58 protein-coding genes (2 of these 58 running past the window's edge) are annotated in these 57,671 nt (G+C 38.7%); 22 read left to right on the forward strand and 36 right to left on the reverse strand.

The features are described from left to right. From BLS38_RS01850 to BLS38_RS01860, 3 genes are all read right to left on the reverse strand, one after another. Nucleotides 1–538, reverse strand: partial view of an MBOAT family O-acyltransferase gene (locus BLS38_RS01850; protein WP_280137741.1) — the start only. 878 nt of this gene lie to the left of the window's left edge; 538 of the gene's 1,416 nt are visible here — the first part of the coding sequence; the start codon lies at nucleotides 536–538; the stop codon falls past the left edge of the window. A 220-nt stretch (nucleotides 539–758) separates the two neighbouring features. Continuing rightward, nucleotides 759–1,433: a DUF421 domain-containing protein gene (locus BLS38_RS01855; RefSeq protein ID WP_092746623.1), complete on the reverse strand. Its 675-nt coding sequence runs from the start codon at nucleotides 1,431–1,433 to the stop codon at nucleotides 759–761. 266 nt (nucleotides 1,434–1,699) lie between these two features. Further along, a complete protein-coding gene (locus BLS38_RS01860) occupies nucleotides 1,700–2,365 on the reverse strand; it encodes a LysE/ArgO family amino acid transporter (protein ID WP_244518118.1) in 666 nt (221 codons plus the stop codon). 67 nt (nucleotides 2,366–2,432) lie between these two features. Here BLS38_RS01860 and BLS38_RS01865 point away from each other — a divergent pair, with 67 nt between their 5' ends. Next, entirely contained in the window at nucleotides 2,433–3,317 is an 885-nt protein-coding gene (locus BLS38_RS01865; RefSeq protein ID WP_092746624.1) for a LysR family transcriptional regulator ArgP, read from the forward strand. Here BLS38_RS01865 and BLS38_RS01870 read toward each other — a convergent pair. Both BLS38_RS01870 and pdxR read right to left on the reverse strand, forming a co-directional pair. Beyond that, the gene (locus BLS38_RS01870) at nucleotides 3,314–3,862 is read right to left on the reverse strand and encodes a hypothetical protein (protein WP_092746625.1); all 549 of its coding nucleotides are present in this window, start codon (nucleotides 3,860–3,862) and stop codon (nucleotides 3,314–3,316) included. The two genes, BLS38_RS01865 and BLS38_RS01870, sit on opposite strands and share 4 nt — an antisense overlap. Before the next feature lie 105 nt (nucleotides 3,863–3,967). Beyond that, nucleotides 3,968–5,482: a MocR-like pyridoxine biosynthesis transcription factor PdxR gene (gene pdxR, locus BLS38_RS01875; protein ID WP_092746626.1), complete on the reverse strand. Its 1,515-nt coding sequence runs from the start codon at nucleotides 5,480–5,482 to the stop codon at nucleotides 3,968–3,970. Nucleotides 5,483–5,633: 151 nt separating this feature from the next. On the opposite strand from pdxR, the gene gabT reads away from it, so the two are divergent. Next, a complete protein-coding gene (gene gabT, locus BLS38_RS01880; protein WP_092746627.1) occupies nucleotides 5,634–6,932 on the forward strand; it encodes a 4-aminobutyrate--2-oxoglutarate transaminase in 1,299 nt (432 codons plus the stop codon). Then, complete coding sequence (locus tag BLS38_RS01885) at nucleotides 6,929–8,374, forward strand: NAD-dependent succinate-semialdehyde dehydrogenase (RefSeq protein ID WP_092746628.1); 1,446 nt, start codon at nucleotides 6,929–6,931, stop codon at nucleotides 8,372–8,374. Before gabT ends, BLS38_RS01885 begins: the two co-directional genes overlap by 4 nt. Before the next feature lie 40 nt (nucleotides 8,375–8,414). On the opposite strand, the gene BLS38_RS01890 is transcribed toward BLS38_RS01885, so the two are convergent. Further along, nucleotides 8,415–8,759 carry a hypothetical protein gene (locus BLS38_RS01890; protein ID WP_171258507.1) on the reverse strand — a complete coding sequence of 115 codons (345 nt, stop codon included), beginning with the start codon at nucleotides 8,757–8,759 and terminating at the stop codon, nucleotides 8,415–8,417. Between the two features lie 253 nt (nucleotides 8,760–9,012). Here BLS38_RS01890 and BLS38_RS01895 point away from each other — a divergent pair, with 253 nt between their 5' ends. Then, entirely contained in the window at nucleotides 9,013–9,816 is an 804-nt protein-coding gene (locus tag BLS38_RS01895) for a tetratricopeptide repeat protein (protein ID WP_171258508.1), read from the forward strand. A 158-nt stretch (nucleotides 9,817–9,974) separates the two neighbouring features. Here the strand turns inward: BLS38_RS01895 and BLS38_RS01900 are convergent, their stop codons facing one another. Together BLS38_RS01900 and pncA are read right to left on the reverse strand one after the other, a co-directional pair. Next, on the reverse strand, nucleotides 9,975–10,592 hold the full coding sequence (locus BLS38_RS01900; RefSeq protein WP_092746631.1) for a LysE family translocator: 618 nt from the start codon (nucleotides 10,590–10,592) through the stop codon (nucleotides 9,975–9,977). 572 nt (nucleotides 10,593–11,164) lie between these two features. After that, nucleotides 11,165–11,788 carry a bifunctional nicotinamidase/pyrazinamidase gene (pncA, locus tag BLS38_RS01905; RefSeq protein ID WP_425283438.1) on the reverse strand — a complete coding sequence of 208 codons (624 nt, stop codon included), beginning with the start codon at nucleotides 11,786–11,788 and terminating at the stop codon, nucleotides 11,165–11,167. 325 nt (nucleotides 11,789–12,113) lie between these two features. On the opposite strand from pncA, the gene dapA reads away from it, so the two are divergent. From dapA to BLS38_RS01925, 4 genes are all read left to right on the forward strand, one after another. Next, entirely contained in the window at nucleotides 12,114–13,007 is an 894-nt protein-coding gene (gene dapA, locus BLS38_RS01910; RefSeq protein WP_092746633.1) for a 4-hydroxy-tetrahydrodipicolinate synthase, read from the forward strand. 14 nt (nucleotides 13,008–13,021) lie between these two features. Then, complete coding sequence (locus tag BLS38_RS01915) at nucleotides 13,022–13,639, forward strand: lipoprotein-34 precursor (NlpB) (protein WP_092746704.1); 618 nt, start codon at nucleotides 13,022–13,024, stop codon at nucleotides 13,637–13,639. Between the two features lie 36 nt (nucleotides 13,640–13,675). After that, on the forward strand, nucleotides 13,676–14,395 hold the full coding sequence (gene purC, locus BLS38_RS01920) for a phosphoribosylaminoimidazolesuccinocarboxamide synthase (RefSeq protein ID WP_092746634.1): 720 nt from the start codon (nucleotides 13,676–13,678) through the stop codon (nucleotides 14,393–14,395). Nucleotides 14,396–14,479: 84 nt separating this feature from the next. Then, nucleotides 14,480–15,361 carry an alpha/beta hydrolase gene (locus BLS38_RS01925; protein WP_092746635.1) on the forward strand — a complete coding sequence of 294 codons (882 nt, stop codon included), beginning with the start codon at nucleotides 14,480–14,482 and terminating at the stop codon, nucleotides 15,359–15,361. Here BLS38_RS01925 and BLS38_RS01930 read toward each other — a convergent pair. Both BLS38_RS01930 and BLS38_RS01935 read right to left on the reverse strand, forming a co-directional pair. Further along, the gene (locus tag BLS38_RS01930) at nucleotides 15,352–16,626 is read right to left on the reverse strand and encodes a replication-associated recombination protein A (RefSeq protein ID WP_092746636.1); all 1,275 of its coding nucleotides are present in this window, start codon (nucleotides 16,624–16,626) and stop codon (nucleotides 15,352–15,354) included. The two genes, BLS38_RS01925 and BLS38_RS01930, sit on opposite strands and share 10 nt — an antisense overlap. Before the next feature lie 46 nt (nucleotides 16,627–16,672). Next, nucleotides 16,673–17,116, reverse strand: coding sequence for a Cd(II)/Pb(II)-responsive transcriptional regulator (locus BLS38_RS01935; RefSeq protein ID WP_092746637.1), 444 nt, complete (start codon nucleotides 17,114–17,116; stop codon nucleotides 16,673–16,675). Between the two features lie 71 nt (nucleotides 17,117–17,187). Here BLS38_RS01935 and BLS38_RS01940 point away from each other — a divergent pair, with 71 nt between their 5' ends. Next, nucleotides 17,188–17,820, forward strand: a complete 633-nt coding sequence (locus BLS38_RS01940) for a cation efflux transmembrane domain-containing protein (RefSeq protein WP_092746638.1) — start codon at nucleotides 17,188–17,190, stop codon at nucleotides 17,818–17,820. Between the two features lie 9 nt (nucleotides 17,821–17,829). Here the strand turns inward: BLS38_RS01940 and BLS38_RS01945 are convergent, their stop codons facing one another. From BLS38_RS01945 to BLS38_RS01975, 7 genes are all read right to left on the reverse strand, one after another. Continuing rightward, on the reverse strand, nucleotides 17,830–18,291 hold the full coding sequence (locus tag BLS38_RS01945; RefSeq protein WP_425283444.1) for a YcgN family cysteine cluster protein: 462 nt from the start codon (nucleotides 18,289–18,291) through the stop codon (nucleotides 17,830–17,832). A gap of 258 nt (nucleotides 18,292–18,549) precedes the next feature. Continuing rightward, nucleotides 18,550–19,341, reverse strand: coding sequence for a hypothetical protein (locus BLS38_RS01950; protein WP_092746640.1), 792 nt, complete (start codon nucleotides 19,339–19,341; stop codon nucleotides 18,550–18,552). Between the two features lie 57 nt (nucleotides 19,342–19,398). After that, entirely contained in the window at nucleotides 19,399–20,190 is a 792-nt protein-coding gene (locus BLS38_RS01955) for a hypothetical protein (protein ID WP_092746641.1), read from the reverse strand. A 10-nt stretch (nucleotides 20,191–20,200) separates the two neighbouring features. Next, the gene (locus BLS38_RS01960; protein ID WP_092746642.1) at nucleotides 20,201–22,420 is read right to left on the reverse strand and encodes a LysM peptidoglycan-binding domain-containing M23 family metallopeptidase; all 2,220 of its coding nucleotides are present in this window, start codon (nucleotides 22,418–22,420) and stop codon (nucleotides 20,201–20,203) included. Next, nucleotides 22,413–25,298 carry a type VI secretion system Vgr family protein gene (locus BLS38_RS01965; RefSeq protein ID WP_092746643.1) on the reverse strand — a complete coding sequence of 962 codons (2,886 nt, stop codon included), beginning with the start codon at nucleotides 25,296–25,298 and terminating at the stop codon, nucleotides 22,413–22,415. The genes BLS38_RS01960 and BLS38_RS01965 overlap by 8 nt, the downstream gene beginning before the upstream one ends. Before the next feature lie 927 nt (nucleotides 25,299–26,225). Then, nucleotides 26,226–26,834: a hypothetical protein gene (locus BLS38_RS01970; protein ID WP_092746644.1), complete on the reverse strand. Its 609-nt coding sequence runs from the start codon at nucleotides 26,832–26,834 to the stop codon at nucleotides 26,226–26,228. Between the two features lie 13 nt (nucleotides 26,835–26,847). Next, entirely contained in the window at nucleotides 26,848–27,348 is a 501-nt protein-coding gene (locus BLS38_RS01975; protein ID WP_092746645.1) for a hypothetical protein, read from the reverse strand. A 1,072-nt stretch (nucleotides 27,349–28,420) separates the two neighbouring features. Between BLS38_RS01975 and BLS38_RS01980 the strand changes: the two genes are divergently transcribed. Then, complete coding sequence (locus BLS38_RS01980; RefSeq protein WP_092746646.1) at nucleotides 28,421–29,161, forward strand: dienelactone hydrolase family protein; 741 nt, start codon at nucleotides 28,421–28,423, stop codon at nucleotides 29,159–29,161. Between the two features lie 72 nt (nucleotides 29,162–29,233). Here BLS38_RS01980 and BLS38_RS01985 read toward each other — a convergent pair whose 3' ends face one another. Further along, nucleotides 29,234–31,321, reverse strand: a complete 2,088-nt coding sequence (locus BLS38_RS01985; protein WP_092746647.1) for a TonB-dependent receptor — start codon at nucleotides 31,319–31,321, stop codon at nucleotides 29,234–29,236. Between the two features lie 132 nt (nucleotides 31,322–31,453). Next, nucleotides 31,454–31,948: an HPP family protein gene (locus BLS38_RS01990; RefSeq protein ID WP_092746648.1), complete on the reverse strand. Its 495-nt coding sequence runs from the start codon at nucleotides 31,946–31,948 to the stop codon at nucleotides 31,454–31,456. Between the two features lie 94 nt (nucleotides 31,949–32,042). On the opposite strand from BLS38_RS01990, the gene BLS38_RS01995 reads away from it, so the two are divergent. After that, nucleotides 32,043–32,582 carry a TetR/AcrR family transcriptional regulator gene (locus BLS38_RS01995; protein ID WP_092746649.1) on the forward strand — a complete coding sequence of 180 codons (540 nt, stop codon included), beginning with the start codon at nucleotides 32,043–32,045 and terminating at the stop codon, nucleotides 32,580–32,582. A 36-nt stretch (nucleotides 32,583–32,618) separates the two neighbouring features. On the opposite strand, the gene BLS38_RS02000 is transcribed toward BLS38_RS01995, so the two are convergent. Both BLS38_RS02000 and BLS38_RS02005 read right to left on the reverse strand, forming a co-directional pair. Beyond that, nucleotides 32,619–33,512, reverse strand: a complete 894-nt coding sequence (locus BLS38_RS02000; RefSeq protein WP_092746650.1) for a pirin family protein — start codon at nucleotides 33,510–33,512, stop codon at nucleotides 32,619–32,621. A gap of 10 nt (nucleotides 33,513–33,522) precedes the next feature. Further along, nucleotides 33,523–33,915: a DoxX family protein gene (locus tag BLS38_RS02005; protein ID WP_092746651.1), complete on the reverse strand. Its 393-nt coding sequence runs from the start codon at nucleotides 33,913–33,915 to the stop codon at nucleotides 33,523–33,525. 164 nt (nucleotides 33,916–34,079) lie between these two features. Between BLS38_RS02005 and BLS38_RS02010 the strand changes: the two genes are divergently transcribed. Further along, a complete protein-coding gene (locus BLS38_RS02010) occupies nucleotides 34,080–34,496 on the forward strand; it encodes a winged helix-turn-helix transcriptional regulator (RefSeq protein WP_092746652.1) in 417 nt (138 codons plus the stop codon). 152 nt (nucleotides 34,497–34,648) lie between these two features. Here BLS38_RS02010 and BLS38_RS02015 read toward each other — a convergent pair whose 3' ends face one another. Next, entirely contained in the window at nucleotides 34,649–35,683 is a 1,035-nt protein-coding gene (locus tag BLS38_RS02015) for an alginate lyase family protein (RefSeq protein ID WP_092746653.1), read from the reverse strand. 181 nt (nucleotides 35,684–35,864) lie between these two features. Between BLS38_RS02015 and BLS38_RS02020 the strand changes: the two genes are divergently transcribed. The 6 genes from BLS38_RS02020 (at nucleotide 35,865) to BLS38_RS02045 (ending at nucleotide 39,208) form a co-directional block, all read left to right on the forward strand. Beyond that, nucleotides 35,865–36,227, forward strand: a complete 363-nt coding sequence (locus BLS38_RS02020; protein WP_244518120.1) for an RcnB family protein — start codon at nucleotides 35,865–35,867, stop codon at nucleotides 36,225–36,227. Between the two features lie 67 nt (nucleotides 36,228–36,294). Next, complete coding sequence (gene mutY / locus BLS38_RS02025) at nucleotides 36,295–37,338, forward strand: A/G-specific adenine glycosylase (RefSeq protein WP_092746655.1); 1,044 nt, start codon at nucleotides 36,295–36,297, stop codon at nucleotides 37,336–37,338. A gap of 32 nt (nucleotides 37,339–37,370) precedes the next feature. Further along, nucleotides 37,371–37,892: a M23 family metallopeptidase gene (locus BLS38_RS02030; RefSeq protein ID WP_092746705.1), complete on the forward strand. Its 522-nt coding sequence runs from the start codon at nucleotides 37,371–37,373 to the stop codon at nucleotides 37,890–37,892. Further along, on the forward strand, nucleotides 37,892–38,143 hold the full coding sequence (locus BLS38_RS02035) for a hypothetical protein (protein WP_092746656.1): 252 nt from the start codon (nucleotides 37,892–37,894) through the stop codon (nucleotides 38,141–38,143). Before BLS38_RS02030 ends, BLS38_RS02035 begins: the two co-directional genes overlap by 1 nt. A gap of 3 nt (nucleotides 38,144–38,146) precedes the next feature. Next, a complete protein-coding gene (locus BLS38_RS02040) occupies nucleotides 38,147–38,707 on the forward strand; it encodes a DNA-3-methyladenine glycosylase I (RefSeq protein ID WP_092746657.1) in 561 nt (186 codons plus the stop codon). 51 nt (nucleotides 38,708–38,758) lie between these two features. Next, entirely contained in the window at nucleotides 38,759–39,208 is a 450-nt protein-coding gene (locus BLS38_RS02045; RefSeq protein ID WP_092746658.1) for a GNAT family N-acetyltransferase, read from the forward strand. A 71-nt stretch (nucleotides 39,209–39,279) separates the two neighbouring features. Here the strand turns inward: BLS38_RS02045 and BLS38_RS02050 are convergent, their stop codons facing one another. From BLS38_RS02050 to BLS38_RS02090, 9 genes are all read right to left on the reverse strand, one after another. Beyond that, nucleotides 39,280–39,978, reverse strand: a complete 699-nt coding sequence (locus BLS38_RS02050; protein ID WP_092746659.1) for an acetolactate decarboxylase — start codon at nucleotides 39,976–39,978, stop codon at nucleotides 39,280–39,282. 13 nt (nucleotides 39,979–39,991) lie between these two features. Then, nucleotides 39,992–40,288, reverse strand: coding sequence for a putative quinol monooxygenase (locus BLS38_RS02055; protein WP_092746660.1), 297 nt, complete (start codon nucleotides 40,286–40,288; stop codon nucleotides 39,992–39,994). 24 nt (nucleotides 40,289–40,312) lie between these two features. Further along, nucleotides 40,313–40,762, reverse strand: coding sequence for a cupin domain-containing protein (locus tag BLS38_RS02060; protein WP_092746661.1), 450 nt, complete (start codon nucleotides 40,760–40,762; stop codon nucleotides 40,313–40,315). A 119-nt stretch (nucleotides 40,763–40,881) separates the two neighbouring features. Next, nucleotides 40,882–41,700, reverse strand: coding sequence for a helix-turn-helix domain-containing protein (locus BLS38_RS02065; RefSeq protein WP_171258509.1), 819 nt, complete (start codon nucleotides 41,698–41,700; stop codon nucleotides 40,882–40,884). 22 nt (nucleotides 41,701–41,722) lie between these two features. After that, nucleotides 41,723–42,022 carry a DUF6506 family protein gene (locus BLS38_RS02070; protein WP_092746663.1) on the reverse strand — a complete coding sequence of 100 codons (300 nt, stop codon included), beginning with the start codon at nucleotides 42,020–42,022 and terminating at the stop codon, nucleotides 41,723–41,725. Nucleotides 42,023–42,162: 140 nt separating this feature from the next. After that, nucleotides 42,163–42,690 (reverse strand): GNAT family N-acetyltransferase, encoded by a 528-nt coding sequence (locus BLS38_RS02075; RefSeq protein WP_092746664.1) that lies wholly within the window; start codon nucleotides 42,688–42,690, stop codon nucleotides 42,163–42,165. 137 nt (nucleotides 42,691–42,827) lie between these two features. Beyond that, nucleotides 42,828–43,649 (reverse strand): 4-hydroxy-tetrahydrodipicolinate reductase, encoded by an 822-nt coding sequence (gene dapB / locus BLS38_RS02080; RefSeq protein ID WP_092746665.1) that lies wholly within the window; start codon nucleotides 43,647–43,649, stop codon nucleotides 42,828–42,830. A 118-nt stretch (nucleotides 43,650–43,767) separates the two neighbouring features. Further along, a complete protein-coding gene (gene dnaJ / locus BLS38_RS02085; protein WP_092746666.1) occupies nucleotides 43,768–44,889 on the reverse strand; it encodes a molecular chaperone DnaJ in 1,122 nt (373 codons plus the stop codon). Between the two features lie 107 nt (nucleotides 44,890–44,996). Continuing rightward, on the reverse strand, nucleotides 44,997–45,371 hold the full coding sequence (locus tag BLS38_RS02090; protein ID WP_092746667.1) for a hypothetical protein: 375 nt from the start codon (nucleotides 45,369–45,371) through the stop codon (nucleotides 44,997–44,999). Between the two features lie 354 nt (nucleotides 45,372–45,725). Between BLS38_RS02090 and ppc the strand changes: the two genes are divergently transcribed. Beyond that, nucleotides 45,726–48,410 (forward strand): phosphoenolpyruvate carboxylase, encoded by a 2,685-nt coding sequence (gene ppc, locus BLS38_RS02095; protein WP_092746668.1) that lies wholly within the window; start codon nucleotides 45,726–45,728, stop codon nucleotides 48,408–48,410. Nucleotides 48,411–48,451: 41 nt separating this feature from the next. Here the strand turns inward: ppc and BLS38_RS02100 are convergent, their stop codons facing one another. Continuing rightward, nucleotides 48,452–48,718 (reverse strand): metal/formaldehyde-sensitive transcriptional repressor, encoded by a 267-nt coding sequence (locus BLS38_RS02100; RefSeq protein ID WP_092746706.1) that lies wholly within the window; start codon nucleotides 48,716–48,718, stop codon nucleotides 48,452–48,454. Between the two features lie 65 nt (nucleotides 48,719–48,783). Between BLS38_RS02100 and dmeF the strand changes: the two genes are divergently transcribed. The 3 genes from dmeF (at nucleotide 48,784) to BLS38_RS02115 (ending at nucleotide 52,204) form a co-directional block, all read left to right on the forward strand. Further along, nucleotides 48,784–49,764, forward strand: coding sequence for a CDF family Co(II)/Ni(II) efflux transporter DmeF (gene dmeF / locus BLS38_RS02105; RefSeq protein ID WP_092746669.1), 981 nt, complete (start codon nucleotides 48,784–48,786; stop codon nucleotides 49,762–49,764). 362 nt (nucleotides 49,765–50,126) lie between these two features. Further along, complete coding sequence (locus BLS38_RS02110; protein WP_244518132.1) at nucleotides 50,127–51,587, forward strand: catalase; 1,461 nt, start codon at nucleotides 50,127–50,129, stop codon at nucleotides 51,585–51,587. A 77-nt stretch (nucleotides 51,588–51,664) separates the two neighbouring features. After that, nucleotides 51,665–52,204, forward strand: a complete 540-nt coding sequence (locus tag BLS38_RS02115; protein WP_092746671.1) for an ankyrin repeat domain-containing protein — start codon at nucleotides 51,665–51,667, stop codon at nucleotides 52,202–52,204. Nucleotides 52,205–52,223: 19 nt separating this feature from the next. Here the strand turns inward: BLS38_RS02115 and BLS38_RS02120 are convergent, their stop codons facing one another. The 4 genes from BLS38_RS02120 to BLS38_RS02135 form a co-directional block, all read right to left on the reverse strand. Beyond that, nucleotides 52,224–53,513 carry a hypothetical protein gene (locus tag BLS38_RS02120; RefSeq protein ID WP_092746672.1) on the reverse strand — a complete coding sequence of 430 codons (1,290 nt, stop codon included), beginning with the start codon at nucleotides 53,511–53,513 and terminating at the stop codon, nucleotides 52,224–52,226. Nucleotides 53,514–53,732: 219 nt separating this feature from the next. Continuing rightward, complete coding sequence (gene ilvD / locus BLS38_RS02125; protein ID WP_092746673.1) at nucleotides 53,733–55,562, reverse strand: dihydroxy-acid dehydratase; 1,830 nt, start codon at nucleotides 55,560–55,562, stop codon at nucleotides 53,733–53,735. Between the two features lie 556 nt (nucleotides 55,563–56,118). Then, nucleotides 56,119–56,913, reverse strand: a complete 795-nt coding sequence (tpgA, locus tag BLS38_RS02130) for a trimeric autotransporter adhesin/peptidogylcan-associated protein TpgA (protein WP_092746674.1) — start codon at nucleotides 56,911–56,913, stop codon at nucleotides 56,119–56,121. 73 nt (nucleotides 56,914–56,986) lie between these two features. Then, a protein-coding gene (locus BLS38_RS02135; protein ID WP_092746675.1) for an ESPR-type extended signal peptide-containing protein crosses the window boundary here: on the reverse strand, nucleotides 56,987–57,671 show its final stretch. 6,206 nt of this gene lie beyond the right edge of the window; 685 of the gene's 6,891 nt are visible here — the last part of the coding sequence; its start codon lies beyond the right edge, outside the window; the stop codon is at nucleotides 56,987–56,989.

The following is a 57,671-nucleotide window of genomic DNA, read 5'->3' on the forward strand; positions in this document are numbered from 1 at the left end:
CCAAACTCGGCCATAAAATATGACGCTTTTGTGTGGTACAAATTTGTTCATGCATACCACAAGGCTGTTGATGAATGTCTGTCAAACCTTTTGTCTGTTCAACACGAGCAATTGGCCCTGCCGTAATGGTACAAAAAAATGAAAAATGCAGTAATAATGCATCAAAGGTCAATGGCTTAGTTTCTGTATTTGCTTTATAACAAGTCACCAAATAACTAATGGCTTGAAACGAATAATAAGACAAACCTAAGGGCAGTAAAATATTAGCTGCAAGACCTGAACTATCTAGCTGTAATTGATCTAAACTTTGTGCCACATACGGTCTAAAAAAGTCATAAAATTTAAATACAAATAACTGAGCCACTGTTAGAAAAACACCGACCAGCATTAAATTTTTCTTATATTTTTCAAATTTATGCATCAAATTAGACAATACAAAAATGATGATACTAAATGCAAAGATACATAGCAGTGCTGTTTCACTGGCCATTAAATAAATCAAAGCATAACTTGCAATAATTAACAGTATATTTTGCAATCGAGGGCTAAAACGACACGCCCAATATAAACAAAAAAATACGATAAAACACAATGCAAATTCAATGGACAAAAATGAGAACATACAACACTTTTTTACTATTATATTCAGGCGGCAAATATAGCACCAAGCATACATTTTTCAAACAAGAAAATAACATACACTAGACAGAATATTGTAACCAAAGCATAGGCCTTAGAATTTAATCAAATCAAACAGTTTACAACTTATCAAATGCATTTTCTTGTTCGATGAGCTCACCACTTCTGAGTATAAAGCGCAGTTTATTTTTCCAAAATTCAGCAATAAACACATCTTCTAAATTAATATCTAAATCAATTAATTTTTGTTGTAGCCATTCTTCATCGCGCTTAATGTGTTTAAGCTCATTACCACGCAGTGAACCTTCTTTAATTAAAATGACTGATGGCATTTCTGCTGGATCACAAATCACTGTGAGCTCTCCGTTCGGCTCAATTTGCGCATAATAGACTTCTTCGAAAGAATAAATACCTTGTGAATGTAACTGCGATACAATATTAATAATATCTATTTTATTTTGTTTCGCTAAAATATTTTCCATTAAAAATTGGCGTTTTTTTATAATTGGAATGGGTTCACCAATCGTAAAGTTTCGAAGTAAATACACATGCTTAGAAATATAATTTAATGATGAGATCAGGAAAACACCTATCATTAATACCAAAATATACTCATGAAATGGAATTGCACGACTATAAATGACTCCCCCAATAATACCACCAAGCACAAAGTTACCAATAAAGTCGACAGGCGTCATTTGAGATAACTGCGTTTTTCCTGAGATGTTTAAGTGAATAATCACAATCACAAAACCAACAAAGAACTTCAAAAAGACTAAAGAATAAAACAGCATGCAGATCTCTTTAAAAAGTAAATCAATCAGACTCAGACATAAAGTTTGACGGCTGAACACAAAATAGTAAGGTGAACACTTAAAATATCACTTCATTCAAATAAGTCGAACACCGCACTGCTAGATATATCAAAGCTAGGCAAGTCCCCTTCCCTAGCGCATGTATCTATAGCATAACTACCCTGTTGCTATCTGTTTATTTTCGTTCACATTGCTGTTTATTTTACAATAAGTTTATCTGTAAGACCTGTATTGCTTATGCCCGATTAATGACCTCTAAATAATAAGTAAGCAACAGTAAACATCATTACAGCAATTAAGGCATCAATACAACGCCATGCTGTCGCATTATTTAACCACGGTGCAAGCCATTTGGCTGTACCACCCAGTAAGATAAACCATGCCATAGATGCACAGATTGCTCCAGTTGCAAACGCATATTGCAACATAGACGTAGGCTGCTGACTGCCAATAGAACCCAATAATATAATTGTATCTAAATAAAAGTGAGGGTTAAGTAGTGACACGGCCAAGACCAAACGCACAGCCACCATCAGGTGCATTTGTTGTCCACTTAATTGCTCTACCTGCAATGCATGTTGTGCAAACAGACTGCGCTTTAATGCCTGCACGGCGTACCACAGCAAAAAAATAATGCCACCCCAACGTGCAATAGACATCAATAGACTCGACTGCTGTAAAGACTGCCCAAGACCTGCAACACCAACCATAATTGCAATCGCATCACATAAAATACAACCAAATACAGTGAGCCAAACATGCTGTTTTTTAATTGCCATACGTAGCACATGCGCATTTTGTGCACCAATTGCAATAATTAGACCCGCACCGACCCCAAGACCCTGTGCAAAACTTGCCCACAACATCACTTTCTCCAACCGTTCTATCTTTTCATGCTGTGTATTATTCATAATTCACTGTACAATTAAATAAAACTAATAAAGAATAAGTTAAACTAAATTTTTCTTAGGTGATGCTATGTTAGACCATAAACAATGCCAAGCATTTTTAGCCGTGATAGAAACAGGAAGTTTTGAGCATGCAGCATTACAACTGAATGTCACCGCTTCAGCAGTGACGTTACGTGTAAAAGCACTTGAGCAATCTCTTGGACATATTTTAATTATTCGAGAACGGCCGTGTCGACCAACACAGACAGGGCAAGATTTATTGCAATATCTCAATAAAGTCACATTACTTGAGCAAGATTTATTTCATCAATTGACAGGAAAACATCAAGATAGCGCATTTTATCAAGCACATATTGCAATGAATGCAGATAGCCTTGCGACATGGTTTTTACCTGCATTAAAAGATACGATCCTTAAAGAAAAAATTATTCTAAAAATGTATTTAGATGACCAAGACCATACGCACCATTTGCTCACATCAGGGCAAGTCAATGCCTGTATTTCTAGTATTGCACATGCACAGCAAGGGTGTAATGCCGTTTATTTAGGAAAAATTCGCTACCATATGGTGGCATGTCCATCATTTATCCAACAATGGTTTCCTAAAGGGATCACTCGACAAGCACTACGACAAGCACCTGCTGTCATTTTTAACCGCAAAGATGAAATGCATGTCAAAATTTTATTACAGCACTTCGGACTTGCCAAAGCAGTCTATCCATACCACCTTATTCCATCTTCAGAGTCGTTTTTACATGCCATTGAGATGGGTTTTGGCTACGGTATGCTTCCAGACTTACAGATTCAAGGGACCAATTTAGTCACGCTTTCAACAGCACTCAGTACTGATATTGAGCTGTATTGGCACCATTGGCAACAACAATCAGAGCAAATAAAAAAACTAACAGATAAAGTACAAGAACATGCTCGCATCTGCTTGCAACAGAACTAGTTTAATACCCGATAAGATACCTCAAACACACCATTTGGTAGACTGGACGCCGAGTAAACAATACCACGCTGTACCTCTTTTTCAGCAAAACTTTCTGGACTTGCGACTGCTTCTTCCATGACCTGCTCAATCCAATATTCTTTGTCTTTGGTGGCTAACGTTGTAGGTAAAATTTTTGCGGTATCTTTAATTAAAGTCATGGCAACCATTAAACTTTTTTCATCGACTAAATGACTTCGATAACGAACTAGCGTTAACTGTCCATCTGAATTCACTTTCCCCTCAAGTGTAATTTGCTGACCCTCAATGTGATCTACCATAAAAAACTGACTGTTGATCACAAAGGGTTTAAAAGTCGTCAACACTGTCGGTTGATCAAGTGTGATTTGTTGATTCAATGCGGTACGAAATTGCTCAGGAGTCATCGCAAAACTTTGATTTTGCTGACTTGCTAAAGCCTGTTTTTGTTCATTACTTTGATGTAGCTGACAGCCTTGTATTCCAATAACTACGGCCAATACAGCCCATATGCCAGAATTTTTCATAGTATAGACTCAAATATTTTAGTTTTTTTAAAGCATATTAGTTATAGTGCTTTATCTTTATTTGGCGCATTTATAGCTTACCACAAAATCAATTCACTAGAAGGTCTAGTACGTTAAATCACTACTGTCTTTTAAATAAACGACTTCACGTAAACACGCCAATAACACTGCAAAAGCAGACATCATTTCAGATGCTTCCACACAGGCAAAACCTAACAACAAACCACGCTGTACAGATGCATGGCTATACATATAGTATTGAGACAAGGCTCTCACTTTAATACCGCGTGATAAAGCCTGTTGCGCCAAAGCCACGTCATCAATGTACACGGGTAATTTTAAAACCAAATGCAAGCCTGAAGCATCGTCAAATTCATGTAAAAAGGCATCGCCCAAATAACGGCGAATCAATTCAATTAAATAGTTCCGCCGTTTGGCATACAATAGACGCATACGTCGTATATGTGCTTCATAATGCCCTTCTTTAATAAACTCAGCCAAAGCTCTTTGAATCAGTAAATGTCCGCCACGGTAAAGCTCGGCAGCCGCTGTGCGTAATGGGGTGCATAAAGCTTGAGGCACAACCACATAACCAATACGCAGTGCAGGATATATTGTTTTACTAAACGTCCCCATATAAATCACACGGCTGTCTTTTTCTAACCCTTGTAATGACGGATACGGCAAGCCTGAAAAACGAAATTCACTGTCATAATCATCTTCTACAATCCAACTGCCATGTTGCTGTGCAATCTGTAATAACTGCTTACGCCGAGACAGGCTTAAATGTACACCTAATGGGTACTGATGCGATGGTGTCACAAAAATTAGCTTCGGACTTTGAGTCGGATTTTCTTCGGGTACAATGCCTTCAGCATCGACAGGCAATGGATAAATATCAGCCCCATTGACTCTTAAATTATTGCGAACGCCCCAATAGGCAGGATCCTCAATCCAGACCCGATCTCCCACATCACTCAAAGTTCGAGTGACCAAATCAATCGCTTGATGAATCCCTTCAGTAATAATAATTTGGTCTGGGTTACATTGTACCGATCTCGCCACTCGCAAATGCTCTGCCAAAGCTTGACGCAGTAATGCACACCCCCCGGCATTGCTATAAATGAGTTGTTCAACTTGTGGTGACTTGCTAAGTTTTGCTTGAATACGACTAAAAATATGGTGTGGAAATTCAGTCACATCGGGTGCACCCGGTACAAAAGCCCCCCATTGATGTGGCGATGCTGCTGCATAACCGACCAATTGACTGCCTCTTTGTGACAGTTGACAATAAGACTGCACAGCTTGCTCTGGCTGTGTAAATATCGCTTTAGGTAAAGATAAATAAGTGTCTGGCAACTGCTCTACAACCCATGTACCACGGCCTGTACGTGCTTCTACATAACCTTCTGCTTGTAATTGATCATAAGCACCTAGCACGGTATTACGAGACACTTTAACTTCTTGAGCCAAATCTCTAGATGCAGGCAAGCGTATTTTGGGAGCCAATATGCCCTCTAACATGGCATGGCGTAAACACCGAAATAAGCGCTGTTGTAATGTGCCAACCTGCTCTTGCTGTAATCTTTGCAACACATAATCGCCCAATAAACTACGCAATTGGCTCTCTCCTAGACATCAAAAGTGGCTCTCGTAAAAAATTTGTGAATACAACACAGTAGTTAGATGATAGGCATTGTAAAGCATCGGATGATACATACAGTATCTCTCTACAATCACCCCCATATTCACACCATAAAAAGGCTAAAACATGAACACACAATACAATGATTTAAACCAGCGTAAACAACAAGCAACCCCTCGTGGCGTAGGTGTCATGTGTCAATGGTATGCAGAAAAAGCTGAAAATGCGACTATTTGGGACAAACAAGGCAATGCATATACCGACTTTGCAGGCGGTATTGCAGTACTCAATACAGGTCATCGTCATCCTAAAGTGATTGCGGCTGTAAAAGCACAGTTAGAACAATTTACTCATACAGCATATCAAGTCACGCCTTATGAAAGCTATGTCACTTTGGCTGAAAAAATTAATGCACGTGCACCTATTGACGGCGTTGCAAAAACTGCATTTTTTACCACAGGTGCAGAAGCGGTCGAAAATGCGGTAAAAATTGCGCGTTCATACACTGGTCGTCACGGCATTATTACTTTTGGCAATGGTTTTCATGGTCGCTCATTTATGACCATGGCCATGACAGGTAAAACAGCGCCGTACAAACGTGACTTTGGAGTCATGCCTGCAGGGGTGTTTCATGCACGCTATCCTGTACCGCAACAAGGCATTAGTGTAGATGCGGCTCTCTCTAGTATTGAAGATATTTTTAGCGAAGACATTGCTGCACATGATGTAGCAGCCATTGTGCTTGAACCTGTACAAGGTGAAGGTGGTTTTCATATTGTGCCTAGCGAGTTTTTAGCACGCTTACGTGTGCTATGTGATACACACGGTATTTTACTCATTGCAGATGAAGTTCAGTCTGGCTTTGCACGTACAGGACAACTATTTGCTATGCACCACTACAATACCAAAGCTGACCTGATTACGATGGCAAAAAGCTTAGGTGGTGGCTTCCCAATTTCTGGCGTGGTTGGTCGTGCTGAAGTCATGGATGCACCAAACCCAGGTGGTCTTGGTGGCACATATGCAGGGAACCCAATTGCAGTCGCTGCCGCACACGCCGTCATTGATGCCATTGAAGAAGAAAAACTGTGTGAACGTGCCAATTCTCTAGGCCAAACCCTCGTAACAACATTAAAAGAGATTGCACAAGCACAACCGAGCCTGATTAAAGATATCCGTGCGCTGGGTTCTATGATTGCAGTAGAAGTTGAAACCGCTGCACTTGCAAAAGCCGTACAAGACTATGCAATGCAGCATGGGTTATTGCTACTGACTTGTGGTAAACATGGTAATGTCATTCGCTTTTTATACCCGTTGACCATTCCAACAGCACAATTTGAGCAAGCCCTTCATATTTTAAAACAAGGCTTCAGCTCAATTGATTTACCTCAAAACCTGAGCAACCACTCGGAGCAGTCTGCATGATTTCAGCACATTTACACCCTTTACTTAAACACCCAGATATTTGCTTTGCTGCACCGACTTATCCTGCAATTGAAGTAACTGATGCTTCAACAGAAACACCTTTGGCATGGGTCAAAAAACATGACCAAGCAGAAGTCGAACAGGCCATTGCTCGCTCGCAAACTGCTCAGTCTGCATGGAAGCAAAAAACAGCATTAGAACGTGCCGATATTTTATGGGCTTGGTACAACGCCATGCTGGCGAATAAGTCAGAATTGGCAGAAATTTTAACTGCAGAACAAGGCAAACCATTAGCAGAAGCACAAGGTGAAATTGGCTATGCTGCCTCATTTATTCGTTGGTTTGCAGAACAAGCTCGCCGTGTGGAAGGCAATATTATTGCACCCACTCAAAACCAGCAACGCCTTTTAGTACTCAAGCAACCGATTGGTGTCACTGCAGCCATTACGCCGTGGAACTTTCCGGCAGCGATGATTACACGTAAAGCAGCGCCTGCTCTTGCAGCAGGTTGCTCTATGATTGTTAAGCCTGCAGAACTTACACCACTAACCGCCTACGCTTTAGAAGTAATCGCTGTACAAGCAGGTCTGCCAAAAGACTTACTAATTAACATTAATGGTGAAGCCGCTGAAGTCGGACAAACCTTATGTGAAAGCGACATCGTACGCAAACTGAGTTTCACAGGATCAACCCAAGTGGGTCGTATACTCATGCAACAATGTGCACCCACCATCAAGAAACTCTCTTTGGAGTTAGGTGGTAATGCCCCTGTGATTATTTTTGACGATGCCAACCTCGAACAAGCGGTACAAGGCATTATGGCGAGTAAATTCCGTAACAGTGGGCAAACCTGTGTCTGTGCCAACCGTATTTATGTACAAGCCGGCATTTATGAACAACTGAGCCAAAAGTTAGTAGAGGCAGTCAAAACACTTAAAGTTGGTGATGGACGTGAGCAGGGTACAACTCAAGGACCACTCATTGCACAGTCTGCGGTAGACAAAGTACTGTCTCATATCAGTGATGCAACCGATAAAGGCGCACGTGTTTTAATTGGTGGTACATCAACTGAGCAAGGTAATCGGTTCTTTCAACCCACGGTACTTGCAGGCGTCACTCAAAACATGAAAGTGGCAAAAGAAGAAACTTTTGGCCCACTTGCTCCACTGTTTTGTTTTGAGCATGAAGACGAGGCAATTCGCTTGGCAAATGACACTGAGTTTGGCTTAGCCGCTTACTTATTTACTCAAAGTACAGCGAGACAATGGCGTGTTGCAGAGCAGCTCGAATACGGTATGGTTGGCGTAAATACAGGGGCGATTTCTAATGAAGTTGCACCATTTGGTGGTGTTAAACAATCTGGTCTTGGTCGTGAAGGCTCACAAGAAGGAATTGAAGAATACTTAGAAATGAAATACCTCTGCATCGATATTTCAGCTTAAACCTCAAAAAAGCGAGCCGAATGGCTCGCTTTTTTAATCGCTAAGCAGCATTAAATCGATGTCCACACTGTAAGCATTTATAATCAAAAAACACATTTTTATCGACCACTGTACCCGCTTTATGCCCTACACGGCGACCTAAAAAGCCACCTGTTACTCCTGCGCTAATCGCACCTACAAAAGTACCTATCGTTGCACAAGTAATAATGCCCAATGGCCCTGCCAATGTACCAATAGCTGCACCAGTAGATGCACCCGCAGCCGCACCACCTACAGCACCTGCTGCAACGCCTGCAGAACCAAGCATCACACCACCAACTGTTTTAAGTCTCTGCTCATGATCTCTTGCTTCAACCTCTGAAGCATGGCATTTAGGACAAAGCATATATTTTCCTAGCATAAAATCTATAGCTCTGATCATAAACGTTGTTGTGCATGATCATATTGGCAAAAAGTATCTATCTATCTTTCCCAAGATAATGCATAGAAACACTCTTGTAAGATATTTTTATACTTTTGCCTATGCTTTCTTAATGTGTATAAATACGCTTTCACTTTCAAAATAGTTTTTATATTTAAAGATGATATTATTTTTTAATTATATGTATGATTATCTAAAAATAAAGTTTAGGTTTTATATGATATTAAAACGCTTTCTTCATACCTTGGTTATTTTAGCTACAAGTACATTTATTATACCGAATAGTTATGCACAAACATTACAAGAAATGCAACAGTTCGCTGAGCAAGGTCATGCTGACGCTCAATATCGTTTAGGTTTGACATATGACAAAGGTCAGGAAATACCTCAAAACTATACCTCTGCAGCCATGTGGTATCAAAAATCTGCCGAACAAGGCAATATTGATGCTCAATATAATTTAGGTATTTTATATGCTAACGGGCGAGGCGTACCTCAAGACTATAGCATGGCAATCGTATGGTGGCATAAAGCTGCTAAACAAGGCGACATTCCTGCCCAATATAATTTAGGGGTTGCATATGCCAATGGTCGGGGTGTACCTCTAAACTATACCACTGCCATCATGTGGTACAAAAAAGCAGCCGATCAAGGCAATGCAGTGGCTCAATACAATTTGGGAACTTTATATGCAAATGGTCGGGGTGTACCCCAAGACTACACAATTGCAGCCATGTGGTGGCATAAAGCTGCTGAGCAAGGAGACTCCGATGCTCAATACAACTTAGGGGTTTCCTATGTCGATGGTCTAGGCGTACCCCAGAACTGTGTTACAGCAGCCATGTGGTATAAAAAAGCAGCTGAGCAAGGCAATACTAATGCTCAATATAACTTAGGTGTTTTGTATGAGTTTGGTTCAGGTGTACCTGAAAGTATTCAGCTTGCCAAACACTGGTATCAAAAAGCAGCTAATCAAGGCGATGTAGAGGCAAAAAATAGATTAAATAAACTCACAGATTAAATCCATAAAAGATTAGCAATAAAGTATTGTTGTCATACAAGACTTTACTTTCTACCAATGCACCCCTCACCACCCGTAAGCTAAATCATTCAGGCTAGATACATACCATTTTGTATATTTCAATATATAAGCTAATTTTCAATACTATATGGGTAGATCTATATCAAATGCACAATCGAAAGACCAATACCGTACACTGCCACCAACATTAAAATGATTGCACACAACATCAACATTTTACCGTAGTGGCGGCTTTTAGATAAACGATTAAACCCTACATACACCGCAGATAACGTCATAAAATCTAAAATAATCCATGCCAGTGTGAGTACCAATAAACTCAGATTTAAATCAGACGTAACATGAATAAACTGTGGGAAAAATGCTGAAAAGAAAATGATATCTTTCGGGTTAGAAATACCGACTAAAAAGCCTTTTTTAAAGCCACCTTGCTGAGATGCAGATGCAGTCATCACATCATTTTGATGTGCCAATGCATCACGAAACAATTGCACAGCCAGATGTAAAATATACAAACAACCCAAAATTTTTATAACAATAAAAACTTGCTCATTGATACTGAGTAACCCTTTCAGAACCAACACAGAAATGGCAATAAGACACAACGAAGCCAAATTTGTGCCAAAAATAGTTTGCAGTGCTTTTTTGTATCCCCCTTTCAATCCAGCACTAGCCACTAACAACATGACTGGCCCAGGTGTTGCAATCATAACAATGACCGTCAACATGTATGTTAATAGTTCTAACCAATTCATTTCATACTCTATATTTCACTTAAAATAATCAATCTCTGATATAAAATGCTGTAAACGTCTCGTATTGGTAATTTTTAATATATTAAATACACACTCACGCTTTGGTTTATTTTCAAAAATCTTACATTCTATGCACATATAAATAAAATTATGGCATCAACTATTGACCTTTTATATTAATTAGTCGCACACACCTAAGTAGCACGAATGTGATTTAAACCATCTACAACCATTAAGGTACCTACAATAATGTACGTTATCATATTTAAAAAATATAACTAAATATATGATAAGTTATCATTTTCTACCAATTCCACATAACAGTCTATCTATTTTATATAAATTAGTAGATAATCATTATCAGTAAAAACTATCAAGCATTTTTGAGTTTTAATGAGACATGATGTCACATGAATCTCTAAATGAAGATGAACCACCATGATGCCGTATATTGGCATAAAATACTAAGAAAATGCAGTGAATGACTGCAATCGGTCTGAGTAAAAAACCGTCATTTTACTCAAACCACCGACTAACAGCACGTTGCTCAACTCCAGTAACTGCTGTTTTTTTTATGATACATCAATCGATTGTATTTTAATAACACCACTCTCTTTCATCTTTTGCCATGCTTGTGCCAAAGAGCCATTTAAATTAATTGCTGCAGTTGCATCTTCAATCACGTAAGTTTTAAATCCTAATTGTGTCGCATCAATTGCTGTCCATGCCACGCAAAAATCTGTTGCAATACCTACCACATACACAGTATCTATATCGCGCGCTTTTAAATAGCCAGCCAATCCTGTAGAAGTTATATGATCTGCTTCTAAAAAAGCAGAATAACTGTCTATATGCGCATGAAACCCTTTACGTACAATCAACTGTGCTGTAGGTATATTTAATAAAGGATGAAACTCAGCATCGTGCGTGCCTTGAACGCAATGTCTAGGCCATAGCACCTGTGGGCCATAATCTAAGGTAATAACATCAAATGGCTGTTTATGCAGATGTTGATCAGCAAAAGAAATATGATCTGTCGTATGCCAGTCCTGCGTTAAAACCACATTGTGAAACTGGCCTGCCAACTGATTAATCAACGGAATAATCTGGTCTGCATGTGCAACAGCCAATTGTCCACCGGGAGTAAACCCATTTTGTACATCAACCACAATCAAGACTGACTGTTTATCTAACATAATATCACTCCAACAAAATGTGAGTTTCTTTTAAACTCGCCTTTTCAAGCCAATTCGCATATTGTTTTTAAAAAAGCTTAGCATTAAAGACACTGTATCGAACAATCACAGCAAATATGGTTGAAAAAATAGCAAAAAATGTCTATAAAGTTGATTAGGTATCTCTTAAATTATGCCATCAGCGAGAATTTACGCTACCATAATACAGATAGACCAACATACCATGATTCACACCGAATCAACGGTTTTCTAAATTCTAAATATGAACCATTTGCTTTATTGACTCAAATAAAATAGCGATGGCCCAACAGGATATTTTTTTAAAATGACTCAGCTAGCTCAGAACATTCAAGGCTCAATCGTCGCACTCGTCACCCCTATGCTTGAAGATGGTAACGTAGATTGGAAAGGCCTAGAGAAGCTCGTTGAGTGGCATATCCAAGAAGGAACAAATGCCATTGTTGCAGTAGGGACATCGGGCGAATCATCTACGCTCACGATGCAAGAACATGCCAAAGTCATTCAAGAAGTGATTCGTATTGCCAATAAACGTATTCCAATTATTGCAGGTACTGGGGCAAATTCTACCCATGAAGCCATTAAGCTCACCAAAGAGGCTCATGCATTTGGTGCAGATGCAGTATTGTCTGTGGTGCCCTATTATAATAAACCGAGCCAAGAAGGCTTATACCAACACTTTAAAGCCATTGCAGCCTCGGCCGATATTCCAGTCATTTTATATAACGTACCTAGCCGTACAATTGCCGATTTAAGCAACGACACCGTATTACGTTTAGCAGATATAGATAACATTATTGGTATTAAAGATGCTACAGGTGACGTACCTCGTGGCCAAGATCTCATTGAACGCCTACAAGGAAAAATTGCAGTGTATTCAGGCGATGATGATACCGCTGCTGAGCTTATCCTTGTTGGTGCTCAAGGTAATATTTCGGTGACTGCAAACATTGCACCAAAAACAGTGAGTCAAATTTGCCAATATGCTTTATCAGGCGATGCTGAAAACACGAGAAAACTTGCACAAAACGTTGCAAATCTAAACAATATTTTATTTTGTGAATCTAACCCAATTCCTGTCAAATGGGCACTGTGTGAAATGGGTATGATCTGTAGTGGTATTCGCTTACCACTCACCCCTTTGGCAGAACAATATCATGCAGATGTACGTGACGCGCTCAAGTCTGCAAAACTTATTTAAGGGTACTTTTTATGATGCAATTACGTGTAAGCATGAGTGTGGCATTACTTTCTGCGCTTGCCATGACAGGGTGTAGCACCCTAAGTACCAAACTTGCGGTCAACAATGGCTCGTTAAACTATAAAAAAGCTGAAAACGTTGAACCATTAAAATATCCTCAAGGGATTGATGCGCGTGCAGCAACACCGTTGTACCCTGCACCAATTATTAACCCTGTTGCACTAGAAAAAGCACCTGACTTTGAAAATCAAAAAGGCAATCGTTTTGCAATGCCTCGCCCATTTGAGCAAGTCCAAAACCGTACACAAGCTAAAAAAGCACAAAATCAATACCTTCGCCCTGTGGTTTTATTTGATGCAAAACGCAATCCACTGCTGAAAGTAAGCGGTAAATCTGATACTATTTGGCAGTACACATTGGCAACGCTCAGCAGTCTAAACTATAGCGTTAAGGGGCAAAACCCAACACGCTACGAAGCGACCATTCAGGTGAACCAAAAAACCTATGTGTTAAAACTCTCTGCTGTTGGCAAAGAAAACACTTTAGTTGTATTTAACCCTGACAACAGTTTTGCCGATCAAACTCAAGCGGAAGAACTTTTAGGTCAAATCGCTCAAAATTGGCCAGCCTAGTACCCTAGGCTTTATTTTTAAAAACAGGTTAGCCCCATGTTAAAAAACACCCTGCTCTATACCGGTAAAGCAAAGTCTGTCTACACCACAGATAATCCAGACCTTTTAATCTTAGTGTTTCGTGACGATGCTTCGGCATTTAATGGTGAAAAAATTGCACAGTTAGACCGTAAGGGCAAGGTAAATAACCTGTTCAATGCGTTTATTATGGAAAAACTGGCTGAAGCGGGCATTGAAACGCATTTTGAAAAACTACTGAATCCAAGTGAAGTTTTAGTTAAGCGCTTAGACATGATTCCAGTAGAATGCGTGATTCGTAACTATGCTGCAGGCTCACTATGTCGCCGTTTAGGTGTCGAAGAAGGTAAAGTACTGACTCCGCCTACATTTGAACTTTTCTTTAAAGATGATTCTCTTGGTGACCCAATGGTCAACGAGTCACAATCCATCGCTTTAGGTTGGGCAACAGCTGAACAACTTGAGCAAATGAAAGTACTCACCTATCAAGTAAATCAAGTATTGACTGATTTATTTGAACAAGGCGGTATGTTGTTGGTCGACTTCAAACTTGAGTTTGGTGTATTCCATGACCGCATTGTACTTGGCGATGAGTTCTCACCAGATGGCTGCCGTCTATGGGACAAAGAAACTAAGAAGAAATTAGATAAAGACCGCTTCCGCCAAGGTTTAGGCGATGTAGTTGAAGCATACGAAGAAGTTGCAACACGTTTAGGCATTAACCTAGACAGCATCTAAGCTTTAGATCTGTTACAAAAACCGAGCCAAAAGGCTCGGTTTTTTATTATAAGCTAAGGTCATTATTTTATTGTGGTACACATTATGAACAGAAAAAAACACTATATCTTTACGATAATCTTCTGTATCAGTACCACAATTCAAGCAAAATCTCTTGAGATTATTTCACTTTGGTCAAATGATAAGCCACCCGAAAACCCCAAACATCAACTCAAAAAAAATATAAAAACGGTCGTAACGCCATTTATGGCCGTGTACTCCCCTGCACAATCGAACCATACCGCTATTTTAGTCATGAGTGGTGGTGGCTATGCCCATGAAGTACTCAATAAAGAAGGAACACCCACTTCTTTATGGTTACAACAACATGGCTTTACTGTATTTGAATTGGTGTACCGTTTACCAATGCCTGAACAAGCCAACACACGTGACTTGCCTTTTGCAGATGCTCAACGAGCCCTAAGATTAATTAAGGCAACAGGACAATTTCAACACATTGGGGTCATGGGATTCTCTGCTGGTGGGCATGTGGCAGGCATGTTAGCAACACAGTGGACTAAGACATTTTATAAGCCCTTAGATGCAACAGATACATTCTCAGCCCGACCTGATTTTGCCGTATTACTCTACCCTGTTGTCAGCATGCAGCCCCCGCTCAATGAAACACATGCCTATAAAGTCTTGTTTGATGCAAATAGTAACGATACATTACTACGCCAATACAGCATAAACCAGAACATTACGCATAACACACCACCCATGTTTATTGCACATGCCATTGACGATAATATTTCACCTGTCGCCAATAGCCAGCTTCTACATCAAGCTCTACAACAACAACAGATTAGCAATGAATTCATTTTATTTGACCACGGCGGACATGGTTGGGGCTTAGGCAATAATCCCCAAACCAAGCAATGGCCTGCGTTATTTTTACATTGGCAACAACAACAGTTTCAAGACTGAGTCTCTTGCCAACGGCGTTGCTGTAGCTTTTCGCCTTCAACTTCACGTTTGTTACGTGCAGATTCATACAGTTTTGTACCCATAAGCTCATCGGGTAAATAATTTTGTTTAACAAAGTTTTCTGGATAATCATGTGGATATAAATAATCCACGCCATAACCTTCTGCTTTCATTAAGCCTGTAGGTGCATTACGCAAATGCAATGGCACAGCTAAATTAGCCGTTTTTTCCGCCAAAGCCATGGCTTTATTAATGGCTAAATACGTACTGTTACTTTTTGCACTGGTTGCTAAGTACACCACACATTGGCCTAAAATAATACGAGCTTCAGGCATACCAACCGCTTGTACTGCACGCATACTTTCACCTGCAAGCAATAAAGCATTGGGATTAGAATTACCTATATCTTCCGAGGCTGAGATCAACAAACGGCGAGCAATAAATACAGGGTCTTCACCACCTTTGAGCATACGGGCTAGCCAATACAGTGCTGCATCTGGGTCACTACCACGAATAGATTTAATTAAAGCCGATGCCAAATCGTAGTGTTGTTCGCCTGTTTTGTCATAACGTGCAGTGGTTTGCTGAGCAACTTTAACCACCAAGCCATTATTAATATGATTCTCATCTTGCTCTGTATCAAAGGTATTGGCGACCAAATCGAGCAAATTAAGTGCCTTTCTGGCATCCCCCCCTGAAAACTGAACGAGTGCTTCGTACTCATCGATATAAATATGACGCTGTTGTAAAATAGAGTCTCGGGCAATGGCTTGATCCAATAATGCTTTGATCGCATCACTGTCTAATACATTGAGTGTATAGACCTGACAACGAGACAACAGTGCACTATTGACTTCAAATGACGGGTTTTCTGTGGTTGCCCCCACCAAAGTAATTTTACCTTTTTCTACTGCCCCGAGTAGTGCATCTTGTTGTGACTTATTAAAACGATGAATTTCATCAATAAAAACCACAGGTGTCAGTAAATCACCGCTTTCAGCAATCACTTCTCTCAGCTCTTTTACGCCCGTATTTAAAGCAGACAAACTTAAAAATGGACGGTCTACCGCTTGTGCAAGAAGAGAAGCTAATGTGGTTTTCCCCACTCCGGGTGGGCCCCAAAAAATAATGGAAGGTAAATGTCCCTGATCAATCATTTGACGAAAGGGTGCATCTGCATTTAATAAATGCCCTTGTCCTAAAATTTCCGATAGGTCGCGCGGGCGTAAACGTTCTGGGAGTGGAATATTACTGCTATCGCTCATAAGGCCTTCTATTTTTACTGTAGATCAAACCAACGTGTGGCATATATTAGTGTAAATCGAAACGATTCACTGGCATGCTGTCTTTACTCTCATCAGGACGCTGTAGCGCTTGTATAATTTCACAGTCTTTGACTGATGCATTGGCATGACAAGAGTTTTTTAACTGCTCTAACTGTACTTTAAATTGCTCTAACTGTTGAATTTTTTCAGTCACATGCTGTAAGTGCTCACTAATTACATCATTCACATGACCACAATTTTGCTCAGGCTGTTGCAACTGCTCATGCAAAGCTTGAATTTCTTTGAGTGACATACCCAACTCACGGCAATGCCGAATAAAAATCAGTCCAGTTAAACTGTCTTGATCATAGTATCTGTAGTTATTGTCGGCACGGCGTGGTGGATGAATCAACTGCTTTTTTTCGTAAAACCGAATGGTATCTGCACTGAGTTTGGCTTTTTTAGCCAACTCACCAATGGTAAATTGCATAAAAATCTCCTTGACCTTAGAGCTACACCAAGCTTTTTAATCAGTTTAAATCTGTTAGAGGAGATTTTCAAATGGCTGGTTGTCATTGTCATCACGAAGCACCAACAAAAACGCATTCAAAAAAATTCCGTAATGCATTATGGATTGCATTGGTGCTCAATCTCTCTTTATTTTTAATTGAAGTGATTGGGGGTATGCAATCTGGCTCAGCCTCGCTTTGGGCAGACTCACTCGACTTTGCTGGTGATTCATTTAACTATATTATTTCTTTAATTGCTTTGGGTATGAGCCTGTATTGGCGTGCCAATGCTGCACTCCTTAAAGGCAGTATGATGATTTTGTTTGCCATTTTTGTAGTGGCAAAAGTGGTTTGGTCTTATAGCAACGGTCAACCACCCGAAGCCATGACCATGGGCTTTATTGGTGTATTGGCATTGGTGGCCAATATTATTAGTGCTTTGGTACTCTATACTTTTAGAGATGGTGACTCAAATATGCGTTCGGTGTGGTTATGTAGCCGTAACGATGCGATTGGTAATGTGGCCGTATTACTTGCAGCTTTAGGTGTATTTGGTACACAAAGTGCATTACCTGACTTATTGGTGGCCTCTATTATGGCAGTACTTGGGTTTTCTGGTGGTTTACAAATTATTAAGCAAGCTCGTGCTGAACGCCGAAAAGTCCGTTACACGCCTGTACACTGAAAGTAAACTTTAACGCACCCAACGTACAATATATTGGTCAATGTCTTGTTCAGGGATATCATATTCTGAAATACAACGCCCTGCCACAGACTTTTTGGCCGTAATCACACTTTCTCTAGAGCCTGTATTTAAGTAGTGCCATGGGGGTAATTTTTTACCCTCATGCCTACGTTTATAGGCACAACTTGATGGCAACCAATACGCAATTTGATCAATCGTTTGTATGTTGAGTTGAATACAATCTGGAACAAAGTTTTTTCGATGGACATAGTCTGAGCAATGTCCTGTTGAGCAGTCGAGTAGATGACATGCCACCTTGGTGTATGCCACTTCTTGCGTGTCATCGTCTTCAAGTTTAATCAAACAACATAAACCACAACCATCACACAATGCTTCCCACTCTTGGGCATTTAACGCATCTAATGGGTATTTTTGCCAAAACTGAGGGCGTAAAGACATGCCTAAACCAATATCAACATAACATGATTAGTGTAGCATGCCTTTCATTATAAATTAATCGTCTACATCTAGATCATGCATGAATTTAGTCCTTATAATTTTTACATCAACAAAAAATATATACACGTAAAAATTACAGAGTAGATGTAAGTCAGTCTTTTGGCTGTATGAATAAGGAAAGGAGATGGTTGCACTACATTTTTAAATATTTCATTCTTTCCCCATAAAAAAGCCAATATGAGCGCTCATATTGGCTTTAAAGTGACTACTTTATTTTTTCTTCATACTAAGAAATTCAGCTGGATAAGTACTAATACCATCATTAATATCATCACCATCAGTACAACCACCGGCTAACTTATTGGTCGAAACACATTCTAAATTACGGTCAAACATCACTTTATAGACTGGCATTTTTTTTATGGTTTGTGCATTGATGGGGCCATCACAACCTTTTTGAATACGGTCTGTATAGGTAAACAGCTTGGTTTTTTCGTTATAACTTAACTTCACCCCTACTGTGCAGTCCAATGGTTCAATAGCATCACCCTTCGCATCAACTTCACTACTCACAGATATTGAATTTAAACTTATCACTTTATTGTTTTTTAAGTTATATACATAGGTGGTGACGTCATTTGTTCTTTGAGGTAATGACCGATAATTGACATAATCATTTGTCCGTACGGTGAGGGCAAGATAACCAGTTTCTTCATCCAGCCAAATATTATCTATACGCACTCCAAAAGCATTATTATATGGCGCTGTGGTTTTAAATAGCTGATAAATTTTATTCTTATTGAGAATTTCTACGCCATACTCTTGCAACTGATAATTTTCTTTACCTGTGGATTCATCAGTAAGCCCATAATCAGCAATCCTTACTTTTAAAGTACTGCTATAACGTGCATAGTAATTTAAATCATCATTACTTAAATAATCAACAGGATTTTTAAGTTGTTCACTTTCAACCATAATATCATCCCAATCAGGGTCGTCTGCATAACTTAAATTGGCGAATAAGCCACCACACAGTAGTGCCAGTACTTTTAAATATTTCATTCTATTCCCCATAAAAAAGCCAATATGACTCCTCATATTGGCTTTAAAGTGACTACTTTATTTTTTTTTCATACGGATAAACTCAGCAGTATAATTACCGATGCTTTCATTTATATTATCTTCGTTACTGCAACCACCGGCTAATTGATTGGTCGAAATACATTTAAAATTACGGTCAAACGTCACTCTATAGACTGGCATTTTTTTGATGGTTTGCGCATTGATTGGCCCAGTACAGCCTTTATGAATACGATCTGTATAGGTAAACAGCTTGGTTTTTTCGTTATAACTTAACTTCACCCCTACTGTACAATCAAGTGGTTTAATCGCATCCCCCTTGGAGTCGACGTTACTACTCACCGATATTGAATTTAACCTCATAAATTTATTATTTTTTAAGTTATAGACATAGGTGGTGACATCATTGTTTCTTTCAGGTGATGATCCATAATTGATGTAATAATTTGTCCGCACCGTGAGTGCCAGATAACCAGTTTCTTCATTTAACCAAATATTATCTATACGTACTCCAAAAGTATTGTTATATGGTGCTGTAGTTTTAAATAGCTGATAAATTTTATTCTTGTTTAGAATCTCCACACCATATTTTTTTAGTTGATAATTCTCTTTACCTGTAGATTCATCGCTAGTTCCATAATCTACAATTTTAACTTTTAAATTATCACTATATCGCGAGTAAAAATTAAATTTACGACTACTTAAATAGTCAACAGGATTATTATATTGAATACTATCAATCATAATATCATCCCATTCAGGGTCCTCTGCATAACTTAAATTGGTGAACAAGCCACCACACAGTAATGCCAGTACTTTTAAATATTTCATAAAAAATTCCTTACAATAATTTGCTTGAGATAAACGGTAACGGATCAATACGTCCGTTTAATCCACCCATCTTTTCTTTTGTAATACGTACTTCAAAATGTAAATGCGCACCTGTTGCAATGTGTTGCATGTTCGACGCATTGCCTGTACAGCCGGTTTGACCGAGTTTTTGCCCTGCTTGCACAGTTTTAGTTGTATCTACATCTATTTTGGATAAATGCGCATAAAAAAAGTAAATTTGTTCCTGATTACCTACGATCTTTTTTGCATACGCTTGATGCTTAGGCGGTAAATCTGCCACATTGACTTTTAAAACAATCACTTTGCCATAAGCACCACCGGAGTCCCCAGCCATTAGGATGCTACCACCACAAACCGCAAAAATATCTGTGCCGGGTTCTGCTTCTAAATCGATGCCTTGGTGCGCTCGTTTACCGCCATTACGCACCATGCCAAAGGTTGAGCCTTTAACACTGCTTAAAAGTTTAGTTCTTAATTTACACATACTAACAGGGTCAAACCAACCATTCTCCCCGCCCACTGCACCACTCGGTTGTGTAGATTGTGGCTGTATGGCTTGCTTTGGTGGCTCGGTAGGCTGACTGTGTGGTTGAGCCTGCGCTGTGCTTTTGGCTTGTTGTAAAGGCGCAGCCTCACCCACACGTTGGTACTGTGGATTTAACTGTACCAACACCTCTTCACAATCTAAATAACTAGAAATAATTTGATTATTTTCATCTTTTGGATAAAATTTATATACATTGATATGCTCATTCACATACCCCATCAGCCATGACTTATAGGCTTTAATGGGGTCATTATGGTAACGCTTTAATAGAATATCTCTGCGTTCAGTCACCAACTCTTTCGTTTTTTTATTCTTATATACAAGTTGTGTATTGAGTAATTCGTACGCTCTTTTTTCAGTCAGATTATCTTTAATAATCGTTTTTGCACCTGCTAACCCTTCATGGTGTAACAGGTAAGCCAATTTTGCCAATGCTTCAGCATCTTGTAGTTGACTCACACTAGGTACATCTTTTTGTAGCCCCTTTAAATTGGCACGGGCATACGCCCCTGCAGCATCAATCGACATCTCTGGGTTAAACCTTAAATCTAAAACCTCTTGTTTTATATGGCTGTTCTTTGAAAAGAACGTTGATAAATCTTTGGGTTTTACATTTGGGTACTTCGCTGCAACATATTGCCCAACCAATGCATTGGTATCGGCCGCCATGCCTAACCAGCTCGCGCTTAAAAACTGGGTTAAACCGGCTGCTGTACCCGGAGGCGGTGCTTTGGATTTTGGATTCCACTCTCCTCTATCATTTAATTTAGCAGCTTCAGCATTAATTAATGCCGCCAAAGAATGTGGGGTTAAGTTGTGTCGCTTTGCTGCTGCAAAAATATAGCCTCGGTATTTTTCATTTTCAGGAATAATAATAAAATTACCTTCAGAAAAATGAACCGCAACCACGTGCGTACTGTTGCCCTGATCTGTTCTTTTTTGTTCATTGACCGGTGACGGCGTTGCTATTTTAGGGGCTTCTAATGGGGGTTTAGGTGGCGGTGCTATTTTAATGGGCGCTTTGGCCACTTCTGGTTTTTTATTTGCGTTTGGCTCTATTTTTGCATCTGTTTGTACAGGTGGTGTTTGAGGTGTGGGTGCCTGCGTATTTTTTTGGGCATGGTGGTTATGTTTCGCAAGCTCACGCCCAGCTCTACGAATGTGGTTGTTAATTAAACCTATAGACTTATGCTCTACGCCCTCTTTCGGATAGTAACTCCCCTCCACAAGCACTTTTCTAGAGGTCAGCTTTAGTACTTTATTGCCAATACTCAGTTTTTTATGATTTGCAACAAGGTCAAATTCGCCTGTTAAGTTTTTAAAGTAGACTTTTAAACCTTTTGAATGGTCTTCAATAAAAATGTCATTGCTGATCCCATCATGTACTTCAATGGTTTCTTGTTTACTATCATATTCAAGTCTTAATATCGCTTTATTAATGGGGTTAAAGGCCAAATCAAGAAGTTTAATGACCAGTTTCGTTTCATAGGTTGCGATGTCTTTGGGGTGTGCTTTTAAATAAATTTTTTGTCCTAATCTTAAATAATGAACCGCATTGCCTTGCAAATGGTTAATCGATGCTAAATCACTGACATGAATATTATAGTGTTTTGCAATGCCCCAAAGCGTATCGCCTTTTTTTACCGCATAGAATTCAGTCATTTTTATGTCCTTTATTGGCGATCATCTCATCATTTTTTTCTTCAATTTGAGGTGCTTCATGTTCACCAAGTTCAATATTGTCCTCTTTTATATCTTCAACATACTGCTCTTCACTCTCAAACTCGCTTGCCCAATAATCAAAACCAACTAACGCTTTATACGTTTGCTTTTCATCTAACACAGAAAGAGGGGTTGTCCCTGAGGCATCTGTTTTACCTTTCCACATCGGTTCTTTTGTTTTGGTACTGACAATCTCAACTTTGGCATTGGGTTGTGCACGTCCCATTAAGTCTGAAAATAAGAAGTTAATGGCATGTGGTCCTTGTTTTGGCAATTCAGGAATTTGTGTATCTACTTTTTCGCTTGGCTTAAAATCATGTTGTATGGCGTGATACCTCATCACTTGTGCGCTTTTAAGAGTAATGCCATTGGGGGAAATTGAAACTTCTGAACCACCTGATTTTAATGAGATGCCCTTAGGACTTATGAGCTCTAAAATATCTTCCGTAGAAATCATCTTGATCATTTTTCTGGCAATCAGCTCAAGCATGCCATCTTGCGCATGAATATCAATGTTGCCTTTCGCCGCTTTTGCACTGATACCCTGTGCACAGGCAAACATACTGATTTTATTTTGGGCCTGTGCAATCAAATTATTTTGCGTACTCATATTGATGCTGTCGCCAGCAGTTTGGCTAATTTGGGTATCGGCACACAGATGTATATCTTGTGCTGTGCTGAGTCTAATACCGTCAGGGGAACTCAAAACCAGTAGGGCTTTATTAAATTTTGCAACGTCTTTTTCGAGCTGATCTGCAAATGCTTTTAATTGGTCAATCGTTTCAATTTCATCAGTTTCCTGTTTTTTTGCAGTTGAGCTCAGTTCCTGACTGCGTTCTTTACTCTGATGAATTTGGTGTTTAACCACTTGCGCATCTAGATGATCGCCCATGGCTTGTGGTTGTTTATAGGTGGAAATTAAAAGCCCTTCTCCTGCGCGTACAGCCCCCCAGTGATCGGTTCTGAGTTCAAATCCTTCGCCACGATCTTTACTCTTCGCTTTCTGTTTAGGGTCACTCAATTTTCCAAGGTTGAGTTGGCTTACCCCGTGACTACTTTGAAGCTGTGCGCTCACTTGTCCATGTGTATCATCAAAACGAAGTTGGTTATAGCCCGAGCCGTTAATCTCTTGTGATCGTATACCACTCAGACTTTTAGTGTCTGGAAGTTGTCCTGTCTGATCAAATTGAGTCGGTGTACGGTGTGCTTCATGCAGTCGTCCTGTCACAAATGGACGGTCAATATTGCCATCAAAGAAGTCAATCACCACCATTTCACCAACACGAGGTAAAAATCTTGCACCATAGCCCTCGCCTGCCCAAGGGGTAAGCACATCTACCCATGCAGAGTCGGTATCATTCTGATTACTTCCTGCACCACTGTCATGGCCGTTGTCCTCGGCACGACTAAATAGAAAACGAACTTTAATCCGACCCCATTCATCAACATGAATCTCTTCACCTTCAATGCCCACAACTTGAGCACGTTGCACATGCACTGTCGGTTTGTGCTGTTCTGGGTGATATTCTGGAACAACGGTAATCTCACGTCTGATGAGTGTTAAAGTATTGCCTTGGCGCTGCTCATCTTCTTTTATATTTTTATTGTGCCAACGACTCGATGTAAGCAGTTCTTTTGCTTGATTTTGAATATCTTTGGGTAGGTTATTTTGGTTATAAAAGTGTTTACTTAAAATCAAGAACTCTTGCGCTGAATCTCTGTGTAAGTCTATTTCAGTATGATTATTCAGCTTAAACCAATAGCCCACCTGTGCATCTCGTACAGTGCTATGTGCAGTAAAGTATTTTGACTTTAATCTGTTCTGGTCAGATAAATGACTATTTAATGTATCTACTTGTTGATGGCTTGCTGGTGTTACTCCATCTTCTTGCTTTAAGTCACCGACCCATGCTGGGCTAATCTGCCAAGCATCTTCTAAACTTAATGTAGCATTGTCATATTGACCACTTTGTTCATCTAAAGATAAAACAGATCCTGCCCCATCTTCTTGTTCTAAATGTTGAGGCTGCCATCTTTGCACATGCACACTACTGGGTTGAAGCTGACGGCATGCAGTGAAACTGGTGATGGTATCCAATGTTTCTGTCGCATCGCTACGATGAAAACGAATTATTTTACGATCTAAGGATTTAAACCGGGGATTGGCATCAATTAAGCGTAGAACCTGCGCTTGGATGGGGTCTTTGTTATGTAATACAAAGGTTTGGCTTTCATCAATCAACCAGTTAATCGCTTCACTACGCCACAAACGGGTCAGAAACTCGTACTCTGTTTCTACCGATGTTTGCATGGTAAATGGGCGAACATCATAGGTTTTTCTCAAAACACTGAGATCAAGCATTAAACTCGATGCAAAGAGCGGGCTCTTGTCTTGCCATTCTTTAAAAAGGATCTGTGTAATATCTAGCACAGATTTATTCATAAATACGCGACTATTGCGACGCTTATGCCACAGGGAAGTCGCATCTTGTAGTTTTAGTTTGTAGACACTCAGTGAGCCATCATGTTGTCCTTGTGAGGCTTCAACAACAATTCCTGTGGTTCTAAAGAGTTGACCTAAATCTGTAATTTGATCAACTGCAACACGACATCCAATAAAGTCTTTTAATGCAATTGCAGGATTGATAGATAAACAAATCAGTTCACAACTCAGGCCTTTATTAATTTCATGGTGGCCATCGATACGTTGTATAAAAAGCTGTGGATTTAAAATTGGACTAGAAAATTGAGCATGAATGGCTCTTTTTTGAAAACCAAACCCTATTTTTTCTAAGAAATTATCAACTTCAAATATCATGTCTAATATTAAGTAAAACAAAAAACATATTATACATATTTTTGTTAATTGGTTTGCACTTTTATATATTTTTAGATAATTAAATCAATAAAATTTAAAAAATCAAAACTAGATATTTAAACCATAAATAGTGAGGGTATAGAATCAAAAAAAGCGAATAAGCCTTTAGAAGAAATAAACTTTTGTCGATGAGTAATAAACCAACGTTAAAGCAGTTAGGAAACATTTTAAAGCTTACGTATCTAGTACTCGCACAAGTATCTTTTGATACTATTTTATCGACTTAGTCTTATTGGGGTAAAGAATTGCTACAACTATAAAATGACCAATTTTTTAGTCTGTAAGGGTGAAATGCTCATGCTTGATGATGCAAATCATAAGGCCAATGAAAAAAGGTATATTATTAAATGAGGGCGTAAAAACATGCCTAAATTAATATCAAAACAACATATGGTTTTTATCATGAATTGATAGTATCTCAATTTAGTTCTTATAGTTTTTTATATTAGCAAAAAGTACATACAAGTAAAAATTACAGAACAAACATAGATAAGCCCTTAGTATTTTTAACTGCATGAATAATTAGATGATTTCACGATAGCAGCATTATCAATTTTAAAAGGTTTCAGTAGGCAGGTTCATTGAACTTCAATACGTTCTTTCTAATTTAAAATTGTATTTTTATCCCAAGCCCCGTGGCTACTATACCGCTCGTATAGAACATCCTTGCTTAAACTTAACTACAAAAATTTTGAATAACTTATTCTCAAATTGTATTTTTAATGATTTGATAGGGGTCTTAAGCTGTCTCATGATAATTAAAAAGAAAATTTGTGTTTATTATTTTTCCAAAATTAAATTTAATATTTTAAAACCTTCTAATATTAATCTATTAGAAGGTTTTAAATCAGCTTTTAAAAACAAATATTATTTATATACATGGTAAGTTGCATAAGTATTTACTACAGCATTAGTGGACCAACTTGTTGCAATACGATTTGAATCCCAGTTATACATACTTGTTCGATTTGGACGAACACTTGGTGCCCATTTGCTTTCACCATTACATTGCCCGCCATCATTTACCCAAACACCTTTGTATACCCCCTTCATCCAACGACGTGTCACAACCTGAATCGGTTCTGCAGAATAACCTGGCTGTAAAGTAACATTCCAACCAAATGTTGTGGTCAAACTTTTATTCCTAGTATAACTACCATTAATACTAGCAGGCATATACTTTCCAATTACAGGAATTTTATCAAAATTAAGAGTTCCGCCTACAGCCCAACTATAGCCTGTTGTTTGAGCTTGACTCCATTGATACATACAGCTCTGTGTACCAGTAGATGGGCATTTAAATGCTTGACCACGCCAAATCCAGTCATCCCAAGTATTACGAGCTTGTTGTTGTATAATTCTTTGTGACCCATCGTCTATTAATAGTGGTTCATTATTTGGATATTTACATTCATCAGCAAAAATGTGTGTAGAAGTGATTGCTAAAACAGATAATACAATATGTTTAATCTTCATTTTTATTTCCTTATTATAGACCGAACACATTATTAACTGTATTGGATACTCGAGTAGTCCCATCATCCGTACTTGTCTTAGAACTACTGTAGGCACTTGAGACTGGAGTTACATCATAGCCACCTGAACTATCCGTACTTTTTTTAATCATAATTGCTTCTGCATTTACTGAAAATCCGGCAATTTTTTGTGCTACAGCCTGTGCTGTGCCCATCTGAGCTTTTGCATCAATAATAATTGTAATACCTTGTTCTAAAGCACTTTTAATTTGTGAAATTTGAGCATTAGATAATGCAGTGCTACTGTCTACAATAATTGTATTATACCCTTGAGAATTTACTGTAAAAACTTGACTGAGTTGATTAAATACAAAACCAGACTTTCCATTGATTGGATAAATTATTTTTTGTGCTGGTTTCCCATCATAATTAACCAAATCTTCTGCAAAAGTTGTAGTACTCCCCAATAAAAAAGCTGAAACTAAAATGAGTGTTATTTTGCTCTTCTTTAACAATTTAGTATTCTCCATAATAATTAAGTTTTAGATAAGAGTTTGAAAAATAATCTCTTTCTAAATTAATAATATGTTATTTTTTTTGAAAAAAAATTAACAACAACCGCCATAAATATTAATTTATTCTTAAAAAAATTAAATATAAAAATAATTATTTGTATTTTAATCTTATACTTTTATTGTGTAATTGTATTTTTATATCATTATTTATCAAACACTAAGATATTTAAAAAAAAACAAATAGTATTAAGAATCATTATACTTATAAAATATTTAAATTATATTAAATGATATTTTAATATCTTTAGAAAATATATTTAGAGTTGTCAAAAGATTACATTTTTCTATAAATGCACTATTATAGTACAAAAAATACCAATAAAGCAAAACATTATACATATAATAAAATTTATGTGAAACAATTAACATAAATAACATTATTTAATAAGAAATTATTATATAAATCGATAAAAATACTCATAATTCTTATAAAGTTTATTAATTAAACAAGAAAGAACAATATCTACTTCTTAAGCATATTTGTATTTGGATAAATATCATTAGGTATTAATATTTCATATGTATCAAATTTTGATAGAAAATAACTCGTAATTTGATGGGCAATTTCAAAAGATATTTTTCTTTGAATTGGACATGATGATGTAAGACATAAAGGTAATGAGAAAAAATTTTAAGGATACTGAAAGAGATTTATTATTCAACAAAGATGGGATCAATATTTTTAGATATCAATTTATTTATACCAAATACATCACAAATTTTTCATGATATTTATTCAGCCCCAAAAGCATGCATCTAATGGGTATTTTGGTCAGAACTGAGAGCGCAAAACATACACAAAATAATATCAAAACAACATGTAGTTTTCATCATAAATTGATCATCTAAATCAGGTCTCAATTTAATCCTTACAATTTTTTACATCAAGAAAACATCACCTACAACGTACTTCATTTTTTTCAGTTATGATTTGATCAAAGCGAGTCTTTATATAGAGCACCTAACTCGATTATTTGAGCACATTATACTTCACATTATCATAGGCAAAAAAATGCAAAACATTATTACTCGAGAGATTCAATATACTGCACACGATGGTAAAACACTGATTGGTTTTTTTGCAGCACCAGAAATGACACAAGCACTGCCGGGCCTCATTCTTGGACCCGAATGGTGGGGACTTGATGACTATATGATCAATCGTGCAAAGCAATTTGCTGCACAAGGTTATGCCTGTTTAGCTATAGATATGTACGGTAACCAAGCATCGACTGAGTCAGCGACAGAAGCCAGTGCGTATATGAATGAAGTGTTTGAAAAACCCAATACTTTAATTGATCGTGCACAGGCTGCTTTAGCTACTCTTGCAGCCCAACCTGAAGTTGACCCTAAAAAACTTGCAGCGATTGGTTTTTGCTTTGGTGGAAAAGTTGCTTTAGAACTTGCTCGAATTGGTGCACCACTTGAAGTGATTGCCTCTTTTCACGGTACGCTTAAAACAGAAAATCCTGCTCAAGCTGGCTTGATTAAAGGAGATGTTTTAGTATGCCATGGTATAGATGATAGTATGATTCCTGCTGAAGATGTTGATACAATTGAGCAAGAGTTAAAAGGTGCTGACGTTGATTATCAAATTTTACGTTTAGAGGGTGCAAAACATGGTTTTACTAACCCTAAATCAGACGAGCGCCATGTCAAAACAGGCGTAGATCTAGCCTATAATGCAATAGCCGAACAACAAAGCCTTGATGTACTCATGCAACTGCTTAAAAAACGTTTTGACTCAGAATAAACCATATATTTATATAAATAAGAACAGGTTAAAATGATTTTAACCTGTTCTTTTACAGCTCAATCGCACGAATTAAAAACGGTAACGTAAGCTCAACTGTGCATTTACTGGGTTACCAATCAATGCACCTTGATCAGATAAACCATGTGCTGATGCAAAATAATGACGATCAAAAATATTATTAATATTTAAGCCAATATCATAATGCTCAGTGTTATAGCCAACAGAGGCATTCGCAACAGTATAACCCGGTAATTTTAACTTATTTGCAGAAGATGCATATTGACTCGTTTGCGCTCGACCACCAATTGCAGCATACCAATTATCATCGAACGTATATTTAACCCATATATTCGCTGCACTTGTTGGAGATAATGCTGCTGTATTACCAACAGGCACTGCTGATAATACAGACTTCGTAATTTTAGAATCAAGATATGCGTAACCCGCCAACACCGATAATTTATTGGTAATTTGCCCAACAGTTGATATCTCAAAACCTTTTGTACGTTGTTCACCTGCAACAACAGCGACTTGAGAGTTAGATGGGTCTGCTTGTAATATATTATTTTGTGTTGTATTAAATATAGACAATGACACATTATAATCTGGTGTGATGTCCCATTTTGCACCCACTTCATAACTCTTCGTTTGCGTAGGTTGTAAGCTAGATAAATTATTATATACAGCAAGTGCATCTGATAATGGTTGAAATGATTGATTATAAGAAGCATATAAAGATAAGTTATCAACTGGCTCATAAACAAGGCCAATACGTGGTGAAACTTTATAATCAGTACGATTATAAGGTGTCATTTTGTTTGTTTTCTGAACAAATGTCGAACGCTTCTGATCCAAAATATCATATCTTGCACCAACGAGCATTTTGAGTTGCTCACTCAAACTCATTAGATCTTGTACATAAAGTGCCTTATTGGTGCTATTGTTTTGGCTAATTGTTGATGGCGTGACCGTTGACACTGGCGTCCATACAGGTAAAACAATATTGTTGATATCTAGGTTAGATGAAACAGAGCTGGCAAAAACTTTATCATTTTTATTTTGATGACTGAGTTCTACACCGACCAAGACATTATGTTCAATGCTTGCCGTATTAAACTTTCCAGAAATCTCTTGTTGTGTAGCTACCCCTTTTTCATTACGAAAACGACGATTCTGGCTTATTGAGAGTGTATTCGTTTTATTATCATACTTTGAATCAGGCAATTGACGGTCTAAAGAGTATGTATATGCATGTACAACACCATGATACTTCCAAACATCATCAAATTGATGGTCTAAAGTAACAGTTGCACTTTTTACTTCTGTATCCGTATTGGCTGCTTCTTTTACATTTGCAGGTCCTAAATAAACTTTAGGGTTTAATGCTAGCGGTTGATTTGTACCAGGATTACGTGGAAAACCCTGATCAGCCAAACGATTATCATGTAAATAATCTGCTTGTACTAACAGTTTTGTTTTATCTGAAATATCCCACAATATAGAGGGTGCAACAGCTTGACGCTCTAAAAAGGCATGATCACGATAACCACCTGAATTCTCAACGGCGCCTGTCAGTCTTGCTTTAACTGTGTCGGTAATAGGTTGATTAATATCAATCTGTGCACGTCTTTGGCCAAGTGTATTTCCTATCAAAGCCACTTCACGTACAGTTTGTGCCGTTGGCTTTTTTGTTACACGGTTAATTAGACCACCTGCTGAACCACGGCCATATAACACCGATGCAGGGCCTTTTACTACTTCAATACGGTCTGTATTTGATAAATCACGATAGTACATTGCATCATCGCGGAATCCATCTACATAACTATCATACACAGAGTTAAAACCACGAATAGATACTTGATCACGCTGGCCATCACCAGTACTAAAGCCTACACCCGGTACATTTTGCAAAGCACCTTGCATAGATGTTACACCCTGCTCTTTTAAAACCTCTTGTGGAATCACATTGACTGTTTGAGGTACATCTTTAAGTGGCAATGTACCTTTAGTGGCGGTAGATGATTGTGTCATCTGTTGCTTTAACGTGAGCTTATCAGCCTTTGTTTGAATAGTCGGCAATGATTCAACTTGTGCCGCATACCCTGCCCCTGAAAGTGAAGATAGTATGGAAATAAATAAAATTGTCTTTTTCATAAAAAATAATGACTTACTGTCAAAGCTATAAAATTGATTACAAAATACACACAATACCTTAAATAAATCTTAACAATAATCATTATCAGTTAATGAGCTTATATTTTTATAAAATATCTCATTAAAGTTTTATCATTTTATATAGTATTTCACTTTATGTATTGCCATAGAAATAATGACCAATATCACACTGCCTGATAACACAGGAAAAATAAGAAACAACCAATCATAATGCGTTGTATGCGCAGTCAATAAAATTACTAATGGGTTTGCTCCTGCTGGTGGATGCACACATTTAAACAATTGCATGAAAGCAATGGCACACCCGACCGATATTGCAATACTCAACATTGAGATAGGTAAAAACTTTAAAAATAATAAGCCAATCAATGCAGAAATCAGATGACCCAATATAATATTTTTTGGCTGTGCAAGTGGGGATTTTGATGCAGCATATAAAAGTACGCAGGTCGCACCAAAGGGTGCCATAATATAAAGATGACCAACGGTCTTCGATAATAAAAGCAACGTAAAAATACTACACGTTCCACCAATGAGTCCCGTAAGCATGTCACCAATTTGAAGAGATGCCCTCATTTTTTCTTTTATACTGAGTATTGTATGCATTATTTTATCCTTTGACCTATTATTTTCAGCCTATAATACATACAAAGCTCAAATCAGTACAGATCTGTACTATTTATTTTAAGGAGTCATACGCTTGTCAAAATCCGCTTTAAAAATTTTAGATACAGCAGAAAGACTATTTAATAAAAATAATTTTGTCGGTGTTGGGGTTGATTGTATTCGTGATGAATCAGGTTGTTCAAAAACAACCATGTATACCTATTTCAAAAATAAGAATCAGTTAATCATATCTGTACTGCAAACACGAGATCAAAGATTCAAACACAGCTTATTTGAATACATCGGCATTGCAGAAGGGATTGATGCAATTGATAAAATTTTTGAATGGCATATCTCTTGGTTTCAAAAACAAGATTTCAAAGGCTGTTTATTTGTGAGAGCAGTTGCAGAATCAAGTAACGAGCAAGACATTCTTACAATTGCGATTGCGCATAAACAATGGATTAAACAACTCATTGAAAAACATTGCTTGATTGCAAAACAACCACATTTATATGAGCTCATCTATACGCTCATTGAAGGTCTGATTAGCCGTTTTTTGGTCGATGGTTTCGATTTAACACGTGCCAATGATATAAAGCAAACGATCAACATATTACTTTATAATCATTAGCACCACATATATCACAAAAAATGAGTCACTTATTGGTTAACGAAAAACAGGAATTATCCCCAAAGCAGTCTTCTTACGCTCTGCCTCACGTAAATTTTTACCCAGTTCCGAAATACGTTGCTCACCTGATTTTAGTGCTTGAGCAGATGTATGTACTGAATAATTACCCAAATGTAATGTATAAGGATGAGGGACAGCAGAGCCTAATACAAAAATGACCTTTTCATTTCCGGAAGTTTTCAGTGTAAGAGGTGTTTCTCCTTGTTCAAATATGACCATTTCACCAGCATTTACTAGAGAATCCTCACCTGTAGACAGTTGTCCTGTGGCAACAGCCAGCCACGCGACACTATGTCCTAAAGGTGGCTGATAGGTCCAAATCTCACCAGCAGATAATGTAACCAGTAAATAGTTCATACCTTTAGGCGCTGGAACTGGGCTTTGCACACCCTCATAACTCCCTAATATAATGAATGCTGGACCAGTTCTGTGCATATTCTTGGCTTCAATATAGTGACTTTCAGAAAGACCATTTTCGACTTCTCTTGGCAAAGCAATCCAAAGCTGAAAGCCTTGAATATACGGGACACCCGTATTTACCGACAACTCCTTACCATGCCACATGCCTCCACCAGCACATGACCACTCAACACCACCATATGTTAATGACCCAGAACCACTATGAGGGTCATCATAGTGTACTTTCCCCTCTGTAATCACAGTTATTGTTGCTATACCAGAATGAGGATGTAAGGGCATATTATCCAAAGGGTTTCCATCACGTAAATTTAGGGAAAAAATATCTAAAAATACAAAAGGTTTGACGATTTGACCCAAGTCAGAAGGACTCATTAGTCGAGTGATATAACCATGTGTAGAACCAAATGTACGTTGTATAATAGAACGCTGAGAAAAACGCTGATTAGACATTTTAGTGCTCCTAAATTAGTTTTTTAAAGCTATGTCGGTATAACCAAGATATTGAGATCGCAATCATAAGTAATATTACCGCTGGAGCAGGATTGCCTCCTATCAAAAACAAATGTGTGAAAACTGCACATATCATCGTTATCGCCAGCAATGTACTCGCAAAAGCAGTTGTCCTTTGTATGAAAAGGCCTATACCACATATAATTTCAATGGTACCTGTGAAAAAACGAAACCATTGACCTATTCCAATTTGATCAAAAACACTGATCATCATTGGCACACCAGCAAGCTTGGCACAGCCAGCCGATATGAAAGCAAGTGCCAGAAAAATTCGTAAAAACCAAGCAAAAATTTTAACCTTACCCTCAGGGACTAAATGTAGAGAAACCACGTCATGATTCATTGTATGAGTACTCCTAAATTCATTTTTAGTAAAATAATCAGTATGCGTAATACATCAAATAAAATTATATATTCACATATTAATAAGCTATCGTTTAGGTATAATAATGTGACTAGGTATATCAATTTAACTGCAAAACACATGACGTACAATAAGGCACATACATGAAACTAGAGATTAAAAATGTAGCGAATGGGTATGATCTACAGACAGCAGATTGCAAAAAAATAAGTCAGGTATTGGCTCGTGTTGGTGACAAGTGGAGTATTCTTATCATCATGTTTTTATCAGAGAAACCCCGACGTTTTTCTGAAATAAAACGTACAATTAATGGAATATCACAAAGAATGCTAACGCTTTGTTTAAGAGGACTTGAGCGTGATGGTCTAGTCAAAAGAACAGTAATTGCGGTAATGCCACCTCATGTAGAGTATGAGTTAACAACATTAGGGTATTCGCTTACCGAGTCAGTGACTGGCCTTGGTCGATGGGCCAATGAAAATATTCGTGCTATTGATGATGCTAGATCAGAATATGATCTAAATGAAGATAATACAAAAGTCGTTCCTTGGCAGCGTTAGTTTAAGCTGTCTTATTTCTGTTATTCGTAAAAATATACCTTCTCTGAAACTATGCATAAGTTAAAGCAGTATATCTAGTAGGTTTGATAAACCCTCAATAGCAAAGATAGATAACCGCTCTTAAGCTACAACATACACCATGGCAAATTGCTTTATGATCTGCCGTAGCAACCATAAACTAAATTAAACGGTGCATACACACTCAACTGCTGTGCCTGTGTCAATGCTTGTGGTTGGATTAAACTCAGTTGCCAATAATAATTGGTAGACTCTTTGGGGTTGTACATACCACTATAATTGGCTAGGCCATACGCTGCACGTTGTTGGTCAAATTTAACCTGTGTTTGAGCAAACTCTTGGTGGTGTATTTTCCCAGAAGTATACGGCTCTGCCCACTGTATAGCTTTTTTCAATGATGCACCATTTAGGGCTTGCCAGTCATACCAGTTTTGCCCATAACGCTGTGCAATATAGGCACTCACGAGTAGTGGCTGTAAATCATAAGTCACATAATGAATCGCATCTCTGTTTTTATAGTCAATGGTGATACCTTGAGCATCAATATTATGCTCAATCTGTTGTTGATAGTGGCTTTTTGCTTGCAGTATTAATTGTGGATCTTGCAATACAAAAGCAATCATGGTCACAAGCTCGACACGGTAACTGTTCCAATTGTTAATCCATGTGCCTTTTACAGATGATTTAGCCATACGCTCAATATAGCCTTGCGCCCAACGATTTAAATACTCATCTATATGCTGTTTCTCACTGACTGTAAATTGCTGACGCAACATGCCATAGCTATCGATAAGTAAAGCAAAACTACTTTCATCAATCGGGTTATAAGAGGGCTGATAAGTATCCACCCATGTCAAAATATAAGCTTTTGCCATGGCTAAGGTTGCTTTGGGTTGTATACCTAACGTCCACGCCAAAGCAGCATGATGCATAAGAGTCAGATCAAAGCGACTTTCGATATAGTCATGGTAATGTGGTGCATTGGGCAAAGTACCTTCGGTATGTAAATAAGACAATGCATGTGGCTGGCGCTGTGCATTATGACTCACGCTTGAAACAAGCGCACTATATTGAATATATGGCATGACTGCACAATCCATTGCCTGAGTCAGTGTCGGTAAACATAGCCCAAGTAACGTCAAAACAAAGCCTATCTTTTTTATCGTCATCTATAGATTCATCACAGCTTGATGGTCAGGTCTAATATATAAACCTCGCAATTTAAAATAAAATTAAACCAGTCTCGCTACAGATCAGCATCAAAACATAAATTAAGCCTTACACAGCATTCATGATTTTTATATGGCTATATCCTTTAATAGATCTATATTTTTTGAAGAGTGGCATAGTATGAAAAAAACTGCATTTATTAGTAGCATACTCATTTTAGCCAGTGTAAGTATTACCAGCCATGCCGAGCCATTTGGTGAGTACGATGGCCCACCAGAGCCACCACCTATGTACCAAGAAAGACCCATGCCTCCACATCAAATGCCATCTCAAGATTGGCAACGAGGTCAGCCCCTCCCACCACGTTTTCAGCACAATGATGACATGGTACAAGACTGGCACGAGCGAGGCTTACCGCCACCACCTAGAGGGCATCGCTGGCACTACATAGATGGTAATTATGTACTGACATCTGTCGCTACAGGTGTGATTACTTCTATATTAATGGGCGCACTGTATGCCCCACATGGTGGTCCTAGATAATCTACTGGTGATGTAACACAGTGGTAAATTGCTTTATAATCTGTATAGATTTTTAATGACAGCCACTATGCCATCATTCCAGTTTTCAGATGCACTTCTTACATGGTTTGACCAACATGGTCGCCACGATTTGCCGTGGCAAGTTGCAGATGACCCATACAAAGTATGGGTATCTGAAATCATGCTACAGCAGACCCAAGTCAAAACAGTACTCAAATATTTTGATCGTTTCATTACACGTTTTCCCAATGTAAACAGCCTTGGGCAAGCCAATTGGGACGATGTTGCTCCCTATTGGGCAGGGCTTGGTTACTACGCACGGGCAAGAAATTTACATAAAGCTGCCATTCAAATCGTTCAACACGGCGGAAATTTTCCACAAACACTAGAGGGTTGGATTGAACTGCCCGGCATTGGCCCTTCTACTGCAGGGGCACTCATGTCTTTGGGGTTGCGCAAATATGGCGTGATTTTAGATGGCAATGTGAAACGAGTACTTGCACGCTTCTTTGCAATTACTGATGATTTAACCAAATCTGTGCACGATAAAAACATGTGGCACATTGCAACTAAGTTATGCCCAACAGAGCGTAACCATGACTACACGCAAGCCATTATGGACTTAGGGGCAACCATTTGTACCCCAAAAAAACCACTGTGTTTATACTGCCCCATGCAACCCCATTGCCAAGCATATACGCAAGGCACTCAGGCTTATATTCCATTTAAAAAACCGAAAAAGGCAGTCCCAGAAAGAACAGGGTTTGTACTCTGTTTAAAACAAAATGACGATTGGTTCTGGCAACAACGTGACAATACAGGCCTTTGGGGTGGCTTATGGTGTTTACCTATTTTTGATACTGAAGATATCCTCACCGCTCAGTTAAATACCATGGGACTTACAGCGAATCTCAGCACACCATTGAAAATAAAACATCAGTTTACACATTTTACATGGCATCTACAGGCTTATATTGTTGATACTACACAAGCTCAAAACTTAAATACTTTACAAGGTGAATGGCTGTCGCAAGCAGAAGCCATCAGCAAAGGCATACCCACCGCCATGCAAAAACTGATCGATTGTTATCAGGAACAAAACTCATGCTAAATAAAAAGTTACTTTCAAACATTTTATTTAGCATGAGCTGTGTTTTTATCAGTTTTACATTGGCATCGTGTAGCACGCATCAGAAAATAACACCTTTACCAACACCTATCATTACTCAACTTAAAGCACAACCACTCGGCCCTATGCTTCCCATTCCAGTTCAGGGCATCAGTCAAAAACAATTGTCTGATACATGGGGCGTTGCTCGGAGTCATGGACGCAAACATGATGGTATTGATATTATTGCTCCACGTGGAACATCTGTCAGTAGTACCACCAACGGCGTTATTGCAAGTTTAAAACCAAATACACTGGGTGGTACTGTAGTTTGGATCATTGGTCCGGCAGGTTCATGGCATTACTATGCACACTTAGATACACTTGCACGTGGCCTCTATGTCGGGCAACAAATTAAAGTAGGTCAACGTATTGGTACTGTAGGCAATACGGGCAATGCAAAACATACTGTGAGTCACCTACACTACGGCATTTACCTCGATGGAAAAGGCCGTGGCGCTGTAAACCCTTACTTTTATTTATATGGTAGACGCTAATGTCAGATCAATTTTTACAACACCTGATTTCTTTTGCAGAAGCAGGAAACCAGCAAAAAATCCAACTTGAACATATGACCTATCAAGGTTGGGTTATGGAAGTATCAGAAGATGGTTTAGTGATTAGCACAGGCTATAATGACAAAGTGGGTAAAGACGTTTCTCTGTCTATCCCTGAACTCAAACAAGCGCAACTGTTTTTTTGGGATACCAAACATGATGCATGGCAACTCTTTGAACCATTGGCTTAAACAATGACAGATAAAACCCGCTGCGCATGGTGTACAGCAGACCCATTCTATATGCATTACCATGATGTTGAATGGGGAAAGCCGATACATGACGAACATGCCCTCTTTGAGCAATTATGCTTAGAAGGACAACAAGCGGGATTATCTTGGTTCACGGTATTAAAAAAACGCGCCTGCTATAGAGCACATTTTTTCCAGTATCCTATTGCTCATATCGCTACATTGAGCGACCAAGAAATTCTACAAAAATGTACTGACGTTGGGCTCATTCGTCACTTGGGGAAACTTAAAGCCATTCGAGACAATGCCATTGCATGGCAACAGCTCAAACGTACAGAAGCCAATGTTTCTGCATGGCTATGGTCTTTTGTTGATCATCAAACGCAATATATCAACCAGCCAATAAGTGTCTCTGAACACAGTCATAAAATGTCTAAAGCACTCAAAAAACAGGGCTTTAAATTTGTAGGACCAACCATTTGTTATGCATTTATGCAAGCCACTGGCATGGTCAGTAGTCATGATCAACATTGTTGGTTGGCACAACAATCTCTAGACAAATAAAATCTATCTTTGCTACATTCAATCAAACCACAGACTACAAATATAAATACTATGATTGAACTTGCAGATTTTAAAGACCACCAAGACATTTTAGCTGTGATTGAACAGAGTATTTTATCGTGTGTGGCAGACCATCAAAATGAGCCTAAAAAGATTGAAGCATGGCTCAGTAATAAAACCTCAGACCAACTTAAAATGTGGCTACAACAACATATTGGCTACAGCTATAAAATAGATAATCGCGTGCAAGGTTTTATTCTATTTTCAGCATCAGGCTACATTTTTTTAAATTACGTATCACCCAAGCATCAAGGACATGGCATTGGTTCAGCCTTACTTCATACAGCAACTACACATTTAAATACCTTACAGATTAATACATTACATGTTGAATCTACCCTAACAGCTGCCAATTTTTATAAAAATTCTGGTTTTGTCTGTACAGAAACCCTATACGAACATCAAAAACCATGTGCTTATGTCATGCAAAAAACGATCTAATCTATATTAAAAAAAGGCTTAGCACTTTTTAATATGCCTAAGCCTTTTTGAAAATAATTTACTCAAAACACTTACTTCTCAACCTGCTCAATCATCTGATCTAAAGACTTTAAGTCAATGTCTAAATGAGAAAACTCATGACTTTTTGGATGAGTAATCTCTATATTATATTTTTCTTCAAATTGCAAAGTCACAGATGATGTTTCATACGAAAGTACGTGCCCACTCATCGATTGATCATGACTTAAAAAGTGCAAATGGAAGCCAGGTACAGAAATTCTACCAAAGATTTCTGGTGTCCAAAATCCAATTAAACTGCCATTTAGATTGTGATATGTATCAACTTGCTGATTTTCTGAAACCTCTTGAATACTTCGCTGTGTTTCAGAAGCTTGTGGTCGTCTTAAAGTCACATTTTTAAATGTGCCTAAAATACGAATAGCAACAAAGTGATTATTCAGTACTATAAGGCTTTTAAGTGCTTGCTCTAATGTATCTTGAGTCACACTCAGTAATGCATGCTCTTTAAATTGAGTAAAATCTGTGACCTGATAAAATGGAGTATAAAAGGGCGATGCTTGCTGTGTAATCGGTTGCCCTGCTGTGGCAGTATATACAAGACCATCCAAAATAGTGACTTCAGCATTAAGTTGCTCTGAGCACCCTAAACCTATACTTGAGCAATTACAGACCGCATACACATCTTTATCTGGCTGAAAATAACCAGACATTAAAGCACCAATCGAAGAAAACTGATAAATTTTACTCATTGCTACACCTATATTATTCAGTATCTATACTATGAAGTTGTTGAATATCAACTGATTCGGCATGTGCTTTTAAATAATCTAAAAGTGATAAAAAATGTGCTGTTTTTTGATGTATTTCAAAGGCATGTTCACTTTCCCAAACTTCTTGAAAAACAAAACAATTTGGTTGTGTTTTGTATTCAAAAAGCACATATGAAATATTTCCAGCCTCATCTCTTGATGGCTGTAAAATATCTGTAAGCTTTTGCTTTGCTTGATCTTTTTTATGCTCAGGAAATTTAATTGTTGCTAATATATTGACTAAACTCATACAACTTCTCCTATTTTTATAACATTAAAACTCAGGTTTTTCGCCAGGTTCCGATATTGAAGGGGGTACATCCTTAACCCCTGAATACACCACAATTAATACTGCACCATCAGGCCCCGTAATACCTCGATGTACATGGTTTACCGACTCAGCAAACCCTTGACCTTGTTGGTATGTTTGGCTATGTCCTGACTTGTCTTGGATGGTGAGCGTGCCACTGAGCACATACCCTGCATTTGGGTACGGATGCTCGTGCCATGGAAGTACAGAGTTAGGCTTTAAATTAAATTTGAGTACTGATACTTCAGGCTGACCATGCGGGTATTCTTTATACGCTGAACCGTCCCAAGCATGCTGTGTTTTTATCAAAACATCTACTTTGGCAGATTCGGTATTTTCATGCGCGGACGCAATATGAGTCATACCCATCGCTATAAATAAGGTTAAACCTTTTGCAACAGAGCCTATTTTCATGGCATATCTCAGAGTGAATTATAAGATGAAAATATAGTAGATCTAATAAAGACGTGTATTGTAAAAATACGAACTCACTTATTAATCGCTATAAAATGTGTCTAGCTCATAAATCGGTCTTATTTTTCGTGGTTTAAAGCCATTTTTTTATAAAACATCGCACTGTCTTGATGGTCTGCCAGAAAGCTTTTTGGAGACATCCCTGTAAAACCATTAAAGTCTTTAATAAAGTGCGATTGATCATAGTAATCATCTAGATATGTCTTACTTGTATCACACATGCCTCCAAAAAATAATTTCTTAACTGCATGCTCAAATCGGATCAGTTTTTTGGCTTGTATTAATGTTAGACCTGTAACAAGCTTGACCGTTTTTTGTAAATGTCTATCACTATAGCCACTATGATGTACGATATCTGACAATGATAAATGATTAGGGTTATAGTACATTTCATCTAAAAAAAACTTTGCTAAATCAACCTTAGCGGTAAAAAAAGATGTCATCGCATGTCGTAAAAAATCTTCAATCATTCTTGTTTTTTCAGACATTATATTTGTATTTAATATACTTTCACGCAACCGATAAAAAGATTGACCCCAAAGATCATAGGGGCTCATTAATGTTTGATAGTCACTTTCTAAATAATGCGTAAAATAATTAATACTGCCTAAACGAAAACGGATGGAAATGAAGCTAATCGGCTCATCACATACAAATCGAATAGGTGCATGCCTTGGTCTGACCAAGACACTATCGACATATTCAGCTTTATATGGCTCTGACTCATCAAAAACCATTACTTTTTTGCTAAACATAAATAATTCACAACCTGAACCTGGTGGGAGTACAGGCATAAAGTAAATATGCTGGCAATACCAATACCGACTAATATATTTAGCAAACTCAGTAGACGGGTAAAAGAAATAAGGTCTGTTCAAAAAATTACCCATCACGTGACATTTAGAAAAATGCATCTCCACTTTGCATGTGCAGTTGCGGATGTATATCAAACCGAACTACGCCTAAATATACACCCTTTGGAATAATATTTTGAATCATTGCAACACCTTTAGTACCAAAACCAGCACATAACTCAATGGTGGTATAACCTTGTGCAATCAGTTTTTCTATTTGCTTCACTGCATCTTCATATGTGGTTACACCTACTGTCGTCAGGGTCATAGACTGCGTGGTAATACTTTTAAAGTTATCTACATCTTCAATATGATCTACTGTTAAAAATACAAAAACAGCTTTCATGTTCACGTCCAATACGAATAAAAAAACTTATCGTAAAGTGCACCTGTTTTTTAATATTGTAAAAAAACGAACCTATTGCAATAAAATTGCCGATCTCAAATCTCATATTCTATTTTAAGCTTAGTATTTACATCACGTCACTAAGCGCAGACACGGGTTGCCGGGTAAATAATTTTATAAATTTGTGCATTATATTTTGAACATAAGGTGTAGCCATTTTTAATACCACCAAGAGCAATCACAATTTTTTGACTGGCAATGTTTTCATCTGCCACAAGGTAGGTAAACTGATCTATTTCTAACTCTAAAGATGCCCACTCCATTAAAGCTTGTACAGCTGCAGTCCCGTAACCTTGGCTATGGCGTTTTTCTTTAATCCACACGCCTATACGTGGGTCGATTAAAATACGGTGTAGTCCAACTAAACCTAAAAACTCATTATTTTTACGGTCACGCACAGCAAATACAATTTCTGAACCCTTTTTTAAATGATCAGCCCATGCACGCCATACTTTTTCAAAATCATAGAGGTCTTTAGGTGGCTCCCAACTCATAAACTTAGCCAAGTTAGGGGTAATTGCTTCGAATGCTTCTTCTGCATCATATTCAGTGAACACACGCAGTATCACTTGCTCAGAGATAATCTCTACATTGTTTCTTAAGATCATGATTGTTGTTCAAGCTGGTTTTATATTAGGCGTTAGCTTAACCACCAACTGTGACAACGAATTGACGAGTACATTTATAAATAAAAATTGTATAAAAAATAACATACCTTGCACTCTAAAGTACAAGGCAAAAACCATTAAAGCAGCGGCTTATTTAAATCAAGTACATCTTTCATATCATATTGCTTGGCATCACGGCCAACTACCCATGCTGCTGCACGCACAGCACCAGATGCAAAATTCATACGGTTCGTCGCTTTGTGGGTTACTTCTACCCGCTCACCTTCACCAATAAACATCACTGTATGCTCACCAACAATATCACCACCACGAATGGTTTCAAAGCCAATGGTCTGGCGGTCACGTGGCCCTGTATAACCCTCTCGGCCATATACAGCCACTTTTTTCAAATCACGCCCTAAAGTGTCTGCAATGGCTTCACCCATCATCAGTGCTGTACCTGACGGCGCATCTACTTTATGGCGGTGATGTGCTTCAATCACTTCAATATCCACAGTGTCAGCAAACACTTTTGCTGCAAGCTCTAATAATTTAATTGATACATTTACACCCACAGAGTAATTCGCTGCATAAACGACAGGAATATACTGTGCAGTCTCACTCAATAACTGCTTTTGCTGATCTGAAAAACCCGTTGTACCAATCACCATTGCTACACCTGCTTCACGGCAGAGTTTTAAATGCTGTTCGGTGGCTGCTGGTGCTGTAAAATCAATCACCACATCGAGTTGTGGTAAAACATCTACCAGTTGACCCACAACGTTTACACCAAGTGAACCAACACCTGCTAACTCGCCTGCATCTGTACCAATTAATGAGCTTTCAGGACGTTCAACTGCAGCAGCTAACACATAGCCTGCCTGTTGTACTGCTTGAATTAAAATACGGCCCATGCGACCGCCTGCACCTAAAACACCAATACGGGGTAAATCAGACATCATCTTTTCCTAAATGATCTATTTTTAATGCGCTTTACTATAACAAAACTCATGCCTTGTATGTTCTGATCACAAAAAAAACCTGCCATTTTAGACAGGTTTTTTTTATTCAATCATTTTAGTCAAATAAACGATCAATAAATGATTTTTTCTTTTCGCCTTCGTGTTTATCTGAACTACTACTTTCCATTGTCGCTTGTAGCTCTTTAAATAGCTCACGCTGACGGCTTGTGAGATTCACTGGGGTTTCAACCACAATACGGCAAAGTAAGTCACCGACCATACTTGCACGGACAGGTCGAACACCTTTTCCACGTAAACGGAACACTTTACCACTTTGCGTACCTTCTGGAATTTTAAGACTCAAACGACCGTCAAGTGTCGGTATTTCAATCTCTTTACCCAGTGCTGCATCCACAACATTCACAGGTACATCCATGTATAAGTCAGCGCCATCACGTTGAAATACATTGTGCTCACGCACAGCCACTTCAACGTACAAATCACCTGCTTGACCGTCACGAATCGCTTCGCCTTTACCTGTTAAACGTACACGGTCACCATTGTCTACGCCTGCAGGAATCGTCACTTCAAGCGTTTGTTGGCGGTCTTTCACACCAGCACCATGACAGGTTTTACATGGATTTTTAATGATTTTACCCAAACCATGACAGGTACTACACGTTTGCTGTACTGCAAAAAATCCTTGCTGTATACGTACTTGACCCGCACCATGGCAAGTCGGACAGGTTTGAACGTCATTTGGATTTTCAGACCCTTTACCATCACACGCACCGCATGGTGCAGGCGCAGTGAACGTAATCGTCTTTTTAATGCCTTTCACTGCTTCTTCTAAAGACAGTTCGAGTACATAACGCAAATCTGATCCTGTACGTTGACGCTGTTGTTGACGGCGTCCGCCGCCAAAGATATCGCCAAATTGGCTAAAAATATCCTCTGCGCTAAAACCACCACCGCCGAAGCCACCAAAACCGCCGCCACCTGCGCCACCACCTTCAAACGCATTGTGTCCCATACGGTCATACATGCTACGCTTTTCAGTATTAGACAGCACTTCGTATGCTTCAGTCGCTTCTTTAAATTTATCTTCAGCTTCTGGGTTGTCTGGGTTACGGTCTGGATGATACTTCATCGCCAACTTGCGGTAGGCTTTTTTAATTTCATCATCACTTGCAGTTTTAGCCACAGCTAAAACTTCATAATAATCACGCTTAGCCATAATCGGCGACGCTCCTTACGGAATTCAAAATAAATACAAAAGTTGCTTTGTATGTTTGGGGCATCTTGATATTTTTAAAGGGCAAAATGAGATAAAAAAATAAATTTCTAAAAAACAGCTTTATGTTTTAAGTATTTAAAAAAACCTTTACAAAAGGCATTGAGTAGCAACATCCACGCAATAAAACAAAAAATAACACCGACAATGCTTACACCAGTCACCCATTGATATGCATCCCATGTATAAAAATACAATGGGCTAAACCACAGTGCCCCAAAGATTGCGACCACAATAAATAAAGTAATACTACGCATTACCCACAGTGCTTGCGTTTGGATCCACACTTCTGCGCTGTTGTCTGCAACTTTAGATGCGAAAATATATGCCAATACTGCTGTAATTACAGTAAATAAAGCAAGAAACATACATGCATACGCCAAAGTCATTAAACGGCGTTGTTGTTGAATCGTTTTTTGCCCCATGTCTTTTAAACCTTATTTTTCACGCTTGATTTTTGTTTAGCCGATTCGCGAGCTTCTTTCTTTTTAAACACAATCGATTACCGTTTACTATAGGACAGTTTTATTAATTTATCATCTAAAAATCACAAAAAATGTCATAAAAATTCATATGTAGACCTACAAAATGTAAATAATTATATCGCCTATTCAAGAGGATTTAAGCTATGCTAAATTGAAAGGGGAAAAGCCCCTATCGATCGTCTATGCTAGACCAATAGCTAAAGGTTTTTATCACCAAATTTGCTATGGTAAATTCAAGGATTGAAGCAGACGTTCTAGTCAATAAAAAATCAAACTCCAATAAAGGAATGTGTTATGGCACAAAATGTTGATACTCCACTTCGTGAAGATGTACGCCTTCTGGGTAACTTACTTGGGGAAACCATCAAAAAACATGTCGGAGAAGATTTATTTAATCAAGTTGAACAAATTCGAGCCCTTGCCAAGGATGCAAGCGATGGGCAAGTCGAAGCTGAAAAACAACTTGAAGCCCTGTTTTTAAATCTAGATGACGATGCATTTCTGCCTATTACGCGTGCATTTACGCACTTTTTAAATTTTGCCAATATTGCTGAACAGTATCATGTGGTTCGCAGTCGTCGTGAAGCAGAAATTGAAACCAATCATGCCAACCCGCTACAGCCTTTGTTTGATAAGTTGAAACAGCATGACATTAGCCAAGAACAACTGTTTCAACAAGTATGTGATCTAAATATAGAGCTGGTACTCACCGCTCACCCGACTGAAGTCAGCCGCCGTACGCTTATTCAAAAATATGACAATATTAACCGTTGTTTAGAAACACTTGACCAAAAAAAATTAACACCTAGCCAGCGTACTAAAACCATTGAAAACTTGAAGCATCTAATTTGTTCAGCATGGCATACCGATGAAATTCGCCAACAAAAACCAACGCCTTTAGATGAGGCAAAATGGGGTTTTGCAGTCATTGAGCAAACGCTATGGAAAGCAGTACCTCGCTTCATTCGTGAACTCGGTGATCTTGTTGAAGAAAAATGTGGCCAACGCTTACCCATGGATGCAACGCCTATTCGATTTGCATCTTGGATGGGCGGTGACCGCGATGGCAATCCAAATGTAACCCATAAAGTGACCCAACAAGTCCTCTGGTTTTCACGTTGGCAAGCCACAGACCTGTATTTACGTGATTTAGAAAGCTTACGTTGGGAACTCTCTATTCAAGAATGTACGCCTGAATTACGCAGTGCTTTAGGCAATGAACATGCAGAACCTTACCGTGAATATTTACGTGCGACACGTGAACGTCTATTGGTCACAAGACAATGGCTTGCAGATAAAATGCAAGGCAAAAAAACAGCCGATGACGATGCCCGTTTAATTCATCATAAAAGTGCATTACTTGACCCACTCATGCTCTGCTATCGCTCACTTCATGAGTGCAACTTGGCTGAAATTGCCAATGGCAATTTGCTCGACTTTATTCATCGAGTGCATTGCTTCGGTATTGAACTGCTCAGACTTGATATTCGCCAAGAGTCAGGACGCCACCGTCAAGCCATTTCAGCCATTACCGAATATTTAGGTCTTGGTCATTTTGATACATGGTCAGAGCAGGCTCGACAAAACTTTTTACTCAATGAACTACAAAGTAAACGTCCATTATTACCAAAAATCATTCAAGCTTCTGAAAATGATTTAATTAATCACCCAGATGTCAAAGAAGTATTTGCCACCATGCGTACTTTGGCAGAACAGCCAAAAGATTCCTTGGGTGCCTATATTATTTCAATGGCTGAATACCCAAGTGATGTACTGGCTGTACTACTTTTACAAAAAGAATCAGGCATTGAAGATCCTTTACGTGTTGTACCGTTATTTGAAACACTCAAAGATTTAGACGGTGCTGCCGAAACCATGGATGCCCTCTTTAATATGCAGTGGTATAAACAGCATATTCACGGTAAACATGAAGTCATGATTGGCTATTCTGACTCGGCTAAAGATGCAGGGTTTATGTCTGCAAACTGGGCACAATACCGCGCACAAGAAGAGCTGACCGATGTGGCTAAAGCACACGATGTTCGCTTAACACTATTTCATGGTCGTGGTGGTTCAATCAGTCGTGGCGGTGCGCCAACACAGCAAGCATTGTACTCACAACCACCAGGGTCTATTTCTGGTGCAATCCGAGTCACTGAACAAGGAGAAATGATTCGCTTTAAGTTTGGTGTAGAAGATATTGCTTTGCAAAATTTAGAAATTTACACGGCAGCAACACTTGAAGCGACGCTACTTCCACCACCTGTGCCCAAACAAGAATGGCGTGATTTAATGGATCAAATGACTGAAACATCAGTCAAGCTATACCGCCAAACAGTCCGAGAAAATCCATACTTTGTAGAGTATTTACGCACAGTCACACCAGAGCTTGAACTGCAAATGCTCCCGCTGGGTTCACGCCCTGCAAAACGTAAAGTGAGCGGTGGTATTGAATCACTCCGTGCGATTCCTTGGGTGTTTGCATGGACACAAATTCGTTTAATGCTTCCTGCATGGTTAGGTACAGGTGCTGCATTAGATGAAGTGCTTGATGAAAACAAAAAAGCACAGCTTGATGAAATGTTACAACAATGGCCGTACTTTAAAACGCTCATTGATATGCTCGAAATGGTGTTGTCTAAATCAGATGCAGAAGTGGCACAGTACTACGAAATGCGTTTAACAGATAACCCAAATCTACATACGCTCGGGCAAGAACTTCGCCAACGCTTGCAAGATGCAATTGACACGTTATTACGTTTAATTGGTGAGTCTGAATTACTCAGCCAAAATGAAGTATTAGATCAGGCCATGCGTGTGCGTAAAACCTACCTCATGCCACTGCACTTGTTACAAGCTGAGCTTATGCGTCGCCGTAGAGACTACTTAAACCATCACCAAGCAGAACATAGCCCTGTAGACCATGCACTCATGGTAAGCATTACAGGTATTGCAGCAGGCTTACGCAATACGGGTTAATGTGTGTTTAGGTCGTATATGTAAAAATATCGGGAATCTTGTTATTCCCGATATTTTTTTAGCAGTTTAAAAAATTCTTCCACTTCATTTGCATCATAGGTGTCGGGCTGAAGCACATGATTACGTAAGTGGGCTTCTATAAGCTCATTCATTAAACCATTCACCGCACCTTTCACTGCAGCAACTTGCTGTATTACATCAAGACACACTTTATCCTGATCAAGTACCGTTTTATGCACTGCACTGACTTGACCTTGCAAGCGATTAATACGGTTAATAATTTTTCGGTCATTATGTAAATGGCTCATACAGTAGACACCTTTTAAAAAAATATATACCATAGGGGGTATAATATATTGGTATAGTTTAAACAATGAAAAAACCTTCATCAACCACATTGTGGTTATCTCAGCATGAGCATGTATTTGATCACGGTAACCCACTTGCTCAGAAAAAAATATTAATTGCTACAGTCTTTACAGCAATCATGATGGTCATTGAAATTATGACGGGTATTTTATTTAATTCAATGGCTCTATTGGCAGATGGCTGGCATATGAGTTCTCATATGGTTGCGCTTGGATTGGCTTATTTTGCTTACCGTGCCGCAAAACATTACGCCAAAGACCCACGATTCTGTTTTGGCTCTTGGAAAATTGAAATTTTAGCAGCGTATAGTAGTGCAATTATTTTAATGATTGTTGCCGTCATTATGGCATTTAGTTCTATAGAACGTTTATTTAACCCTGTTGCTATTGAATATAATGATGCAATCATGGTGGCTGTTATTGGTTTAATTGTTAACCTCATTTGTGCTTGGTTGTTGAAAGAACAACACCACGACGGTCACGGTCACGGTCACGGTCACGGTCACGGTCACGGTCACGGTCACGGTCACGGTCACGGTCACGGTCACGGTCACGGTCACGGTCACGAAGATTTAAACCAAAAAGCAGCCTTTTTGCACGTCATTGCTGATGCTGCGACCTCTGTTTTTGCAATTATTGCGCTTTTTTCTGGTAAATATTTAGGATGGGATTTTCTAGATGCAATACTTGGAATTGTTGGTGCAGTTGTTGTCGCAAAATGGGCATGGGGGCTATTAAAACAAACCTCAAAAACACTGCTAGACGCAGAAATGGATTCTCCTTTAACCACTCAAGTGATTGAAGAATTACAAAAACACAATTTTAATATGAGTGATTTACACATCTGGCAAGTAGGTGCACAAAAATATGCCTGTATTATCTCCTTAGAGACAAAAAACCATGCTATTACACCAAAAGATGTGAAGTCATTGATTTCAAAATATCATGCGATTGTTCATAGTAGTATTGAAATTAATTACCACTAAAAAGTGCCACAATCATGGTATAAACACTCACTATATTTGTGTATATGATGAAATACGAGACCGAGATCAATCGGTCTTTAGGCATATTTACTGTATAAATAATTAAGTCATTTCACCATAAAACTCGCCCCTGTATTATAAAATTACATGCAATCATGCAACACTTATAGTTCAACAATATAGCATTATTTCAACGATCGTTTAAGTCAATTACAAGTATCGAATTAATCTAGTTTAAAGATTGTTAAAAATCTCTTAGAATCATGAGCTTACCCAGCAGATATGTCAGGAAAAACATGTATTTGAAGAATGCCATTGCCGCCGCAATAATCATTACGCCAAGCTTATTTTCATCACAGCTTATGGCTGCTGAAGTACTTACCCGTGATAGTGGTGCACCCGTAGGTGACAATCAAAACTCGCAAACTGCGGGGCCAAACGGGCCAACATTACTACAAGATGTGCAGCTCATTCAAAAGTTACAACGTTTTGATCGTGAGCGTATTCCTGAACGTGTTGTGCACGCACGTGGTACAGGTGCACATGGTGTATTTACACCATCAGTCGATATTTCCAACTTAACCATTGCAGAACTCTTTAAACCAGGAACTCAAACACCTGTATTTGTTAGATTTTCTTCTGTAGTACATGGTAATCACTCTCCAGAAACGTTACGTGATCCACGTGGTTTTGCAACCAAGTTTTATACACAAGAAGGCAACTGGGACTTAGTTGGTAATAACTTCCCAACATTCTTCATTCGTGATGCGATTAAATTCCCAGACATGGTACATGCATTCAAACCAAGTCCAAAAACCAACCTTGGTGACATGTCACGTACATTTGACTTTTTCCAACACATTCCTGAAGCAACACGTACACTTACTGAATTATTATCAAATAACGGTACACCTGTAAGCTACCGTTTTATGGATGGTAACGGCGTACACGCTTACAAATTTGTGAATGCACAAGGTCAAGTCCACTATGTGAAATTCCACTGGAAGAGCCTACAAGGGATTAAAAACCTCACACCAAAAGAAGTGCCTGTGGTGCAAGGACAAGACTTTAGCCACATGACCACCGACTTGGTGAACAGCATTAACCGTGGTGAATTTCCAAAGTGGGATTTATACATTCAAGTGATTACACCTGAAGATCTCAACAAATTTGACTTTAACCCACTAGATGCTACTAAAATTTGGCCAAATGTTCCCGAGCAAAAAATTGGTCAAATGGTGCTGAATAAAAATGTAGATAACTTCTTCCAAGAAACTGAACAAGTTGCTATGGCACCTTCAAATATCGTACCAGGTATTGAGCCATCTGAAGACCGTTTGCTCCAAGGGCGTTTATTCTCATATGCAGATACACAAATGTATCGCATTGGCACCAATGGTTTGAGCCTACCAATCAACCGACCTGTCGTTAAAGTGAATAATGGCAACCAAGATGGTTCAATGAATATTAACCATACGACATCAGATGTAAACTATGAACCAAGTGCACGTGAGCCTCGCCCACAAGCACAACATGCGCGTTACAGTATCACGCCACTTTCAGGCACAACGCAGCAAGTTAAAATTCAAAAAGAGCAAAACTTCAAACAAGCGGGCGAATTATACCGCTCATTCTCTACAGCAGACCGTAAAGACCTGATCCAAAACTTTGGTGGTGCTTTAGCAGGTGCAGATGAACAAGCGAAATATAAGATTGCTTCATTCTTATATAAAGCAGACCCTGAATACGGTACAGGCGTAGCAAAAGTTGCCAAAGCAGATGTGAATCGTGTGAAAACAATGGCTGCACAGTTAGAAGATTAATTTTTCTATCAGTCGCCAATTCAGTGATATGCCCTTTGTTGGGCATATCATTTTTTTCTAAGACCAGTAGGTGATGTATGAAATATTTTTATGGATTATTACTGAGTATTGCCATGGCTGTGCCGCAATATGCTATAGCATCTACGCAAGAAGCAGTCCCTATGAGCACTCAAGAAACATTACGACAGTACTATTTCGATGCAGCTCGTACTGGTAATATACCCATGCTAAACGAGTTCATTCAAGCAGGTTTTGACTTAAATACTCAAGACAGTAAAGGCTATACTGCACTGACCTTAGCAGCATATCATGGGCACAAAGCCATGGTAGAACGACTCATTGGCGCAGGTGCAGATCCTTGTAGTCAAGATCACTCTGGCAATACCGCCCTCATGGGTGCAATTTTTAAGGGTGAATTAAAAATTGCTAGAATACTTATGAAAACGGCATGCTCTCCAAACCAACAAAATCTGTCTGGACAAACTGCGAGCATGTATGCAGCACTTTTTCAAAGAAAAGAAATCTTAGATGATTTAATTAAAAATGGCGCCAATACCCAAATGAAAGATGCTCGTGGTAACAGTGTAGATAATTTAAGCCATGGCGAATTTAAATAAGGTTTGCACCCTAAAGTCCTTAGTACTTCAGGGGTGTGGCTCTATACTTTTGCTCTAGAATATTATTAAAAATGCTTTCAATCATCCACACCCGATACAAACTATTGAACGTATAGGTTCGACCATCTACAGCAAGTACCAATACAGGAAATTCTGGCTGATCTTTTGATGCACATACAGTATCGTTGTCTTTTAATTGTTGTGTAATGTCTAAGTCAGTAAGGTGTTTAATCGCCAGCTTTTTCTTCATGCGCTGAAAATGTGGCGTATAAGATAAGTCTTTTCCTCTGGCCCATACCGATTTCAATATACGATACATAGCGTCTACACGGTCTTCTTCAGCAACACTATAGTAAAGCTTTGCCATATTCATGACAGATTTTTCTGTAGGACGACAAAAAGGAGTAAATGCAACTTCAGCACGCTTAGATAACCGTGTTGCCAAAGCCCAATCAAACTGGTCACGGCCATGATAAGTTAAAGGGTGTATCTTTAATTGAATATTATAATAGTCTGCCAAATCTTCTTTAATATAGGCCAGTAAGAGCCAACTAATCGGGTCTTCTAATGCTAAATATAAATCGAGTGTAGGATGCATGGCTTGTATATTGGCCAAATCTTCCGCATCACCCATTAAATGCTCTCGCCACTCAATATGGTTAATCAGAAAAATAGGATTATCTGTCAGCAGTTTTTGTTGTTTTAAACGGCGCGTCAAGCGTAATAAATTGTCTACCGCATTGTATTGGCGACCACCAAATTCAAAATAGCTGACTAAAAGTGGTTCATCATTAAAAATACGTTCTGGAAATTGCTGTGCTTGGTGCTGTCTACTTGCCATGGCATACAGTGTCCGTAACTTACCAGACTGCTGTTGCCATAACATATGAAATACATCTTCAAGCAAATATAAAAAATGATCATCACGTAAAGGTGTATTTTCTAAGATGGTCTTTGCTTGCTGTAATGCAGTTATATTTGGTAGTTCAGGCTGATCATCATAACCAAAGCCATGTTGCTTGGCTAAAATCTTCGCATCATTTAATGCATATTTCTGCCATTTTTCTTGGCTCATGCCATTGGGTGGTTCACCCACCTGACTCGAAATAATAATTTTTAATGGCTTAATACGGTCACTTAAAATTTCATTGAGCTGTGTCAGTTGCTGTACAATTAAGTAACTATAAACGTCGTCTAGGCGTAAGTGTATGCTTAATCCTTGTTCTATCGGTAGCACATCTTGGCGTTTGGGCTGTTGATAAAATAGCCTTGATCTAACGGGGTCAAACCATCGGCGGAAAAAAGACATTACTTAAGCCTCTATTGAGAAAACGGTATTGTGTTGTTATGCGCAAAAATGGTTAACAACTGATGTTGTATCAGTTTAACAAAAAATAAGCAGGGCTTTACGTGATTTCACGCTAAATTATCATTTTTTATTTAGTTTTTTTACTAAATCGAATCATACATATATTTTAACGTACCATGACGTCAACATTGTAACGTCATGGCACAAATCAATCATACTTTATAAAATACGTACCGCACCTTTTGCTGCACTTGTCGTATGTTGTGCATAAATTTTAAGGGCTTTAGACACTTTACGTGGGCGGTCCTCTTTAGGGTGCCAACCGTGTTGTTCTTGAATCACACGGCGTGCAGCCAATGTTTCATCATCAACACGCACGTTAATGGTACGGTTTGGAATATCAATATCAATAATATCGCCATCTTCAACCAGACCAATTGCACCACCTTCAGCAGCTTCAGGGGAAATATGGCCAATCGAGAGTCCAGAAGATCCACCAGAAAAACGACCATCTGTAATCAATGCACACTCTTTACCCAAACCTTTCGATTTTAAGTAACTGGTCGGATAAAGCATTTCTTGCATACCTGGTCCACCACGTGGGCCTTCGTAGCGAATCACCACAATATCGCCTGCTTTAATACGCAAGTTTAAAATGGCATCTACAGCTGCATCTTGGCTTTCAAATACACGAGCTTGCCCTGTAAATTTCAAGATTGAATCATCAACCCCTGCTGTTTTTACAATACAGCCATCGAGGGCAATATTACCAAACAGCACAGCAAGGCCACCATCTTGTGAGAAGGCATTGGCTGCATTACGAATCACACCCGTTTCACGATTGCCATCAAGTGTTGGGTAGTAACGGTTTTGTGAAAAAGCCGTTTGAGTAGGTATACCACCGGGTGATGAGCGATAAAATTCATAAATATCTGCATCTTCGGTAGAAATAATATCCCACTTATTAATGGCATCAGCGAGTGTTTTTTCATGTACCGTACTAACACTTGTATCTAATAAGTTGGCACGTGCAAGCTCACCTAAAATCGCCATAATACCGCCTGCACGGTGTATGTCTTCCATGTGTACATCTTGTTTTGCAGGGGCCACTTTACACAATACAGGCACGTGGCGAGAAATACGGTCAATGTCTTCCATGGTAAAGTCGACACCTGCTTCGCTTGCTGCAGCCAATAAATGTAATACCGTATTGGTTGACCCACCCATCGACACATCAAGAGTCATCGCATTTTCAAAAGCAGCCTTCGTTGCAATCGAACGTGGTAACACACTGTAGTCATTTTGCTCGTAGTGGCGCTTTGCCACCTCAACAATCAACTCACCAGCACGTAAAAATAATTTTTCACGATTGGCATGAGTTGCGACAATCGAGCCATTACCCGGTAAAGACAAACCTAATGCTTCGGTTAAACAGTTCATCGAGTTTGCAGTAAACATACCTGAACATGAACCACATGTTGGACATGCAGAGCGTTCAAACTCTTTGACTTCTTCATCTGTATAGCTTTCATCAGCGGCTACAATCATCGCATCAACAAGGTCAATGGCTTTTTCATTGCCACGGAATTTCACTTTACCCGCTTCCATTGGTCCGCCAGATACAAATACCACAGGAATATTCAGACGCATCGCGGCCATGAGCATACCTGGGGTGATTTTGTCGCAGTTCGAAATACAGACCATGGCATCAGCACAGTGCGCACTCACCATATATTCAACTGAGTCTGCAATCAAATCACGTGATGGCAATGAATACAGCATGCCGTCGTGTCCCATTGCAATACCATCATCCACAGCAATGGTGTTAAATTCTTTTGCAACACCACCAGAGGCTTCAATTTGTCTAGCAACCAATTGACCTAAGTCTTTTAAATGAACATGACCTGGTACAAATTGAGTAAATGAGTTAACAACGGCAATAATAGGTTTACCAAAATCGTCGTCTTTCATGCCTGTTGCACGCCATAAGCCACGTGCTCCGGCCATATTTCTTCCGTGTGTCGATGTTTTTGAACGATAATCTGGCATGTGTTTTTTCCAAATGTATGCTTGAGATGGTCACAATCTCTGGCTAAATAATACTTCGATAAGTATGAAAGATAGTCAATTATTGCACCATCATACGGTGAAGTGAATGTATATCAGAATAAATATCTGTCATGCACAATGCATTTACAATATGTTGACTACACTCAGTTTACAGTGTCTTGTATCGTATGCATTGGCTTATCATGGTCGATATTGAAAATCACGCATATTGGAAGAAGCAATACCTAAAGTATAGGTCGGGTGAGCTTTCATCATTAAAACCAACTTTAAGTCGGTTAAACTTAAAGGCGTATTCTCAAAATCGAATCATCAATGAGTTGCGGTAATCTCGGATAAAGTGCCGATATTCTCATATGTTCGATTTAATCTCTTATGTTCCATTCTATAGAACAGTTAGATTTTCTAAAAGCTAAAAACAGATATAGTGCCTCAATACTACGCAAAACTTATATGAATATTTCTTTTCAGTACTATGAATCTTTTTTATATGAAAAAAGCGCTCATGATTTGAGCGCTTTCTCTTTTTATAAATATTTTATTTCCAGTCAATCACAACTCGGCGGTTAGGTGCATTACAACTTACACTTTGATGTTGTCTTTGCTCGCCTTTACATTGCTCAAAACTCGTAGTTTTATTGGCTGCTGTAACATCAATCACATTTTGACTCACACCAAGGCTAACCAGTTGTTTGGCAACAGTATAAGCACGTTGCTCAGAAAGTTTCTGATTATAACTGTAGCTACCCGTTGGATCTGTATAGCCTGTTATTTTTACCTCTTGTGCAGAGGCCTGTTTAATCTTTGTAGCAATGTCTTGTAGTGACAGTGATGTTTGCTCTATAGATTGAACATCTGATTTATCATAAGCAAAGAGTACATACGCCTGTTGTGGTGCTTTTACCACAGGAGCAATAACCGGTACGGGTACAACAGTATTATTGACGCCCCAATCCATTAACCCTTGGCACTCTTCACCTTTCCATGATAAACGTTCGCCAATATTGTGTTTATCGAAATCAATTCTAAGCTGACAACGTTTGTATTCATCGCTATTTGGTTTATGTATATCTAAAACATAATTCCATGTTTTTACAAAAAATATTCCTTCATTAAATTGAGGGTTACCTAAAATATGACGATATTGATCTTTGGTTAAACCTACATCTAAATTAGCAACAGTCGTATAACTATAACGCTGTACTTGTTTTAAGTAGCTTTTGCTGATGTCTGGAAAGCTAATCTCAGCAGTATCTGCATAAGTGTTTATAGTGGCAAGCATACAGCTAAGCCCAAGTATCAAACCGCATTGTTTTTTTGATGTCATTTTCATTTATATCACTCTCAAAATGTTGAATGAAGAGGAAGACACTACATGAATCTTCCTCGAACATATGGGTTTGAAATTAATCAATCACACCACTAATACCAACACGGAACAACGGTGAGCCTGTGTTACCACCAGCCACACCACCTGTCATAGACCAACGACCATTATCAGCAGTGCGTCTGAGTGTTGCACCCACTGCACCTTGGTTATTGTAGTAAGATGCACCTGCTGCATACGTCCATTTACCTGGTACAAATGGCGCTTGTTCAAGCGCAGCTGAAGCTGCAATACCTGCAGATAATTTATCTTCAAGTTTGTTTATACGGTTATTCGTATATGTGAAAGCTTGATTTAAATTATTTTCAACATTACCTACACGGTTATCTACTGCTGTCAGTGCATCACCTAAATTATTGTAAGCACTGCCTGCAACGCTATAGCTTGGTGCAGTGACTTGACCATTACTGTCTACAGTTGAGCCTCCACCAAGGTAACTTGCAAGATTACTATTCGCTGTATACAACTGACCTGCATTGACTGCATCAGTAGAACTTGCAGCCACTGTACCCGATGCAACGTTAGTCACTTTTTGGCTACCTGCATTAATGCCTGTGTTGCCTACAGATACACTACCCACATTTAATTGATCTGTTTTTACACTGCTTACATTTAGGTTATCTGCTGTTGCTACTTGATAATTGGTACTGCCGTCAGTATTTTTACTACTGGTCACCACAACATTATTGCCAGAACTAACAGTA

Origin of the sequence: Acinetobacter boissieri (genome assembly GCF_900096955.1) — a bacterium.
Classification (GTDB): Bacteria; Pseudomonadota; Gammaproteobacteria; order Pseudomonadales; family Moraxellaceae; genus Acinetobacter; species Acinetobacter boissieri.

What these genes read in the sequence shown, in the direction of transcription:
- BLS38_RS01855 (WP_092746623.1), bottom strand. Translation starts at nt 1,433, where the DNA reads ATGCTGTTTTATTCTTTAGTCTTTTTGAAGTTCTTTGTTGGTTTTGTG.
- BLS38_RS01860 (WP_244518118.1), bottom strand. Translation starts at nt 2,365, where the DNA reads ATGAATAATACACAGCATGAAAAGATAGAACGGTTGGAGAAAGTGATG.
- BLS38_RS01865 (WP_092746624.1), top strand. Translation starts at nt 2,433, where the DNA reads ATGTTAGACCATAAACAATGCCAAGCATTTTTAGCCGTGATAGAAACA.
- BLS38_RS01870 (WP_092746625.1), bottom strand. Translation starts at nt 3,862, where the DNA reads ATGAAAAATTCTGGCATATGGGCTGTATTGGCCGTAGTTATTGGAATA.
- gabT (WP_092746627.1), top strand. Translation starts at nt 5,634, where the DNA reads ATGAACACACAATACAATGATTTAAACCAGCGTAAACAACAAGCAACC.
- BLS38_RS01885 (WP_092746628.1), top strand. Translation starts at nt 6,929, where the DNA reads ATGATTTCAGCACATTTACACCCTTTACTTAAACACCCAGATATTTGC.
- BLS38_RS01890 (WP_171258507.1), bottom strand. Translation starts at nt 8,759, where the DNA reads ATGCTTTGTCCTAAATGCCATGCTTCAGAGGTTGAAGCAAGAGATCAT.
- BLS38_RS01895 (WP_171258508.1), top strand. Translation starts at nt 9,013, where the DNA reads ATGATATTAAAACGCTTTCTTCATACCTTGGTTATTTTAGCTACAAGT.
- BLS38_RS01900 (WP_092746631.1), bottom strand. Translation starts at nt 10,592, where the DNA reads ATGAATTGGTTAGAACTATTAACATACATGTTGACGGTCATTGTTATG.
- pncA (WP_425283438.1), bottom strand. Translation starts at nt 11,788, where the DNA reads ATGTTAGATAAACAGTCAGTCTTGATTGTGGTTGATGTACAAAATGGG.
- dapA (WP_092746633.1), top strand. Translation starts at nt 12,114, where the DNA reads ATGACTCAGCTAGCTCAGAACATTCAAGGCTCAATCGTCGCACTCGTC.
- BLS38_RS01915 (WP_092746704.1), top strand. Translation starts at nt 13,022, where the DNA reads ATGCAATTACGTGTAAGCATGAGTGTGGCATTACTTTCTGCGCTTGCC.
- purC (WP_092746634.1), top strand. Translation starts at nt 13,676, where the DNA reads ATGTTAAAAAACACCCTGCTCTATACCGGTAAAGCAAAGTCTGTCTAC.
- BLS38_RS01925 (WP_092746635.1), top strand. Translation starts at nt 14,480, where the DNA reads ATGAACAGAAAAAAACACTATATCTTTACGATAATCTTCTGTATCAGT.
- BLS38_RS01930 (WP_092746636.1), bottom strand. Translation starts at nt 16,626, where the DNA reads ATGAGCGATAGCAGTAATATTCCACTCCCAGAACGTTTACGCCCGCGC.
- BLS38_RS01935 (WP_092746637.1), bottom strand. Translation starts at nt 17,116, where the DNA reads ATGCAATTTACCATTGGTGAGTTGGCTAAAAAAGCCAAACTCAGTGCA.
- BLS38_RS01940 (WP_092746638.1), top strand. Translation starts at nt 17,188, where the DNA reads ATGGCTGGTTGTCATTGTCATCACGAAGCACCAACAAAAACGCATTCA.
- BLS38_RS01950 (WP_092746640.1), bottom strand. Translation starts at nt 19,341, where the DNA reads ATGAAATATTTAAAAGTACTGGCACTACTGTGTGGTGGCTTATTCGCC.
- BLS38_RS01955 (WP_092746641.1), bottom strand. Translation starts at nt 20,190, where the DNA reads ATGAAATATTTAAAAGTACTGGCATTACTGTGTGGTGGCTTGTTCACC.
- BLS38_RS01960 (WP_092746642.1), bottom strand. Translation starts at nt 22,420, where the DNA reads ATGACTGAATTCTATGCGGTAAAAAAAGGCGATACGCTTTGGGGCATT.
- BLS38_RS01965 (WP_092746643.1), bottom strand. Translation starts at nt 25,298, where the DNA reads ATGATATTTGAAGTTGATAATTTCTTAGAAAAAATAGGGTTTGGTTTT.
- BLS38_RS01970 (WP_092746644.1), bottom strand. Translation starts at nt 26,834, where the DNA reads ATGAAGATTAAACATATTGTATTATCTGTTTTAGCAATCACTTCTACA.
- BLS38_RS01980 (WP_092746646.1), top strand. Translation starts at nt 28,421, where the DNA reads ATGCAAAACATTATTACTCGAGAGATTCAATATACTGCACACGATGGT.
- BLS38_RS01985 (WP_092746647.1), bottom strand. Translation starts at nt 31,321, where the DNA reads ATGAAAAAGACAATTTTATTTATTTCCATACTATCTTCACTTTCAGGG.
- BLS38_RS01990 (WP_092746648.1), bottom strand. Translation starts at nt 31,948, where the DNA reads ATGCATACAATACTCAGTATAAAAGAAAAAATGAGGGCATCTCTTCAA.
- BLS38_RS02000 (WP_092746650.1), bottom strand. Translation starts at nt 33,512, where the DNA reads ATGTCTAATCAGCGTTTTTCTCAGCGTTCTATTATACAACGTACATTT.
- BLS38_RS02005 (WP_092746651.1), bottom strand. Translation starts at nt 33,915, where the DNA reads ATGAATCATGACGTGGTTTCTCTACATTTAGTCCCTGAGGGTAAGGTT.
- BLS38_RS02010 (WP_092746652.1), top strand. Translation starts at nt 34,080, where the DNA reads ATGAAACTAGAGATTAAAAATGTAGCGAATGGGTATGATCTACAGACA.
- BLS38_RS02015 (WP_092746653.1), bottom strand. Translation starts at nt 35,683, where the DNA reads ATGACGATAAAAAAGATAGGCTTTGTTTTGACGTTACTTGGGCTATGT.
- BLS38_RS02020 (WP_244518120.1), top strand. Translation starts at nt 35,865, where the DNA reads ATGAAAAAAACTGCATTTATTAGTAGCATACTCATTTTAGCCAGTGTA.
- mutY (WP_092746655.1), top strand. Translation starts at nt 36,295, where the DNA reads ATGCCATCATTCCAGTTTTCAGATGCACTTCTTACATGGTTTGACCAA.
- BLS38_RS02030 (WP_092746705.1), top strand. Translation starts at nt 37,371, where the DNA reads ATGAGCTGTGTTTTTATCAGTTTTACATTGGCATCGTGTAGCACGCAT.
- BLS38_RS02035 (WP_092746656.1), top strand. Translation starts at nt 37,892, where the DNA reads ATGTCAGATCAATTTTTACAACACCTGATTTCTTTTGCAGAAGCAGGA.
- BLS38_RS02040 (WP_092746657.1), top strand. Translation starts at nt 38,147, where the DNA reads ATGACAGATAAAACCCGCTGCGCATGGTGTACAGCAGACCCATTCTAT.
- BLS38_RS02045 (WP_092746658.1), top strand. Translation starts at nt 38,759, where the DNA reads ATGATTGAACTTGCAGATTTTAAAGACCACCAAGACATTTTAGCTGTG.
- BLS38_RS02050 (WP_092746659.1), bottom strand. Translation starts at nt 39,978, where the DNA reads ATGAGTAAAATTTATCAGTTTTCTTCGATTGGTGCTTTAATGTCTGGT.
- BLS38_RS02055 (WP_092746660.1), bottom strand. Translation starts at nt 40,288, where the DNA reads ATGAGTTTAGTCAATATATTAGCAACAATTAAATTTCCTGAGCATAAA.
- BLS38_RS02060 (WP_092746661.1), bottom strand. Translation starts at nt 40,762, where the DNA reads ATGAAAATAGGCTCTGTTGCAAAAGGTTTAACCTTATTTATAGCGATG.
- BLS38_RS02070 (WP_092746663.1), bottom strand. Translation starts at nt 42,022, where the DNA reads ATGAAAGCTGTTTTTGTATTTTTAACAGTAGATCATATTGAAGATGTA.
- BLS38_RS02075 (WP_092746664.1), bottom strand. Translation starts at nt 42,690, where the DNA reads ATGATCTTAAGAAACAATGTAGAGATTATCTCTGAGCAAGTGATACTG.
- dapB (WP_092746665.1), bottom strand. Translation starts at nt 43,649, where the DNA reads ATGTCTGATTTACCCCGTATTGGTGTTTTAGGTGCAGGCGGTCGCATG.
- dnaJ (WP_092746666.1), bottom strand. Translation starts at nt 44,889, where the DNA reads ATGGCTAAGCGTGATTATTATGAAGTTTTAGCTGTGGCTAAAACTGCA.
- BLS38_RS02090 (WP_092746667.1), bottom strand. Translation starts at nt 45,371, where the DNA reads ATGGGGCAAAAAACGATTCAACAACAACGCCGTTTAATGACTTTGGCG.
- ppc (WP_092746668.1), top strand. Translation starts at nt 45,726, where the DNA reads ATGGCACAAAATGTTGATACTCCACTTCGTGAAGATGTACGCCTTCTG.
- BLS38_RS02100 (WP_092746706.1), bottom strand. Translation starts at nt 48,718, where the DNA reads ATGAGCCATTTACATAATGACCGAAAAATTATTAACCGTATTAATCGC.
- dmeF (WP_092746669.1), top strand. Translation starts at nt 48,784, where the DNA reads ATGAAAAAACCTTCATCAACCACATTGTGGTTATCTCAGCATGAGCAT.
- BLS38_RS02110 (WP_244518132.1), top strand. Translation starts at nt 50,127, where the DNA reads ATGGCTGCTGAAGTACTTACCCGTGATAGTGGTGCACCCGTAGGTGAC.
- BLS38_RS02115 (WP_092746671.1), top strand. Translation starts at nt 51,665, where the DNA reads ATGAAATATTTTTATGGATTATTACTGAGTATTGCCATGGCTGTGCCG.
- BLS38_RS02120 (WP_092746672.1), bottom strand. Translation starts at nt 53,513, where the DNA reads ATGTCTTTTTTCCGCCGATGGTTTGACCCCGTTAGATCAAGGCTATTT.
- ilvD (WP_092746673.1), bottom strand. Translation starts at nt 55,562, where the DNA reads ATGCCAGATTATCGTTCAAAAACATCGACACACGGAAGAAATATGGCC.
- tpgA (WP_092746674.1), bottom strand. Translation starts at nt 56,913, where the DNA reads ATGAAAATGACATCAAAAAAACAATGCGGTTTGATACTTGGGCTTAGC.